The organism is Sphingomonas sanxanigenens DSM 19645 = NX02, from assembly GCF_000512205.2.
In the GTDB taxonomy this organism is placed as follows: domain Bacteria; phylum Pseudomonadota; class Alphaproteobacteria; order Sphingomonadales; family Sphingomonadaceae; genus Sphingomonas_D; species Sphingomonas_D sanxanigenens.
In genome coordinates, this window is sequence record NZ_CP011450.1 from 56,588 (window position 1) to 113,045 (window position 56,458).

54 protein-coding genes (2 of these 54 cut by a window edge) are annotated in these 56,458 nt (G+C 64.8%); 17 read left to right on the forward strand and 37 right to left on the reverse strand.

All coding sequences use genetic code 11. The features are described 5' to 3' along the window. Positions 1–464 carry the 3' portion of a BON domain-containing protein gene (locus NX02_RS28940; RefSeq protein WP_047100274.1) on the forward strand. It extends 199 nt beyond the left edge of the window, so the window shows 464 of its 663 coding nt (coding positions 200–663); its start codon lies off the left edge, out of view; the stop codon is at positions 462–464. Between the two features lie 116 nt (positions 465–580). Here NX02_RS28940 and NX02_RS28945 read toward each other — a convergent pair whose 3' ends face one another. Further along, a complete protein-coding gene (locus tag NX02_RS28945) occupies positions 581–904 on the reverse strand; it encodes a hypothetical protein (protein WP_231727515.1) in 324 nt (107 codons plus the stop codon). Between the two features lie 404 nt (positions 905–1,308). On the opposite strand from NX02_RS28945, the gene NX02_RS28950 reads away from it, so the two are divergent. Then, on the forward strand, positions 1,309–2,055 hold the full coding sequence (locus NX02_RS28950) for a redoxin domain-containing protein (RefSeq protein WP_047100275.1): 747 nt from the start codon (positions 1,309–1,311) through the stop codon (positions 2,053–2,055). Then, entirely contained in the window at positions 2,055–2,336 is a 282-nt protein-coding gene (locus tag NX02_RS28955) for a glutaredoxin family protein (RefSeq protein ID WP_047100276.1), read from the forward strand. Before NX02_RS28950 ends, NX02_RS28955 begins: the two co-directional genes overlap by 1 nt. 276 nt (positions 2,337–2,612) lie before the next feature. Here the strand turns inward: NX02_RS28955 and NX02_RS28960 are convergent, their stop codons facing one another. After that, positions 2,613–3,251 carry a hypothetical protein gene (locus NX02_RS28960; RefSeq protein ID WP_047100447.1) on the reverse strand — a complete coding sequence of 213 codons (639 nt, stop codon included), beginning with the start codon at positions 3,249–3,251 and terminating at the stop codon, positions 2,613–2,615. Positions 3,252–3,532: 281 nt separating this feature from the next. On the opposite strand from NX02_RS28960, the gene NX02_RS28965 reads away from it, so the two are divergent. Both NX02_RS28965 and NX02_RS28970 read left to right on the forward strand, forming a co-directional pair. Beyond that, entirely contained in the window at positions 3,533–4,003 is a 471-nt protein-coding gene (locus NX02_RS28965; RefSeq protein ID WP_047100277.1) for an Hsp20 family protein, read from the forward strand. A 53-nt stretch (positions 4,004–4,056) separates the two neighbouring features. Continuing rightward, positions 4,057–4,497 carry an NADH dehydrogenase ubiquinone Fe-S protein 4 gene (locus NX02_RS28970; protein ID WP_053000794.1) on the forward strand — a complete coding sequence of 147 codons (441 nt, stop codon included), beginning with the start codon at positions 4,057–4,059 and terminating at the stop codon, positions 4,495–4,497. 80 nt (positions 4,498–4,577) lie between these two features. Here the strand turns inward: NX02_RS28970 and trxC are convergent, their stop codons facing one another. From trxC to NX02_RS29000, 6 genes are all read right to left on the reverse strand, one after another. Next, complete coding sequence (gene trxC / locus NX02_RS28975; protein ID WP_047100278.1) at positions 4,578–5,015, reverse strand: thioredoxin TrxC; 438 nt, start codon at positions 5,013–5,015, stop codon at positions 4,578–4,580. A 61-nt stretch (positions 5,016–5,076) separates the two neighbouring features. Next, positions 5,077–7,686: an ATP-dependent chaperone ClpB gene (gene clpB, locus NX02_RS28980; protein ID WP_047100279.1), complete on the reverse strand. Its 2,610-nt coding sequence runs from the start codon at positions 7,684–7,686 to the stop codon at positions 5,077–5,079. Positions 7,687–7,879: 193 nt separating this feature from the next. Then, complete coding sequence (locus NX02_RS28985) at positions 7,880–9,379, reverse strand: Do family serine endopeptidase (protein WP_245648931.1); 1,500 nt, start codon at positions 9,377–9,379, stop codon at positions 7,880–7,882. A gap of 250 nt (positions 9,380–9,629) precedes the next feature. Beyond that, the gene (locus NX02_RS28990; protein ID WP_245648932.1) at positions 9,630–10,292 is read right to left on the reverse strand and encodes a 6-phosphogluconolactonase; all 663 of its coding nucleotides are present in this window, start codon (positions 10,290–10,292) and stop codon (positions 9,630–9,632) included. A 69-nt stretch (positions 10,293–10,361) separates the two neighbouring features. Then, entirely contained in the window at positions 10,362–10,958 is a 597-nt protein-coding gene (locus NX02_RS28995; RefSeq protein WP_162232735.1) for a glycine zipper 2TM domain-containing protein, read from the reverse strand. Between the two features lie 125 nt (positions 10,959–11,083). Continuing rightward, positions 11,084–11,881, reverse strand: a complete 798-nt coding sequence (locus NX02_RS29000) for a class I mannose-6-phosphate isomerase (protein WP_245648933.1) — start codon at positions 11,879–11,881, stop codon at positions 11,084–11,086. A gap of 125 nt (positions 11,882–12,006) precedes the next feature. On the opposite strand from NX02_RS29000, the gene NX02_RS33410 reads away from it, so the two are divergent. Continuing rightward, positions 12,007–12,462, forward strand: coding sequence for a hypothetical protein (locus NX02_RS33410; protein WP_158014293.1), 456 nt, complete (start codon positions 12,007–12,009; stop codon positions 12,460–12,462). Positions 12,463–12,629: 167 nt separating this feature from the next. Here the strand turns inward: NX02_RS33410 and NX02_RS29010 are convergent, their stop codons facing one another. The 3 genes from NX02_RS29010 to NX02_RS29020 all read right to left on the reverse strand — a co-directional run bounded on the left by NX02_RS29010 (position 12,630) and on the right by NX02_RS29020 (position 15,282). Next, entirely contained in the window at positions 12,630–13,919 is a 1,290-nt protein-coding gene (locus NX02_RS29010) for a glycoside hydrolase family 130 protein (RefSeq protein ID WP_084718407.1), read from the reverse strand. Positions 13,920–14,006: 87 nt separating this feature from the next. Further along, positions 14,007–14,735, reverse strand: coding sequence for a YfdX family protein (locus NX02_RS29015; protein WP_245648934.1), 729 nt, complete (start codon positions 14,733–14,735; stop codon positions 14,007–14,009). Positions 14,736–14,946: 211 nt separating this feature from the next. Further along, positions 14,947–15,282 carry a DUF5335 domain-containing protein gene (locus NX02_RS29020; protein WP_007406253.1) on the reverse strand — a complete coding sequence of 112 codons (336 nt, stop codon included), beginning with the start codon at positions 15,280–15,282 and terminating at the stop codon, positions 14,947–14,949. A gap of 475 nt (positions 15,283–15,757) precedes the next feature. Here NX02_RS29020 and NX02_RS29025 point away from each other — a divergent pair, with 475 nt between their 5' ends. Together NX02_RS29025 and NX02_RS29030 are read left to right on the forward strand one after the other, a co-directional pair. Further along, on the forward strand, positions 15,758–16,399 hold the full coding sequence (locus NX02_RS29025) for a helix-turn-helix domain-containing protein (RefSeq protein WP_047100283.1): 642 nt from the start codon (positions 15,758–15,760) through the stop codon (positions 16,397–16,399). A gap of 89 nt (positions 16,400–16,488) precedes the next feature. Beyond that, the gene (locus tag NX02_RS29030) at positions 16,489–17,223 is read left to right on the forward strand and encodes a Crp/Fnr family transcriptional regulator (protein WP_007406257.1); all 735 of its coding nucleotides are present in this window, start codon (positions 16,489–16,491) and stop codon (positions 17,221–17,223) included. A gap of 104 nt (positions 17,224–17,327) precedes the next feature. Here NX02_RS29030 and NX02_RS29035 read toward each other — a convergent pair whose 3' ends face one another. Further along, a complete protein-coding gene (locus tag NX02_RS29035) occupies positions 17,328–17,840 on the reverse strand; it encodes an Hsp20/alpha crystallin family protein (RefSeq protein WP_047100284.1) in 513 nt (170 codons plus the stop codon). A gap of 323 nt (positions 17,841–18,163) precedes the next feature. Between NX02_RS29035 and NX02_RS29040 the strand changes: the two genes are divergently transcribed. Beyond that, entirely contained in the window at positions 18,164–18,904 is a 741-nt protein-coding gene (locus tag NX02_RS29040) for a sensor histidine kinase (RefSeq protein WP_047100453.1), read from the forward strand. 89 nt (positions 18,905–18,993) lie between these two features. Here the strand turns inward: NX02_RS29040 and NX02_RS29045 are convergent, their stop codons facing one another. Continuing rightward, complete coding sequence (locus NX02_RS29045) at positions 18,994–21,453, reverse strand: NAD-dependent epimerase/dehydratase family protein (RefSeq protein ID WP_047100285.1); 2,460 nt, start codon at positions 21,451–21,453, stop codon at positions 18,994–18,996. A gap of 645 nt (positions 21,454–22,098) precedes the next feature. Between NX02_RS29045 and cls the strand changes: the two genes are divergently transcribed. Both cls and NX02_RS29055 read left to right on the forward strand, forming a co-directional pair. After that, complete coding sequence (gene cls, locus NX02_RS29050; protein ID WP_047100286.1) at positions 22,099–23,520, forward strand: cardiolipin synthase; 1,422 nt, start codon at positions 22,099–22,101, stop codon at positions 23,518–23,520. 58 nt (positions 23,521–23,578) lie between these two features. After that, complete coding sequence (locus NX02_RS29055) at positions 23,579–25,273, forward strand: cation:proton antiporter domain-containing protein (RefSeq protein WP_047100454.1); 1,695 nt, start codon at positions 23,579–23,581, stop codon at positions 25,271–25,273. A 59-nt stretch (positions 25,274–25,332) separates the two neighbouring features. Here the strand turns inward: NX02_RS29055 and NX02_RS29060 are convergent, their stop codons facing one another. The 7 genes from NX02_RS29060 to NX02_RS29090 all read right to left on the reverse strand — a co-directional run bounded on the left by NX02_RS29060 (position 25,333) and on the right by NX02_RS29090 (position 32,860). Continuing rightward, complete coding sequence (locus tag NX02_RS29060; protein ID WP_084718411.1) at positions 25,333–26,949, reverse strand: cation:proton antiporter domain-containing protein; 1,617 nt, start codon at positions 26,947–26,949, stop codon at positions 25,333–25,335. 190 nt (positions 26,950–27,139) lie between these two features. Further along, positions 27,140–27,868, reverse strand: a complete 729-nt coding sequence (gene istB / locus NX02_RS29065; RefSeq protein WP_025291103.1) for an IS21-like element helper ATPase IstB — start codon at positions 27,866–27,868, stop codon at positions 27,140–27,142. Continuing rightward, positions 27,855–29,366, reverse strand: coding sequence for an IS21 family transposase (istA, locus tag NX02_RS29070; RefSeq protein ID WP_025291104.1), 1,512 nt, complete (start codon positions 29,364–29,366; stop codon positions 27,855–27,857). The genes istB and istA overlap by 14 nt, the downstream gene beginning before the upstream one ends. Positions 29,367–30,160: 794 nt before the next feature. Beyond that, entirely contained in the window at positions 30,161–30,328 is a 168-nt protein-coding gene (locus NX02_RS33195; protein WP_164542692.1) for a hypothetical protein, read from the reverse strand. A gap of 204 nt (positions 30,329–30,532) precedes the next feature. Then, positions 30,533–31,183 (reverse strand): YoaK family protein, encoded by a 651-nt coding sequence (locus NX02_RS29080; RefSeq protein WP_047100288.1) that lies wholly within the window; start codon positions 31,181–31,183, stop codon positions 30,533–30,535. Positions 31,184–31,469: 286 nt separating this feature from the next. Continuing rightward, positions 31,470–32,084 carry an HdeD family acid-resistance protein gene (locus NX02_RS29085; protein WP_245648935.1) on the reverse strand — a complete coding sequence of 205 codons (615 nt, stop codon included), beginning with the start codon at positions 32,082–32,084 and terminating at the stop codon, positions 31,470–31,472. Positions 32,085–32,131: 47 nt separating this feature from the next. Then, complete coding sequence (locus NX02_RS29090) at positions 32,132–32,860, reverse strand: Bax inhibitor-1/YccA family protein (protein ID WP_169787228.1); 729 nt, start codon at positions 32,858–32,860, stop codon at positions 32,132–32,134. A 488-nt stretch (positions 32,861–33,348) separates the two neighbouring features. Between NX02_RS29090 and groES the strand changes: the two genes are divergently transcribed. Next, on the forward strand, positions 33,349–33,654 hold the full coding sequence (gene groES / locus NX02_RS29095) for a co-chaperone GroES (protein ID WP_007406608.1): 306 nt from the start codon (positions 33,349–33,351) through the stop codon (positions 33,652–33,654). Between the two features lie 48 nt (positions 33,655–33,702). Then, positions 33,703–35,322: a chaperonin GroEL gene (groL, locus tag NX02_RS29100; protein ID WP_047100290.1), complete on the forward strand. Its 1,620-nt coding sequence runs from the start codon at positions 33,703–33,705 to the stop codon at positions 35,320–35,322. A gap of 48 nt (positions 35,323–35,370) precedes the next feature. Here the strand turns inward: groL and NX02_RS29105 are convergent, their stop codons facing one another. Then, positions 35,371–37,356, reverse strand: coding sequence for a PAS domain-containing sensor histidine kinase (locus NX02_RS29105; protein ID WP_047100291.1), 1,986 nt, complete (start codon positions 37,354–37,356; stop codon positions 35,371–35,373). Further along, positions 37,356–38,837: an ATPase domain-containing protein gene (locus tag NX02_RS29110; RefSeq protein ID WP_047100292.1), complete on the reverse strand. Its 1,482-nt coding sequence runs from the start codon at positions 38,835–38,837 to the stop codon at positions 37,356–37,358. Before NX02_RS29110 ends, NX02_RS29105 begins: the two co-directional genes overlap by 1 nt. A 470-nt stretch (positions 38,838–39,307) precedes the next feature. Here NX02_RS29110 and NX02_RS29115 point away from each other — a divergent pair, with 470 nt between their 5' ends. From NX02_RS29115 to NX02_RS29130, 4 genes are all read left to right on the forward strand, one after another. After that, the gene (locus NX02_RS29115; protein WP_047100293.1) at positions 39,308–39,541 is read left to right on the forward strand and encodes a type II toxin-antitoxin system ParD family antitoxin; all 234 of its coding nucleotides are present in this window, start codon (positions 39,308–39,310) and stop codon (positions 39,539–39,541) included. Then, positions 39,538–39,882, forward strand: coding sequence for a type II toxin-antitoxin system RelE/ParE family toxin (locus NX02_RS29120; RefSeq protein WP_047100294.1), 345 nt, complete (start codon positions 39,538–39,540; stop codon positions 39,880–39,882). Before NX02_RS29115 ends, NX02_RS29120 begins: the two co-directional genes overlap by 4 nt. Positions 39,883–40,010: 128 nt before the next feature. Further along, positions 40,011–40,601: a hypothetical protein gene (locus tag NX02_RS29125; protein WP_047100295.1), complete on the forward strand. Its 591-nt coding sequence runs from the start codon at positions 40,011–40,013 to the stop codon at positions 40,599–40,601. Positions 40,602–40,847: 246 nt separating this feature from the next. Further along, complete coding sequence (locus NX02_RS29130) at positions 40,848–41,051, forward strand: hypothetical protein (RefSeq protein ID WP_030541397.1); 204 nt, start codon at positions 40,848–40,850, stop codon at positions 41,049–41,051. 8 nt (positions 41,052–41,059) lie between these two features. On the opposite strand, the gene NX02_RS29135 is transcribed toward NX02_RS29130, so the two are convergent. The 15 genes from NX02_RS29135 to NX02_RS29200 form a co-directional block, all read right to left on the reverse strand. Next, a complete protein-coding gene (locus NX02_RS29135) occupies positions 41,060–43,876 on the reverse strand; it encodes a conjugal transfer protein TraG N-terminal domain-containing protein (protein ID WP_047100297.1) in 2,817 nt (938 codons plus the stop codon). Positions 43,877–43,899: 23 nt separating this feature from the next. Next, positions 43,900–45,300 carry a conjugal transfer protein TraH gene (locus NX02_RS29140; protein WP_047100457.1) on the reverse strand — a complete coding sequence of 467 codons (1,401 nt, stop codon included), beginning with the start codon at positions 45,298–45,300 and terminating at the stop codon, positions 43,900–43,902. A 65-nt stretch (positions 45,301–45,365) separates the two neighbouring features. Then, positions 45,366–46,190: a conjugal transfer protein TraF gene (locus NX02_RS29145; RefSeq protein ID WP_047100298.1), complete on the reverse strand. Its 825-nt coding sequence runs from the start codon at positions 46,188–46,190 to the stop codon at positions 45,366–45,368. A gap of 2 nt (positions 46,191–46,192) precedes the next feature. Continuing rightward, positions 46,193–46,417 carry a hypothetical protein gene (locus NX02_RS31890; RefSeq protein ID WP_245648936.1) on the reverse strand — a complete coding sequence of 75 codons (225 nt, stop codon included), beginning with the start codon at positions 46,415–46,417 and terminating at the stop codon, positions 46,193–46,195. Then, on the reverse strand, positions 46,398–46,793 hold the full coding sequence (locus NX02_RS29150) for a hypothetical protein (RefSeq protein WP_245648937.1): 396 nt from the start codon (positions 46,791–46,793) through the stop codon (positions 46,398–46,400). Before NX02_RS29150 ends, NX02_RS31890 begins: the two co-directional genes overlap by 20 nt. A 24-nt stretch (positions 46,794–46,817) precedes the next feature. Continuing rightward, the gene (locus NX02_RS29155) at positions 46,818–48,659 is read right to left on the reverse strand and encodes a conjugal transfer protein TraN (RefSeq protein ID WP_047100300.1); all 1,842 of its coding nucleotides are present in this window, start codon (positions 48,657–48,659) and stop codon (positions 46,818–46,820) included. Beyond that, the gene (gene trbC, locus NX02_RS29160) at positions 48,656–49,402 is read right to left on the reverse strand and encodes a type-F conjugative transfer system pilin assembly protein TrbC (RefSeq protein ID WP_047100301.1); all 747 of its coding nucleotides are present in this window, start codon (positions 49,400–49,402) and stop codon (positions 48,656–48,658) included. The genes NX02_RS29155 and trbC overlap by 4 nt, the downstream gene beginning before the upstream one ends. 10 nt (positions 49,403–49,412) lie before the next feature. Continuing rightward, the gene (gene traU / locus NX02_RS29165; RefSeq protein ID WP_007406589.1) at positions 49,413–50,429 is read right to left on the reverse strand and encodes a conjugal transfer pilus assembly protein TraU; all 1,017 of its coding nucleotides are present in this window, start codon (positions 50,427–50,429) and stop codon (positions 49,413–49,415) included. Beyond that, positions 50,429–50,698: a hypothetical protein gene (locus tag NX02_RS29170; protein WP_047100302.1), complete on the reverse strand. Its 270-nt coding sequence runs from the start codon at positions 50,696–50,698 to the stop codon at positions 50,429–50,431. The genes traU and NX02_RS29170 overlap by 1 nt, the downstream gene beginning before the upstream one ends. After that, a complete protein-coding gene (gene traW / locus NX02_RS29175) occupies positions 50,698–51,357 on the reverse strand; it encodes a type-F conjugative transfer system protein TraW (RefSeq protein ID WP_084718414.1) in 660 nt (219 codons plus the stop codon). Before traW ends, NX02_RS29170 begins: the two co-directional genes overlap by 1 nt. Further along, positions 51,354–51,890: a S26 family signal peptidase gene (locus NX02_RS29180; RefSeq protein WP_047100303.1), complete on the reverse strand. Its 537-nt coding sequence runs from the start codon at positions 51,888–51,890 to the stop codon at positions 51,354–51,356. The genes traW and NX02_RS29180 overlap by 4 nt, the downstream gene beginning before the upstream one ends. Further along, positions 51,871–52,437, reverse strand: coding sequence for a type-F conjugative transfer system protein TrbI (locus NX02_RS29185; RefSeq protein ID WP_158014304.1), 567 nt, complete (start codon positions 52,435–52,437; stop codon positions 51,871–51,873). The genes NX02_RS29180 and NX02_RS29185 overlap by 20 nt, the downstream gene beginning before the upstream one ends. 103 nt (positions 52,438–52,540) lie before the next feature. Continuing rightward, positions 52,541–52,903, reverse strand: coding sequence for a hypothetical protein (locus tag NX02_RS29190; protein WP_047100459.1), 363 nt, complete (start codon positions 52,901–52,903; stop codon positions 52,541–52,543). A 4-nt stretch (positions 52,904–52,907) separates the two neighbouring features. Continuing rightward, complete coding sequence (gene traC / locus NX02_RS29195) at positions 52,908–55,499, reverse strand: type IV secretion system protein TraC (RefSeq protein WP_047100305.1); 2,592 nt, start codon at positions 55,497–55,499, stop codon at positions 52,908–52,910. Position 55,500: 1 nt separating this feature from the next. Next, positions 55,501–56,458, reverse strand: the 3' portion of a protein-coding gene (locus NX02_RS29200) for a TraV family lipoprotein (RefSeq protein WP_047100306.1). 74 nt of this gene lie beyond the right edge of the window; 958 of the gene's 1,032 nt are visible here — the last part of the coding sequence; the start codon falls outside the window, past its right edge — the gene reads right to left on this strand; it ends in the stop codon at positions 55,501–55,503.

A 56,458-nucleotide genomic window follows, 5' to 3' on the forward strand; every position in this document is an offset into this window, starting at 1 on the left:
CCGTCGCCAACGACATTCAGGTCAAGCTCTCGACCGAGCGCCTCGATCCCGAGATTGCCGAGGAGGCGGTCAAGTCGCTGAAGCGCGAGCTGCCCAGCAGCGCCGACAAGATCAAGATCGTCGTCAAGAGCGGCTGGCTCACGCTCGAGGGCCACGTGGAATGGAACTTCCAGAAGGAATGGGCAGAACGCGCCGTCCGATCGATCGCCGGCGTGAAGGGCGTTACCAACACGATCACGGTCCAGCCCAGGGTCAACCCTGGCGACGTCAAGAAGAAGATCGAGGATGCGCTCGTGCGCAGCGCGCAGGTTGACGCGCAGCGCGTCCAGGTCGAGGTCGACGGCAGCAAGATCACGCTCAAGGGCACCGTGAGGACCTGGGCGGAGCGCCAGGAAGCCGAGCGGTCGGCCTGGTCTGCGCCCGGCGTGTCGAGCGTCGACAATCAAATCAGGATCCTGCCCTGATGCAATCGGCGGGGATGGCTTTGGCTATCCCCGCCTTCGCCGGCTGCGCAGCATCGACCTGCACGAACCGATCGCCGACCGGCGCAACCTTGCCGACGGATTTGAGCGAGGGCCCGTCAGGTCGGCGGGAAGGTCGCGTCGATGATCGTCCCGCTTGGCAACTGGCAGCGGCCTTGGCCACCGCCAGCCATGCCTGCGCCGGGCCGCATCAGCCGGAAATGGCACCGCATCTGCCCGTCCGGCCCGCCGAGGTTGGCCAGGACTCTTCCGCTATAGTGGGTGAGCGTGCTCTGGGTGGGGCCCCAATAGGCCCAGCCGCGCCATCTCCACCGGTTGCCCCACCCGGTCCATAGCGGGCCAAGCTCTTCGATGGTTGTCTCGCTCGTGATCTGGAAGAACGGGCCTGCATAGGTGGCGCCCGTGCTCAGGTTTGCGGTCATCGTGCCCGATCGGGCACCGCTCGATTTCCACACGAACGTCGCTGTCGTCGACCCGGCCCTCGAAACGCCGACGCCTGACCCTGTCGTGGTGCACCCGGCTATGCCCAGAAGCAGCGCGGGCACGAGAGCAGCCCTGAATCCTTTCATCTTCACCTCAACCTCTTGCTCTATGCGTTTGCTCGTCGCCCCTTCGTCGACGGTCGCCGCGCTCGACGAGGCTACCGACCTCCTGCGGCCGAGCCACGTCGAGCGGCGATCACGGGTTAGTCGCAGGGGCGAGCCGGGCTCTGATCTATCTCAGCCCGCCGCCAGGCGACCGGGCTAGGTTGAGTCGGCGACATCAGAGCGGTTCGTCGCGCCATTCCTCGCGAAGACGGACCACGTTGCCAGCAAGGAGCCCCAAGTTGGATAGAAACGCAGGCACACTGGACCCCCAGCCAAGTCGACTGGAACAGCTCAGCACCGACTTCGCGGCGCTGGCGCCCAAGCTTCCGAACGGCCCGGAAAAGCAGGCCCTGTCACTGCTCCACGGCATGATTCAGGAATTGTGGCGCTCTACCGGCTCGGCCCCTCCCGCCTTTGAGGCACCGGCCGGCGCGACTCTGGACGATCTGAAGAGCCTCCACGAGCATGCGCCTGCGATGGAGGGAGATGCGATCAATGCTCCTCTCAGCGTGGGAGCGAAAGCGCCGGAGTTCGCCCTGCTGGACGCTAACGGCCGGGAAGTCACCCTCTCATCCTATGCGGGCCGGGCAATCGTCGTCGTCTTCTATCCGCTCGACTGGAGCCCGGGCTGCAGCAAGCAGTTGGACCTTTATCAGCAGGAATGGAGCGAGTTCGAGAAGCGCGACGTGGAGATCGTCGGGATTTCCGTAGATAGCCTTTACAGCCACGGCGCCTGGGCCGCCGCCCGCGGACTCTCGATGCCGCTCCTCGCGGATTTCAACCCCAAGGGAGAAGTCGCGCGCCGCTATAACGTATGGCGCGACGCTGATGGGTTTTCCGAGCGCGCGCTCTATATCATCGATGGAGAGGGCGTCATCCGCTACGCCCACGTCTCGCCGAAGCTCCAGCATGTTCCCGACATCTATGAGCTCTTTGCTAAGCTCGACGAGATTGTTGGAACGCCAGCAACTGGGGGGCGCGAATAATGGCGTCCGCGTATCGAGCACGCGGCTCGGCTGCCGCTCCGATCGTCATCTATGGCAGCCGTTGGTGCGGCATCACCATGATGGTTCGGCGGCATCTCGACCGAGCGGGGATCCCCTATCGCTTCGTCGATTGGGAAGCCCATCCGGAAGTGCGGTCGGAGCTCGAATGGCTAGCCGGAGGCAGGCTTGCCAGTCCGACGATCAAGCTCGGGGGACAGGTTCTCGTGCAGCCCTCCATGCGCGAACTCGAATGGGCGCTGGCCCGCGTCGGATACCGGTAGCTTTCGGAATACGGCTCGCACGGGCCAATCGCCCCCCGGCCGGCGAGCCGTCGCACCGGGCAGCGTGATGCTACCACTCCGCCCGTCACGCTGTCCGGTGCCCTTCCCCACCAACAAATCTACGGCGCACCCGTATCTCATGCGCGGCTGACAATAATGCCGCGGCCGACACACGAGTGCTTAAGGCCAAACGCCCGAGGGACAGAGCAACGGCCTCAGGATTGGATCGTGGCGTGTTCTAATTTCTCGGCGTAGCGGTCGCCAGGCCCGCGCGGATCAAGTGGCGAGCCAGGGATCGGGTTGGATAGTGGCAAGGGGCAACTCGTCCAGCGTCTTCTTCAGCTCGATTTCGTGCACGTGCACGTTCAAAGCTCCTGACTTCCGCATGATCTGCTGAGCCCGCTCCTCCGCAGCGGCATCGCGCGCGCGAACGAAGACGACCAATCCTCCCCCACGCAAGTCGCGTTCCAAATCTTCCGCGCCAACGCCCCCAAGAATTGCGCTGCGGACGACCTTCGCAATTCCCGCTCCGGCCGCGCCACCGGCGGCCGTGGCGGCAAGCACCGCTGCGAGTGCGCCGCCGGATGCGACGACCGGCAAAGCTGCCCCGAGCGCGGCAAGCGAGATCAACGTCCCGAACACCAGGCCCGTGACCGTCGTCCCTTCATCCCGCGTTACGAGCTCGCGCCGTGGCAGCTCAGGTATCTCGGCCAGGTAGATGGGATCAGCATAGATCGCCGGCAGCTTCTCCAGGACCGCCTCGCGGCTGGCCATCAGGTCGATATCGCTCTTGTCGAAGCCCGCGGCGCTGAGTGCGACGACCATGCTCTCGAGCAGTTCGAGATTATGCACGGTGCCGACGACTTCCCGAGCCCTGACGGTTTGGACAATGCTATGCTCCGACTCTTGCGGCACGCTGCGCTCCACCGATGACCGAAATACTCCAAGCCTCGCCGGTCTCCGCTCGGAACGCCCTGATATAAATCAGCCGTTGCGGCCGCACTGCTCCCGCATCCTTGGCGCTCGCGCCCGAAAGCGAAAATGTCGCTCAAACGGCCTGACGCCGTCTTGAACACGACTTCACCAGTACTAGCTAAATTGTGCCGGGTGCCTCTGCGGGCCCGGCAGGACAAGAGGGCGTCGGCTCTCTCTCCGACGCCTCAGATGTCCAAATTGCTCACGAGGAGGATTTGGCGATGAGAGCAGCGAATTACCTGGATCTGGCGCCCTATCGGCGCTCTACCGTCGGCTTCGACCGGCTTCTCGACCTGATGAACAATGCTGCGCCTGATGCGGCCGAGCACTACCCGCCGTTCGACATCGAAAGGCGCGCAGACGGCACCTATCGTATTTCGGTCGCAGTTCCCGGCTTCCGACCGGACGAACTGGAAGTGGTGGCGCAACAGAACATGCTCACCGTCAGCGGACGCAAACCCGGGGGAGAACCCCAGGCCACGTACCTGCATCAAGGCATCTCGACGCGCTCCTTCGAGCGTCGTTTCCCGCTCGCCGACTTCGTCATCGTGCAGTCGGCCGCACTGGAGAATGGGCTTCTGACCGTCACGCTGAAGCGTGAGGTGCCCGAGGCGATGAAGCCACGCAAACTCGACATCTCCACCACGGCCCAGCCGGCATCCACGACCGAGAAGGACCAGGCCCAGGCTTAAGGGATTGCGCGCCATCGAGAGGCCGGTGGCGCGCACTTGGAAGGAGACGGTTTATGATTGCGCGACTCGCGAAGGCCCGCGCGGCAGCGTCTGCCCGGTCCGGCGGCAATTCGCAGGATGACCGCTCGTGGCTCCGCTACCTGAGCGCGCTTCCGGAGGACGCGCGGGCCGTCCTCGAGCCGCTCCCAACGACCACGAACCAGGGCGGGCGCGCGCGGAAGGGGCAGTGGAGGCTCAGTTTCCCGCAAAGGAAGAAACCGTTTGTAGACTGGCTTATGGGGTGGACCGGTGGTGAGGATCCTCTGGTTCAGGTCGACCTTCGCTTTCCAACCCGCGAGGCGGCAGAGCAATATTGCGAGCGATTGAACTTGCCCTACGACGTGCATGAGCCTCCGCGCGCTCATACCGAGCCGGTCAACAAGCAGCGCTTCCAGCTCGACGACGCGCCGATCGCGGGATGGCCCGACGCCACCTTGGCGCAGGACCGCTCCTGACACTGTGTCGGAGCGGCATCCCAGGCGGCGGACGCTCGGCACCGCCGCGCCCGATGCAGACCGAGCGACCGCACTGGAATCTAGGTGCTGAACCGCTCGGCCCACCCTCTCAGCGTGCCTAGATCAGTGACGCCAGCCTGCCGCGCGACGACATTGCCATTCTTGAAGGCGAGCAACGCGGGAATCCCCTGGACGCCGTACTCGGATGCGATGTCGGGATTGGCGTCGACATCGACTTTGATGAAGCGCGCCTTCGGTTCGAGCGAGCGCGCCGCCTGTTCGAAGATCGGCGCCATCGCCCGGCAAGGGCCGCACCAGGCCGCCCAGAAGTCGACGATCACCGGCAGGTCCGAATTGCGAATATGCTTGCGCGCTCTCGCCGCGTCGAGCGCGGCAGGGGTGCCCTCGAACAGCTTCTGATGACAACGCCCGCATTTGGCGACGAGTGGCTCACGGTCGGCCGGCACCGCGTTGGTGGCATCGCAATGGGGGCAGACGACCCGACGCTTTTCGGCCATCGTTGAATCCTCGTTCGCTGCAGGTCATCGCGGCAGCGGGTCGCCGCCGCGATGGGTCCTTTCAAGCAGCCTGCGCCTCGGCAGGCCTTGATACGTTGGTCGTGAATGTCAGCTCGCTGTCCCCTTCATCGATGGTGACGGTCGAGCCGTCCGGCACCTCGCCCCGCAGGAGGAGGTCCGCGAGGGGGTCCTGAAGATATCGCTGAATCGCGCGCTTCAGCGGACGCGCGCCATAGACCGGGTCGTACCCCACGCGGCCGAGCCAGGCACGCGCGCGCTCGGTGAGGTCGAGCGTGATCTTGCGGTCCTTGAGGAGGTTCTGGACGCGCGCGACCTGAATGTCGACGATGGGACCCATGTCGGCCTGGCCGAGGCGGTGGAACAGGATGATCTCGTCCAGTCGATTGAGGAACTCCGGCCGGAAATGGCCACGGACCACTTCCATCACCTGCGGCTCGACGCTTTCGACCGTCTCCCCTTCCGCCAGGTTCGAAAGATACTGGCTGCCGAGATTGGACGTGAGGATGATCAGCGTATTCTTGAAATCGACCGTGCGGCCCTGCCCGTCGGTCAGTCGGCCGTCGTCGAGCACCTGGAGGAGCACGTTGAAGACGTCGTTGTGCGCCTTTTCGACTTCGTCGAACAGGATCACCTGATACGGCCGCCGCCGTACCGCCTCGGTCAGCACGCCGCCCTCCTCATAGCCGACATAGCCCGGCGGCGCGCCGATCAGCCGGGCGACCGAGTGCTTCTCCATGAACTCCGACATGTCGATGCGCACCATCGCGCTGTCGTCGTCGAACAGGAAGCCGGCGAGCGCCTTGGTGAGCTCGGTTTTACCGACGCCCGTCGGACCAAGGAATAGGAACGAGCCCATCGGCCGGTCGGGATCCTGCAGGCCAGCTCGGGCGCGGCGGATAGCCCTGCTTACCGCCGCAACCGCTTGCTGCTGACCGATGACGCGTTTGCCGAGCGCTTCCTCCATATGGATCAGCTTTTCGCGCTCGCCTTCGAGCATCTTGTCTACCGGGATGCCCGTCCAGCGTGACACGACCCCTGCGATGTCCTGGGCCGTCACTTCCTCGCGCAGCATCGCTCCCTGACTCGCCGTCTGGGCGTCGGCGAGCTGCTTCTCCAGACCCGGTATGACACCATAGCTCAGCTCGCCAGCGCGGCCGAGGTCACCGCGTCGCTGCGCCTGCTCGAGCTCGAGACGAGCCTGGTCGAGCTGCTCCTTGAGCTTCGCCTCCGCCTGGATCTTCTCCCGCTCGGCCTGCCAGCGCTGTGTGAGTTCCGCCGATTCCTGCTCGAGCTGCGCAAGATCATGCTCGAGGTGGGTCAGGCGGTCCCTTGATGCCGCATCGGACTCCTTCCTGAGCGCTTCCCGCTCGATCTTCAGCTGGATGATGCGCCGGTCGAGCGTCTCGATCTCTTCCGGCTTCGATTCCACCTCCATGCGGATTCGGCTCGCCGCCTCATCCATCAGGTCGATCGCCTTGTCCGGCAGGAAGCGATCGGTAATGTAGCGGTTGGAAAGCGTCGCCGCCGCGACGATCGCGCCGTCCGTGATCCGCACGCCGTGGTGCAGCTCGTACTTCTCCTTGAGACCGCGCAGGATCGAGATCGTGTCCTCGACGGTCGGCTCGCCGACGAACACCGGCTGGAAGCGCCGCTGGAGGGCCGGGTCCTTCTCGACATGCTTGCGATACTCGTCGAGCGTAGTGGCGCCGACGCAGTGCAGCTCGCCACGCGCGAGAGCGGGCTTGAGCAGGTTGGACGCATCCATCGCGCCCTCGGATTTACCCGCGCCAATCAGCGTGTGCATCTCGTCGATGAAGAGGACGATGTCGCCCTCCGCGCCCTTCACCTCGTCGAGCACGCCCTTCAGCCGCTCCTCGAACTCGCCGCGATACTTCGCGCCGGCGATCAGGCTCCCCATGTCGAGCGCCATCACCGTGCGGTCCTTGAGTGTGTCGGGCACGTCACCATTGGCGATGCGCAGCGCCAGCCCCTCGACGATCGCGGTCTTGCCGACGCCGGGCTCGCCGATCAGCACCGGATTGTTCTTGGTGCGCCGCGCGAGCACCTGGATGGTGCGGCGGATCTCCTCGTCGCGGCCGATGACTGGATCGAGCTTGCCGTCCTTGGCGGCCTGGGTGAGGTCGCGCGCGAACTTCTTGAGCGCATCGTACCGGTCCTCGGCGCTTGCCGTGTCAGCGTTGCGGCCGTTGCGGAGTTGATTGATCGCCGCGTTGAGCGCCTCGGCAGTGGCGCCCGCGCGCGCAAGCGCCTTACCGGCAGCCGCGCCAGACGCGAGGGTGAGCGCGAGCAACAGCCGCTCGACCGTCACATAGCTGTCCCCCGCCTTCTGAGCGATCTGCTCCGCTTGATCGAGGAGGCGTACGGCATCGTTGTCGAGCCCGGGGGACTGGGACGCTCCGCTTCCTGTGACGGAGGGAAGCTTGGCCAGTGCCGCATCGACTTCCTTCGACGCCAGATCCGGATTGCCGCCGGCGGCGCGGATCAGGCCGGCTGCCATGCCCTGCTCGTCCTCGAGCAGGGCTTTGAGGATATGCTCCGGCGTGATCCGCTGATGATTGAGCCGGATTGCGACCGTCTGCGCGGATTGGAGAAATCCCTTTGCGCGGTCCGTGTACTTCTCAAGATTCATCCCGTTTCCTCCTGTTCGACAGACGCAACCGGCGGAAGTGCGGAGCGAGCGGAGGCCGCGCGCGCGGACTATCCGTCGGCGCATCGATCGGCAGGTCGCTTCCGAACGGCATCGGAGCAACCATCAGCCGCCTCTTCCAACACGCAAGGTTTCGAGAAGTGCCGAGGGCATGTTCTCCTGTCCGGCCCATTGCTCAGGGCTGTCCCGCCAATTTGACGCCGACGAACTGAGGCGGCGCCGAGCCGCGCTTGACCAGCAGCAGTACCTGCTTCCTTCCCGCCTTCCGCGCCGCAGCGATCAGGCTCGCAGCATTTTGCGCGCTCCTCACAGGCTGCTGGTTGATCGACAGGATGATGTCGCCCTCGCTCAGCCCTTTCGCCGCGGCGTCGCTGGAAGGATCGACCTGCACGATGACGAGACCCTGGGTTCCAGGATCGACCCGCAGTTCGCTCGCAAGCGCGGGCGTGAGCGGCCGGACGGAAAGGCCCAGCCCGGCGGAGGCGCTCGCCTTACCCTCGCCATCGTCGTCAAGGTCGAATTCTTCGTCCTCGCCGTTGAGGCTCGCTTCTGGCGGCCGTTCGGCAACCACCGCCGTCAGCGTTTTCTGGGCACCTTCGCGAAGCACCTCGAGCGTTACCCGCGAGCCGACGGGAGCGGCTGCGACGAGCCTGGCTACCGAGTTCTCCGGCGTGATCTCGCTCCCATTCACGCGCAAGATGACATCGCCCTGCCGCAAGCCCGCACGCGCCGCCGGCAGGTTCGGCTGCACTTCCGCGACGATTTCGCCGCGGTCCTTCTGCAAGCCCAGCGCGGCAGCGACATCCTCGGTGACAGGCTGCAGCAGGAGGCCGAGATAGCCACGGCGGACGCGACCGCCGGCTCTCAACGTATCGACGACCGGCTTTGCGATCTCGGCCGGGATCGCGAAGCCCAGCCCGACATTGCCCCCGGTGGGGGAAATGATCGCGGTGTTGATCCCGATCACATTGCCCTGCATGTCGAAGAGCGGGCCGCCTGAATTGCCGGAGTTGATCGAGGCATCGGTCTGGATGAAGCTGTCATAAGGCCCCGACCGGAGGTCGCGATGAAGGGCGGACACGATTCCGGCCGTCACCGTGCCGCCAAGGCCATAGGGATTCCCGATTGCCAGGACCCAGTCGCCGGTGCGCGCGCCCGGCGAGTCACCAAAGCGCACGAAGGGCAAGTTATTGGCTTCGATTTTGAGGACAGCGAGGTCTGAGGCTTCGTCACGCCCGACCACGCGAGCCGGATATTCCTGCCCGCCGGTCAGCGTGACCTTGATCGCTTGGACCTGCACGCCCGCGCCGCGGCCCGCCACGACGTGGTTGTTCGTGACGACGTAGCCATCTGCCGAAATGAGGAATCCGGATCCGAGCGACGTCGCGTTACGGGGAGCGGGTGGCCGGCTCATCTCCGGAAAGGGAAACAGGCCGCCGAACGGAAGGCCGCCTGGAAACTCGGGCATTCTCCGCGCCGTGACACGCGACGTCGTCGAGATGTTCACGACAGCCGGCGAGAGACGGGCCGCAAGATCGGCGAAGCTCGGGGGCGCCCCACGCGCCGACTCCAGGCGACCGGAACCCTCCGCATTCAGCGGTGCCGTCTGGGCGTGACTACGCGTGTCGCAGGCGACCGCTAGCAACAACGCTGGAACGAAAACGAACCTCCGCATCCAGGATCTCCTGTCGATCAGCTCGATCAGCCTTCCGGCGAGCCGATCGAGCACCAAAGACCTGGGCAAGCTAAGCGTGCCGGCTCGGCGAAACGCTGATCTTTGTCAGTGCTCGGAAAAAGGGCGAGCCCCGGCATCTTCTCCACGACTCCCAGCCTTTCGCTGCCATGCGTCTTCGCAAAGAGCTTACTGAGCCGGGCCCGCATGAGAGACGTCGCGAAGCGAGCCTGATCCACCGGCAAGTCGGACGCTATCGGCTCCAGAACAGATCGGGCTGGCACTTCGCTTTAGCTAAGACGATGCCCAGCGGCATCTGTGACTCCGCACCCTCATCCAAGGCCCGTCTGACGACTTCCAGCTTGTCCCGGCCGCAGCCGGAAATCAGCAGTCGCTTTGCCGAGAGAATAGCGCTCAGGGTCAACGTCACCCTTGCCACAGGCGCCTCGGCCGGAAGCGGCACGGGCCTGACGCCCGCGACGCGCCTCCAGTCAGGATAACGCATCGCGACGGAAAGGTCGGGTCCCGGGAGGAGCGAGGCAACATGCCCGTCCAGGCCGAACCCTAGCCAGACCAGATCCAGCGGCCAAGCCAGGTCCGAAAGCCTCAGCTCGGCTGCGTCTGCCGCCGCGGCAGGATCATCGAACGGTGGTCTTGCGAGAGGGATGAGCTGTGCTTGCCCCGCCGCGAAATATCTCTCCAGCAGACCATAGTTGGACAGCCGGTCGCCTGGCGGCACGAGGCGGTCGTCGGTGGGGATGATCGTGACCCCACGCCACCCGCTCGCACGCGGTGCAAGGAATTCGAACGCGCGCACAGGCGACCGGCCACCTGGAAAGGCGACGAAGGCGGCGCCTTCCGTATCCAGACGATCGGTGATGATGCCCGATACCTCTCGGACCAGGCTCTCGGCCAAATGCTCCGGAGTGGCAAACCCATGCCATAGCGGCTCAGGCACACCAAGGACTTCCGACTCCTCCGGCATTTAGCGGCGTCGCCAGTGGCGCTTGTACCAGTATCGGTGATAGGGATAGGGCCTGTAGATCCAGTGGCCCCCGTACCATACCCAGGGATCATACCACGGCGGCGCCACATAGACGTGCGGATAGACGGGTGGCGGATAGAAAGGCTCGGGCGCTGCCTTGACCACGAACCCGGGCGGACAGTCGGGGCTGGCGTTCCTCGCGATGGCGCTGCCCGCGACCGCGCCTGCACCCGCGCCAAGGACGGTGGCCGGGGCTCTATCGTAGCGACCGGCGAGCCCTGAACCAGCAAGCGCTCCAATCAGCCCGCCGATCACCGCGCCTGCAGCGACGTTGATTCGGCGATCCGCAATACAGTTTTCTGCCGCCCACCGTTCGGCTTCGCGGCTGTAGCGATCGTCCTCCTCGCGCTCGCGGTCCGACTGCACGAACCGGCCAGGAGACGGCTTGTAGCCAGGCGGCGGCGGTACGTTGTACTGCTCGCTGCGGCCTTCGGTTGGGCTTGAAGACGAAGCGGTGGAAGTCTGCGCAATCGCGGGATTCCCGCATGCGAGAAGCAATGTCAGGATTGTGGCGCAGCGAGCCGGGCTAGCAGGCATTTCAAGGCCCATCCTTGGAGAAGCCCACCGAGGCGGGATCATCGGCTTCGCTATGCGCAGCACCTCCGTCCGGCACTGATCTAGCTCAGATCACGAAGGCGCTTTCGGTTCGATCGGGAGCGACTTCAGGACTGCCGCTCATTCCGAGATCTGCTGATGAGCGCCTCGTGCACCGCTCGGCCCGAATAGGCGACGAGAAGATCGCACGAGCCGGTGAAGTTGACGCCGGCATCGCCAGCGACGATCCACACGCCGCCGGGCTCAATCGGCTCCGATCCCACGACCGCTTCGCCCCGGAGGGGTATCAACCAGACCGGCTCGCCTCGCCGCGGCGCCAGAATGCCGGCAAAAGCGTCGGCCCAGCGTTCCACCACGAACGGCCCTCCGGCGGCAAGCACCCGCCTGCCCCGCGCCAACTCGAATGGGGCGAATGGAGCCTCGTAGGGCGCCGGGCGGGCAGCCTCCACCGCCTCGTCCAGATGGAGCTCGCGATTGCTACCATAGTCATAGAGCCGATAGGTGACGTCCACATTCTGCTGGATTTCGATCAGGCTGAGACCGGCGCCTATGGCGTGAATCGTGCCTGCCGGCGCGTACCAGAAGTCACCCGCTCTTACCGGCTTCCAATCGAGCAGCGCCACGATCGACCCGTCCTTGGCCGCGGCGCGCAGCCGGTCTTTTGTAATCGGCTCACGCAATCCCATGGCGATGCTCGCCCCTGGCTCTGCCTCGAGGATCTGCCAGGCTTCGCTCTTGCCGCGGGGGAGCCCGTGCGCCTTCGCGGCGGCGTCATCAGGATGAACCTGTACAGAGAGCCGTTCGCTTGTGAACAAGTGCTTGATCAGCAGCTCTGGTTCACCAAGGCCGCTCCCGCGCGGAACCTCGAACCAGATTTCGCCGATGGGCTGCTCGCCCGCACTCACGTCATCGCATCCAGGCCCAAGCGACCGCCGGCCCCAGGGCTTTCTGACCGTCTTTGTCACCAAGCGGAAGACCGGCAAGGCGTTCCCCTCCCCTTCTAGAAGTTCGAGCGGCAGTGGCGGGCGTAATGGAGCCCTCTGAGGAAGCCACGCCGCGCGTAGCCCGCGTCGATTGCGGCATTCAGGCGCCGCTGCGCGGGAGCGGCGCCTGTTATCTCCCGGACGATTCCGCGGAAGGGGATCAAGGCATTGACCACGGACCTGCCGCCGGCTTCGGCTATTCTCCCGGCCCGATTTTCTCGCCTTTGGCGCGCAGTGGTGAAATCAGGGCCCAGGACGTTGCTCAGTTCCTTGATCGCCTCTGTGAGCTCGCGGCAGGTTCCAAGCTTCTCCACGCTATATGGATCCTCTGCGGCCTTGACGAGCACCGGCGGAATCTCGGTCCTGGCGACACCCACATCGTGGGCGGGCTGCACGACAATCTTGCCCGCGCGGTCCAACATCTCCCCGACCGGCTGCTGAGGCTTCCCGTCCTGCGCAAGCGCGCCAGCACCGCTAAGCGGAAGCGCAATCAGAAGTGCTGACCGGAGCAGGCAAAGGGGCAAGGTGTGCGGCACGCAGGCAGCTCCACGAGATCGCGCGTCGGCGGCGCCGATAGACGAAGTGCTTTGTAGGCAGTGAAGCCGTGCGGCTGGCTGACCCATGTCAGTCGGATTGCTGCGACCCCGTTACGTTCCCCGTGCGTTACCGCCTAGTCCATCGCGGCCAACAGAGCATCAAGACTCAAGGTCGAAAAGGCAGTGAAGCTGTCTGCGACGCCATATGGGAGCAATATGTCGTTCCCGCTCAGCAGCGCGCCGCAGCTATAAACGACGTTCGGGACGTAGCCGTATCGCTCCTCCGGGGACGGGCGCAGCAGCGGCCGGCGTGTGCGGGCGATCACACGGCTGGGCTCCGATCGATCGAGAAGGCACGCACCGATGCAATATTCCCGCATCGCTCCGACGCCATGCGTGAAGACGAGCCAACCATCGGCAGTTTCGATCGGCGATCCACAGTTGCCGAGCTGTGTGAACTCCCATGTCCATCGCGGGTTTACGATCCTGATGCCGCCGTCCCAGTGATGCAGGTTTTCGGACAGCAGAAGCCAAATATTCTCATTGTCGTGCCGACCGAGCATCGCGTAACGGCCCTCGATCAGGCGGGGAAACAGCGCCATTCCCTTCGAGGCGGCGATCAGTCCCTCGAGCCGGTGCATCTTGAAGTCGATGAAGTTTCGGGTGGTGAGCAACTCCTGGGCGATTCCTCGTCCCCCGACCGCCGTGTAGGTCCCTGCAAACAGTGTCGACCCGTCCTCCATTTGGAGGCTGGTGAGCCGAAGATCCTCGATGCCGCCGCGCTGCCGCTCGAGGATCGGGAACAGGACGGTCTCTGAGAGGTCGCGGCTGTCCTCGCAATGAAGATGCACAGCAGCAGCATCGTTTTCGGGATATTTGATTCGGGGCGTGGCCGCCAGCGGGCTCGCCGCATCTAGGATGATGTCTCTCCCGGGCTGCCAGGTGCCCGTTCTGAAGGCGATGGACGAAAGATGCCCTTCGCCGATCGCCCGTAGCGAGAGGATGAACCGCAACGCGCCTGGCGGACAACCCGACTGATCCGGATGCCTGACGATGCTCGGGTTGAACAGGGCAGCCGACTGATAGGCATATTCCTCGCTGAAATAGGCGCCGATCAGCTTTGCGCGAGCGCCACTCGCCGAAAAGCTCCCGCGGAGCAGTACTCTGGCGTTCTCGTAGCGCTGGAGAAAGACCTTTTCCACGTCGCGGTGGCGGCCGCAAAGAACACTCAGCAGCCGTGCGTACTCGTCCGCCAATTCATCCTCAGGCAAGCCGAGGATCCGCTCGACAATGCGCTCGGCCCGGGTCTGACCCCGCTCCAAGGCATTCGGCGAGTCGCCGGGCATGAACGTTCGTATAACCGTTCTTCGATGGTCGGGTTTGATGAAGTGCGGACTTCGCGCGATCGGAACGTCCGCACTCATCGTCCTAAGTTTCCCCTCGTTCCCGACCAGCGGAACCGTCGAACCTGCGCGCGCCGGCGCTTGCCGCACTGTTTGGAGAGCGCAAACTCACTTTTTCTCCGCAGGCTGACTCGACTCCGTTGCCTTCTTGAAGCGCTCGCGGATCTTGTCGAAGATGCTGGTCGCCGCCCCCTTGTTCTTGGTGCCGTCCTCGATCTCGTCGACCGTCTTGAGCAGGTCCTTCATTTCGTCCTTGGTCGCATAGCCGAGCGCCTGACCGAGCCGGAGCTGCTCGCGCGCAGTGGTCAGCAGTCGCTGAATCCTCGCCTCGTCTCCGGCGCCCCGCTGTGCGTTCGCGGCCAGCTTGCGCGCCTCTTCGATCGCCGCGCTTGCCCGCGTCAGCGGGAGCGGGTGGATCACGTCGCGGATCACGATCGTGCTGAGCGCCGCTTCGAGCGCCGCCTTCGCTTCATCGAGCTTGTTCTGCGCGACCAGGACCGCGGCCGCCTTGATCGCGTCCGGGTAGGTCGCGAGCGGGAGATTGCTGACCCGCACGACGGTCTCGCTCGCCAGCCCGTCGATGAGATGGCGTGCTTCCTGCAACCGCCCATCCTCGAGCGCGTCCTCGGCCGATTTCCGCAGCGCGTTCACGGCGTCCACCGAACCCAGGACGTCGTAGCTGACGACGCTGACGTCGACCGGGGCGAGAGCAAGGCTGGGGTTGCGCGCGAGCACGATTTCCAGCTTGCCCGTCGCGCGCTCGAGAGCGGCGGTCGCGGCCTTGGCATCTTTCTTGTCGAGCGCGGCAAGAGCATTCTCCGTCTCCTGCAGCGCCAAAACGGCGTCTTGGAGCAGCTCTTCGCGATCGACCGGCGGGGTCGGCGTCGCCTGCGCGGTGGCGTTGTTCGCCGCCGTGGTCGTGTTCTCGGCGGCCTGGTTGTCGGCGTCCTGCTTGGAACAGCCCGCCGTCAAGATGAGGGCCGAGGCTGCGGTCGCGGCGAAAAGACTGCGTTTCATGATCTTCCCTTTGGTTGTTGAGGATACGGGCTCATTGGTCGGGGGCGGGCAGCGCCAGCGGCCGCCTCAGCTTGATGAGGTGATTCGTTCCGTCGCGATCGATCACCGCGATCGCCGCAACGCCATCGCCGGATTCTTCGACATAGATCGACTGCGGGTGGCGGATCATGTGATCCAGCCCCTCGAGCGTCACACCGACCAAGTCATCCTTGTGGTCATAGAAGATTCCGGTGATCGGCAGGTATTGCGCTTCGATCTGATCGCCGAGTTCGAGCGATGCGACTTCGATTTCGGCTCGAAGCCCGGTCAAGCCGCGGGACACGCGGTTCAGATATTGAGGCCATTCCGCCTTAGGAACGACGTTCACGGTTCGACTCCTTCACAAAGGGCGAGGGACCGCTCGCCGGGGTTTCTCCTCGAGAGAGGATATCGGCCGTCCCGCATCGAGCCCCCGGTCCGGGGGGCGCGGTTTGCCGCAGCGCTTCCTCCGGAAGAGCTGCGAATTGGGGAATGCCTTGGAAGGTCCGGGGCACAGTTTCCCGAGCCGCTTCCCAACATCTTGAACATCGGATCTTGATCCACCCGGCCGCCCGCTAGCGGGGCCAGCGAGGGCGGCGAGATCGCGATCTTGGCCGATATCCAGCTCAACGCGCTCATCGATATTCTCCAGGTAGCGCCTGGAATTGCAGGCCCGGCCCTCTGCCGCCCTGACATAGCTCAGCTTTCTGCCGGCCGAACTGTGACACGACTCGGCCATTGGGATTGCCCTAATCCGTGACATATGTTACGCGTCCTTACATGTGGAACGGCTTATTAGCTCATATGAGACGGAGACGCCCGCGATGAATCGCGGGCGAAAGGTCGTTCCTCCGCCTCTAGGAAATGGCTTCAACTCCAAACTCATCATGTTGAAGGACCGCCAGGAACTCCCTGCACGGCCCGAGTCGGATGGCCTCTACTGGATCCTCTCCGGCGCCATCCAAACCAGCATCATCTCCGAGGATGGTCGCCGCTGGATCGGCGGCTTCTACCTGCCGGGGGAATTCATCCTGCTCGAACGCGACGAGGTGCGCAGCCAGTTCGCCCAGGCCCTGTGCCTGACCTCGCTCATCATGACGGATCGCAGCGTGCTCGAGGGCCTGTCGCAGTTCGATCACTTCACATGCGCCACGATCACGACCTGGTTTCTGCGCACCTATCGGATCGCGCTCCGCACCGGTTTCCTACTCGGGCGGTCGAATGCCATGGAGCGGCTGGCGTTCTTTCTTCTCGATCTCATGCAGAGGCTGGAAGGGCGCCGCCACTTCCATCTGCTCATGTCCAGAGCCGACATCGGCGACCATCTCGGGCTAACCAGCGAGACTGTGACGCGGACCTTCACCCTGCTCCAGCGGCATAATTATGTGCAGGTGAATGGCCGCAACCTTGAAATCCTGGATCCGATCGGGCTTGCGCGTCTGGCGGCGGCGGTGGTCACGACCTGACGGGGCCGCGGCCAAGGCAGCCACCGGTGTGACATGTGGGCCCACCTCTGCTATAGCGCACTGGCTATGCGAACGGGGTCGGACTACGAATGAACTTCATACCGTGTGAAGACTGCGCGCTTCGCCGGTTGGCGCTGTTCAAGAAGTTTACAGCGCCCGAGCTCAGCTTTGTGCGCGCCCTCAAGAATAATCAGATCGATGTTCCTGCGCGCCGCGTGATCATCGAGCCTGGGCGGTTCGCCGGAAAGCTGTACACGCTGTATGCGGGATGGGCATATCGCTATAAGCTTACACCAACCGGGCAACGACAGATCATCGACATTCTGCTGCCGGGTAGCCTGATCGGTCTCCAACAGTTGATGCTGGGCGATTCGGAGAGCGGTGTCGAAAGCCTAACCCCCGTGACGCTGTGCGTGTTGACAGGGCGCAGTATCGACGAGCTGTTTCAGCGGCACAGCCACCTCTCCGAGGCGATGGTCTTCGCGCTCATGGAGGACCAGCGCCGCGCCGATCGCCGCATGGCGCTTGTCGCGAAGCAGAATGGCGCTGAACGCCTAGCCTACTTCCTCCTTGAGCTTGTAGATCGCCTCGTTGCGTTGGACCTCGGGCAAGATGCGATGTCGTATTTCCCGCTTCAGCGTCGCCATCTGGCTGACCTCCTCGGCTTATCTGAAACCCATGTCAGCCGCTCGATGCAGGAACTTCGCCGCGGCGATCTGGCAGCGATCGCAGCGAACTCGCTCGTGATCCGCAACCGGCAGCTCATGATCAACCTTTCGGGCTATACACTGTCGACTCGGGAGCACCCTCGCCTTCTGCTCTGATCATGTGTGATATGCCGTTGCCGGGAGTGGGACAGCTTCACCAGAACCGTCGCAATCGCTTGATTGGCTCCGCCCGTGGGCATGCAGCCCACGGGCGGGCACCGTCACGCCTGACTCGAATTAACGGCGATGCGGCGGACGCTCTCGGCGGCAGACGCCGACTTCGGCACCGTGACGGTGAGAACGCCGTTCTTGAACGTGGCGCTTGCCTTTTCCTGCTCGATACCCTTGGGAAGGCCGATGCGGCGCTCGAAGCGCCCGTAGCTCCGCTCGGAGTAACCCCGGTCCTTGTCCTCGACCTCCGACTTCTTCTCGCCACGGAGCGTGAGGACGCCTTCCTCGACGATGACTTCCACGTCCTTTTCGTCGAGTCCGGGGAGTTCGGCCGTGACGCGGATTTCCTTGTCGGTTTCAGCAAGCTCAACGCTCGGCGCGAGGAGCCCTCGCTCGACGCCGGCAAGCGCCGGCACGCCGAAGCCACGGAAGACATCTTCGAACAGGCGGTTCACTTCCCTGTGCAGCGAGAGCACCGGGTCGCTCGCAGCGCCCGCGGCGCTGACCTGAGCAGGAACCTTGTTCTCCTGACGGCTCCAGGGGATCAGATCACGAATGGACATGGCATCTAACTCCTTCTTCGAACAGCGTCATCGCGGAGCCGCCGACATGCCTGGCACGCTGACTAAAAGCTGGGTGGCCGCTCGCCTCAGGCTGAGCGCCCCGGCGCGTGATTGCGCCGTTTCGCCGGCTAAGGCACAAAACCCTCCACGCTACTTTGGGTCTTCCAGTCATTCCGCCGAGGCGGCCGGTGGCAAGCTTCATCGGTAAGCGCTCCGGGCAGGCTAACACTGATTTAGCTCAGCCCCCGATTGGCGCCGGTCGCGATATGCTCCGGCATGGCATGGCGACCGAAGCTTGGCATCCGGCGACCGAAGGAGTGGTCATGGACATCACGACTGTGTTGAGCAGCCCGGCCGATCGGGTAGTTCGCGAAACCGACATGCTGATGCGTGGAATGGCGCACGACTTGGACAACATGCTGGCGGTGATCGCCTCCGGTCTGGTCTCGATCGAGCGCGGAGCGGATCAGCAGCAGCTGGCGCGCCTCGTAGCCGGAATGAAGCACGCGATCCGGAATGCCGCCGCCCTGGCCGACGATATCGCGGAGCTCAGCACCGATCGCGGCGTGACGACCGAGCGGGTTTCGGTTGAAGCGCTGATCCGCGGGATGGAGGCGCAGGCCAGCACCATTCTGGGAGACGGCGTGGACTTTCGGACAGAGATCGCGCGTGACCTCTGGCCGGTCCGCGTCCTCCCCAATTATCTCCAGTTTGCGCTCTTCAATCTTCTGGCGAACGCCGCCGACGCGATGCCAAAAGGTGGCGTGCTGGTCCTGCGAGCCTTCAACACGTTCCGAAGCACGGCGAGCCCTACAGGCGCAGCGGGCGACTTCGTTCGGCTTGAAATGGTCGATTCCGGTGAAGGAATCGCGCCCGACGTTCTGACCCGCGTTTTCGATCCGTTCTTCACGACGAGGCAGTCGCTCAAGAGAACCGGACTCGGGTTGGGCCAGGTCCGACGGTTCGCGACCCAATTTGGCGGTGATATCGCGGTCGAAAGCGACCAAGGCGCTGGAACCCGAGTCATCCTGCACCTGCCGCGAGCAGCCCCGGGCAGGTCCTGACCCGATATCACCGCCAAAGAACGCGGCCGCCCTTCCCGTCGCAGCCGCGCTGCGGCCGCGTGTCACGAGTCCTGCCGCGCCTGCCCTGGTCAGGCAATCAGGCGGTTCCACGACCCGTACTGCGCTGACACCTCGCCTCTCCGGAGGGCGAGACCGATCAACGCAAGACCTAGCAGCACATAATATGCCGAATGCAGAGTCTCTGCGCCGAAAGCGAATGGCGTGACACAGAGCGCCGCGCCAATGGGGATGAGCAGGAAGCGGACGGAGCGCGCGACCTCGGCGGCGGCTATCGAGATCACGGTCAGCGCCAGTGATCCGAGCAGGTGATCCCAATCCGCAATCGGCGGCGCTGCGCCGAACGTGACCCGCGTGAACAAGAGCGATGCCGCCAGCGCGGCCGCAATGGCCAGGTTCCAGGGCAGGCTCACGCCACCGATCGCCACGTCCTTCACAATCGCGCGGGCCGGTCGGTCGAACTCGTCAGGCACATCACCAGCCCCGCCCTCGTCCGTGTCCCCGAACAGGAAGACCCGAAGCACATTCTTGCCTGCCCGTGCACGGCGGCGAAGGAACTGGCCGACCGCCACCAGTTCGTCCAGCGAGTAGGGTATCTGGATCAGCATCGCCGCGGCGCCGATCAGCGCCAGCGTGCTCCAGGTGCCGATCCAGATCGGCTGGATGATGATGAAGAAGATCGAGACAATCCCGAGCGGGGCGATCATCAGTCCGAACAGAAGCACGAGCCACGGCATGGTCCGCCAGCGCGCGCGCGACCCGACGATTCCCGTGAGGATCTCGAGGCCGTAGGTGTAGCCGCCGAGCGCGGCATCGGAAACAGGCCATGCTTCCGAGACTTCGCTGGTGATGATCTCCTCGGTGCCGTTGCGCGGGTCGTCGACGCTTCCCAGAAAGAAGGGCTCCCAGACGTCGGACACATAGCCGAGCTGATATGCTGCGAGGTAACGGGAGACATAGAGGCCGATCAGTGCAAGGGCGATGATCGGGATGCGCTGGGTCCAGCTCGACGGATTATACGTCCACCCCTGAGGCACCTGCGGACCGGTCACTCTCGCCAGAGGTGACGGCCCCACTTCGGGCTTTGTCCCGACGGCAAAGCCGAAGATCAACATACCCACCAGCGTGTCGGAAAGGTATGCTGTTGGATTGTCGGTCCAAAAGACAAACGGCGCTGCCATCACGACAGCGCCTATCGCGGCTGATATCCATCGCGCCCAGGGTGCGTGCCAGCTCAGCGACAGCGATGCGAAGACGATCAGCAGCGCGCCGGAGACGATCTCGGTCCATCGGAGCAGAGGCTCGGCTACTCCGATCAGCGGCGGCTGAGTGAGCAGCCAGGTTCCGAGCATGAAGTTTACGAAATGCGCCCAGCGCGTCTCGGAATGCTCCCTCCGGTAGCGCTCGTCGCTCGCCCTCCTGACCTCCTCAGGATGTTTGCCCAGCGCGGCGGCCTCGGCGAGATCGTGCGGCGGCCGGAGACCGTTTCTCTTGTACCAAGCCAGAGGATCGCGCTTCAGCGCCGCGATCATCTTCGGGAGCTCATCCTTGAGGCGATGATGGGGTCGCCAGCCCAGCAGTTTCTCGGCGCGGCCGATATCCAGCGCGTAATGGTCATCCGCAAGCCGGATCATGAAGGGCTTGATGAACGGCTTCTCACCCTCGTCGATTGCGTCGGGGACGACGGGCTCGAGCTTATCCTGAGCCCAGACACCGACTGCCGCCACCGGCTTTGGTACTCGCAACGTCGGCCAGTCCTCGATGCCGTGGATGAGATATCCGATCTCGTCTTGCAGCGCATCATACCCCAGCGCTTCGGGCTCGCCGACCAGGATCTCCGCATCGGGCGGCAGCGTATCCCGGCGTTGAACGGCGAGACGGACAGCTTCTACAAGATCCTCGCGATGGACCATGGACTGGCCCACTAGCGGCGAGCCCGAATAGAAGAAGCTCTCGAACTCGCGCTCGTAAATCCGGGCTATCTGATTGGACAGCGTGGGCACCGCCGACTCCTCGTCGTACACGCCGGCGAAGCGCAAGATCGCATAGGGGATGGAGCCGTGTTCTTCGCGGATTACCTCTTCGGCCAGCGCCTTTGACTTCGGATAGGCCCAACGGGGATCGATCGGCCAGCTCTCGTCGATTTGTTCGCCCGGCGCGCACGGCGCGTGCACGAGCATCGTGCTTGAATAGACGAACTGTTCTACTTCGAAGTCCTGCAACGCTCGCAGGAGCCGGCGCGTGCCCTCTACATTGACCGACCGGTAGAGCGGATGTTCCTTGCCCGTGAAGTCGAAGTAGGCCGCCAGGTGGATCACCGACGCCACGCGTCCACCCTGGCTTGCGCGAATCTGCGCCAGGGCATCGAGCACAGATTGGTCCGAAGCAAGATCGACCTTGATCACCGGGAAGGTCAGCGCCTCTGCTTTGAGATCGAGGCCGACGATCCGGTAATCCGCTGAAAGCACAGCCGCCACCGAACGTCCAAGATTGCCCGTCGCGCCGGTGATGATGACAAGTGGCTTATCCATGTGTGCTCACCCCGATCTGTCTCGTGTTGGCCTCACGGCCACGCCGACCTAATCCCAACCGCGACGCCGGCGCATGGCGCGAGCACATCTGCCGCACGAGCTGAACGTCGGGGCGACGCAAGGCGCCGAGCCCGAGCGCCCACCTGGCCCTTCGGCCGTCACGCACGGCGGCACGCGCTACGCCATTCTACCCTTCGTCTGGGCATCACCTGGTTCCGGAAGGCCCGGCGCGCAGCTCATACCTTAACTCTCGTCGAGCTCGTCCTGAGCTATGTCAGGGCCGCGCCACCTTGCCGGTGGGAAGCTCGCTCCTTCGAGGAGGTGATTATGTGCGAGTTGATCTTAACGGGCGCGGCTCGCGTCATCCGGAAGCGGCAGCAGCGGTTCGTGTACGAGGACGCCGGCCCGCCGGCATGAGGCGGCACCGTGCGCAACGCGCCAAGTGGTCTCCCAGCCCAGCATGCTGATCGACCAAACGCCCATGGACCGAACCGAGCCGATCGCCTCCCACACGACTTTAGCCTCTCTGGACCTCCACAAAGAATGCGTCGGGAGGCACGCTCCGCAAAAGGCGTTCACCCGCGGCCGCGATGTCAGGATCGGATCACTTCGCAACACGGCTTCCTCATCGCCAAAGGCGATGAGGTGAACCTGGGCGTCGCTCTCGAGTGGCTGGCCGTCACAGCGCCTTGGGCGATCCGTATCGGCGCGCTGATCGTTGTTCCCTTCCGCCGGTCGCCGGCTGCGACGCAAAGCTGGCTGCTCCTCTTCTTCGTGGCGCCGTGGCTCGGCCTCGTCCTCTATCTGGCGATCGGCCGGCCATCCCACCCTCGATGGCGTCGCCAGCGCGTCGCGCAACTCTGGCCGATCATTGACCGGGCGGTTTCCTGCATCGACCGGGTCGCCCGGCCGGCCGAGCTGCCGCTCGTCCAGGCGTCAGCGGCTTCCCTCGTTAGCGGGATCGGCCGCATGCCGCTCTTACAAGGCAATGAGGTCGACTTCCTGACGGACTACGACGCGACGATCGATCTCCTCGTTGAGGATATCGGGCACGCCGAGGACCATGTCCACCTTCTCTTCTACATCTTCGCCACGGACGCCACCGGCCAGAAAGTGATCGCCGCGCTGCGCCAGGCGGCGCTGCGCGGCGTCAGGTGCAGGGTCCTGGTCGATGCGATCGGATCGCGCACGTGGGCCGCCCGCATCGAGCGGGAGCTGCGGCCCGCAGGCGTCGAGGTTCACGAAATGCTGCCGATCCGCGTCCTCGGCCGCACCACGCGCTTCGACCTGCGCAATCACCGCAAGATCGCGGTAATCGACGGACGGATCGGTTACACCGGGTCCCAGAACATCATCGACTCCGATCAGGGATGGGGCTGGCCAAACCGAGAGGTGATGGTTCGGGTCCGAGGGCCGGTTGTCGGCGAATTGCAGGCGGTCTTCGTGGCGGACTGGTTCCTCGAGACGGAGAAGGAGCTCGCCGACGGACATCTCTACCCCCCGGCGGACGACGCGGGCAGCAGCCTCGGGCAAGTTCTGCCGAGCGGGCCCGATCTCGAGCATGGGGGCATCGACGAGCTTTTCGTTGCCCTCATCCACTCAGCTCGACAGCGTGTCCTGATCTCCACTCCCTACTTCGTCCCGAGCGAGCCCCTCCTGCAAGCGTTGCAGGTGGCGATCCTTAAGGGAGCCGAGGTCCACCTGCTGTTGTCCGGCCGCTCTGATCATCCGCTCGTACACCTCGCCCAGCAGTCGTACTATTCCGAGCTGCTGTCGGCCGGTGCGGTGATCCACCTGTTCCAGCCGGGCTTCCTGCACGCCAAGCATATGAGCATCGATGAGGCAGTCGCCGTCGTCGGATCGAGCAACGTCGACATGCGATCATTTGCCCTGAATTCGGAGATCAGCCTCGTCCTTTACGACCGCGAGGCGACACTTACCTTGCGCCAGATCGAGCGCTCAAGGCTGGAACAATCCGTCCCACTGAGAGCAAGCGACTGGGAGCGCCGCAATCTCGCGCGCAAGTGTGCCGAGAACGTAGCGCGGCTCTTCAGCCCGTTGTTGTGATCTGCTCGGACCAGCTGAGCCGGAGTGAGAACGAGACTTTGCTATTGATGGAATGACCATGCACCATGACGCACCATTAATCGCCACGATTGTCGCCGGCCTGGTCGCTGCTTTCATCGCAGGGACCGTGGCGCACCGGCTCAAGATATCCCCGATCGCGGGCTATCTGCTCGCTGGCGCCTTCGTCGGGCCGTCGATGCCCGGCTTCGCGGCGGACCCGGAAATCGCATCGCAGCTTGCCGAGATCGGTGTCATTCTCCTGATGTTCGGCGTCGGCCTGCACTTCTCGCTGCGGGATCTCCTGTCAGTGAAAAAGATCGCGGTCCCTGGAGCGTTGATCCAGATCGTTGTCGCAACGCTATTCGGCATGGCGCTGGCCTGGGCGCTCGGGTGGCGCGCTGGCCAGGGCCTAGTCTTCGGTCTCGCGCTATCCGTTGCGAGCACTGTCGTCCTAGTGCGGGCTCTTCAGGTGCACAACCTCGTCCAGACCGATCAAGGCCGCATCGCGGTGGGCTGGCTGGTCGTCGAGGACCTGGTGATGGTGCTGGCGCTGGTGCTTCTGCCGTCCGTAGCCGCCATCCTGTCGGGCACATCGGCGAACGCGGGCGCCGCTGCCGCGAGCGCCGTGACCACTACGCTGCTGAAGGTGGCGGGCTTCATTGCGCTGATGCTCCTCGTGGGCCGCCGCGCGATGCCGGCAGTCCTTCACTGGGTGGCCGATACCGGTTCCCGCGAGTTGTTCCGTCTGGCAGTACTCGCGATCGCCCTTGGCGTTGCCTTCGGCGCCGCGCTCGTCTTCGACGTCTCGTTCGCTCTCGGCGCCTTCTTCGCCGGCATGATCCTGGGTGAAACCCAGCTCAGCCGGCTCGCGACCGAGGAGATCCTCCCGTTCCGAGACGCCTTTTCCGTCCTGTTCTTCGTTTCGGCCGGCATGCTGTTCGACCCAGCGGTGATCCTCAATCAGCCGATTGCGCTTCTGGCGACGCTCGCCATCATCCTGGTCGGCAAGTCCGCGGCTGCCTATGCCATCGTCCGATCGTTCGGATATCGTGACCAAACCGCGATCACGATCTCGGCAAGCCTGGCACAGATCGGCGAGTTCTCGTTCATTCTTGCCGGCCTTGGCGTCAGCGCCGGCCTTCTGCCTCCCCAGGGCCGGGACCTGATCCTCGCGGCCGCTATCATCTCGATCTTCCTTAATCCCCTGCTCTTTTCATTCGTAACCAGGCAGGGGGTTCGTCCACTTCGGCACGCCGGCCCTGCGGAAGGATCTTCAGAAGAGCCGGCGCCCGAGCAGGGCCCGCCCCCTGGGCATGTGATTATCGTGGGCTATGGCCGAGTCGGCCGCTTCATCGCTGCAACGCTCGGGGCCTCGGGATACGCGCTGAGCATAGTCGAGGACAGCAGAGAGGCCGTGCAAGCAGCGCAAGCGGAAGGGCTGCGCGCCGTCCAGGGTAACGCCACCGAAGCTTCCATCCTCACGCGGGCCGGCATCACCGGGGCATCGACGCTGCTGATCGCGATCCCTGAGGGGTTCGAAGCCGCGATCATCGCGAAGCGTGCCCGCGCCATGAACCCGGACCTGCGCATCATCGCGCGTGCCCATTCGGAGGCGGAGGTGGACCACCTGCAGGCGATGGGTGCTGACGCAATCGTCCTGGCGGAGAAGGCAGCAGCAGCCAAGATGGCGGCGCTGGTCTCAGAAGCGGAGTCCGAGGATGTCGACGGACTCGCTCACCTGGTGGAGAGCTAATCGGCAATGATTCCGTCGCTGAGCGCCGCCTTCATGCAAGGGCAGTTTCCAGCGACGGGTCAGATCGTCCGCAACGCCCGAAGCTCAGGATTGAGGCGGAGGCGGACCGCCCGGACGCGAGCGAGCGCCTCTTCCGGAGAGACACCAAGCGCGACGAAGGTCTGCACTGCCAGCCCCAAGCCCGCAGCCAAGTTCTCCGGAAAGATGTAGGTCGCGCCGGCCTTGGCGATGGATGTCAGACCTCGATTGTCTCTCGTGCTGACAAGGACTGGCACCGCCGGATTGAGTTGCCGAACCTGGCGTACCAGCTGCTCCAGCCTTGGCTGGCTGTTCAGAAGGGCGACCACCACTGCGGCCGTATCGATGTTGGCTGCCTCAAGCACGCCGCGGCGTGTTGCGTCACCGAAAATGACCTGATGCCCCTCGCGATGGGCAATCCGAAGCCGGTCAACGTCGCGCTCGATCGCGATATAAGGTATCCCGCTCGCCTTCAGAACCGTACCCACCAGCCGTCCGACCGGGCCGCACCCCGCCAGGATGACGTGACCGCGTAGATCGCCCGCCGAGCCGCCGATCATGTCGTCTGGCTCAGCGACCAGCTGCGGCGTCGACAGGACCTCGGCCGAGATGCGCCGATTGAACTGGATGAGGAACGGAGCCAGGAAAATGCTCACGGCCGTCCCTGCGAGTGCCGTTTGCGCCACAACCTCCGGCAGCAAGCCGCCACCGATCGCCTGGGTCAGGATGAGCAGGGAGATCTCGCCGCCGTGCGCCAGGACCAGCGCGGTCTGCAATGCCGCATTGGTCGCAAGTCCGCTGAACCGCGCGAGAGCGAAGATGATCGCGAGCTTCACGAGGACGAGGATAGCCACCGCGCCGACCGTCGCCGCCGGCTCGGTGAGAACGATCGACCAATCAACGCTCATACCGATCGTCAGGAAGAAGAGACCGAGGAAGATGTCCCGCAGCGGCCGGAGCTCGTCTGCGAGGTGATGGCGGTAATTGCTCTCGGCGACGACCATGCCGACGATGAAGGCTGCTACCGCCAGGGAGAGACCGATCATCTCGGCGAGAAGCGCGACGCCTGCAACCAACGCCAGCCCGGCAAGCATCAGCGGCTCGTTGGATCCACTCCGAGCGATCCAATCGAAGATGCGGCCGATCGTCTTGCGCGCGAAGAGCGCGGCACCCGTGAAGACGAGCACGGCAGCGCCCAACCGCAACATCAGGCCGGCAAGGTCCTGCTCAGCGCCCGAGGCAACCGCGCCAACCAAGAGCAGGACAGGGAGGGCCGCGAGATCCTGGAAGAGGAGGATACCCGTCGTTGCTATGCCATGACTGGTCGTCACCTCGTCCTGATCCAGCAGCTGCTTGTGGACGATGGCGCTCGACGAGTGCGCGAGTGCAAAGCCCAGGATCAATGATGCGGTCAGGGACAGTCCCGCGAGGAGGGCGACCCCGGCTACGAGCAATGCGGTGACAACGACCTGAAGCGTGCCCAGCACGAAAACCAAGCGACGGGCCGCGACAATGCGTGGCCAGGAGAATTCAAAGCCAATGACAAACATCAGCGCGGCGATGCCGAGCTCACCGAGGAAACGGGTTCCCTCATTCGCGGAAACGAGGTGAAGCCCGTAGGGCCCTACGACCGATCCGGCGACGAGATATCCTGCAATCGAAGAGAGGCGGAACTGTCAATCGGCGTCCAAAAAGGACCCCCTATCGGCGTGCAAAAGGGACCCCCTTCGTCGAGCTGCGTGACAGGTATGGCGGGCGTGCCGTTCGCGCTGGTTGCGGCGTAGGGCGGGCGTAGCTCGACCGGAGGCGCAACCAGCGCGAAGCGTCTTCTGCCGGTAGTCCCTTGCGTCAGCTGCGGTGTTTGAAGCGCCAGCTGTCGTTGCCGGTCTCGACGATGTCGCAATGGTGGGTAATGCGATCGAGCAGCGCGGTGGTCATCTTCGGGTCACCAAAGACGGTTGGCCACTCGCCAAAGGCGAGGTTCGTCGTGACGATGACCGAGGTGCGCTCGTAGAGCTTGCTCACCAGATGGAAGAGCAGCTGACCGCCTGAGCGGGCGAAGGGCAGATAGCCGAGCTCGTCCAGCACCACGACATCGAGGCGGGAGAGCTGTTTTGCGAGCGCGCCGGCTTTGCCGAGGCGGTTCTCCTCCTCGAGCCGGTTCACGAGGTCGACCGTGTTGAAGTAGTGCCCGCGGGCACCGGCCCGCACGACGTTGGCGGTGATGGCGCTGGCCAGGTGTGTCTTGCCGGTGCCCGTACCGCCGACCAGCACGACGTTGCGCTGGCTCGCCAGGAACGAGCCGCTGTGCAGCGAGCGTACGAGCCCCTCGTTGATGGGGGTGCCGTCGAAGACGAAGCCGTCGAGATCCTTCACCGCCGGCAACCTGACGGCCGACATCCGGTATCGGACCGACGCTGCATGGCGGTGGGTTGCCTCGGCACGCAGCAGGTCGGTCAGGATCTCCATCGTCGTGCGCTTGCGCTGTAGTCCGGTGGTCACCGCCTCGTCGAAGGCACTGGCCATGCCCTTCAGGCCGAGACCCGCCATGGCCGTCATCATCTCATGCCGCTGCATGGAGGCCTCGCAGGCTGTCGTAGCGCGTGCAGTCGGCAAGAGGCGGATGACGCAGCGCCAGGTCCTCGGCCGTGACGATGGCCAACGGTCGAGGCGGTTCTCGCCTGCGGGCCAGTATGTTGAGGATGACATCGTCGCTGGTGACGCCGGCCAGCAACGCCTCGCGTACAGCCGCCTCGACGAGGTTCAGCTCGTCGTCGAGCACCGCCGCCAGCACCCGCACGAACCGCCGGTCAGCATCATCGCCAGCGCCTAGCTTGCGCCGGAGCCGCGACAGCGCAGGTGGCAACTCCCAGTTTTGGAATGGTGCACCGTTGCGCAAGGCGCCGGGCTTGGTGACCAGCACCGGCAGATAGTGCCACGGGTCGTAGATGGTCCGGTCGCGTCCGAAAAACCGGGGATGGTCGGCAACGACCTCGCCGTCGCAGCGCACGACGATGCGGTCGGCATAGGCACGGACCTGGACCGCGCGCCGCACCGCCTTGGCCATGACCGAGTAGCGGTTGCGGTCAAAGTTTATCAGGCACGTGCCGCTCACCGCGTGTTCGCTCTCGTAGAACCCGTCGAAGGGCGCGACGACGGGCTGAAGCACGCTGCGCTCCGCAGCCCAGGCCTGAGCGACCGTCAGTTCCTTCTGCTCGGGATGCTGGTGCGTGTCCGCCCAACGGCGACACTCCGCCTCCAGCCAACCGTTCAGCTCCTCAATGCTGGCAAAGCGCAGGCGTGGTTGGAAGAACCGGCCACGTGCCGTCTGCACCTGGTTCTCGACCTGACCCTTCTCCCAACCGGCTGCCGGCGAACATGCCGTCGGTTCGACCATGTAGTGGTTGGCCATGACCAGGAACCGCCGGTTGAAGACCCGCTCCTTGCCGGTGAACACGCTCGTCACCGCGGTCTTCATGTTGTCGTAGATGCCGCGCGTTGGCACGCCCCCGAAAAAGGCGAACGCCCGCGCATGCGCGTCGAACAGCATCTCCTGCGTCTCGCGGGGATAGGCTCGCACGTATATCACTCGCGACGCGCACAGCCGCACATGCGCGACCTTCACGCGCATCGGCTTGCCCGCGATCTCGACGTCCTCATGGCTCCAGTCGAACTGATAGGCCTCGCCCGGCCGGAACAGCAGCGGGATGAACGCCGGCGCATCCATCACGTCGCGACGCCGCGCCTGCCGCCAGCGGGCCGCATAGCGACGCACCGCATCATACGAGCCGTCAAACCCCTCGCGCAGCAGCAGGTCGTGGATACGCGTGATGCGCAGCTTCTCGCGCCGCGGCCGTGCCTCGTCTTCCTTCAACAGCGCATCCAGTCGCACCTGGAATGGTCCGATCTTCGGCAGCGGCTGAACCTCGCGTCGGTAGCCCATGTCCGCCTCCGGCGACCGGATCGCCTTGCGCACCACCCCACGTGACAGATGCAGGTCGCGCATTATCGCCTTGATGGCTTTCCCCGCCGCGTGCTCGCGCCGGATCCTCAACACCGTCTCCAATACCAACATCCCGATCTCGCCGCCTGACACCTGCCAAGCGAACAGCCTAGACCACCGGGATGAGGGGTCCTTTTTCGACGCCGATCACCCCGCTACCGGGGTCCTTTTTCCACGCCGATCCACAAGGCGGAACTTTGTGAAGAGCGCGACGAACGCCAGGGAGGCGAAAATCAGGATCACCGCATCGGCGAGAAAGTGGTGAAGCATGAACCGGACGCCTCTCGCGGGGATCAAGTGCTTTCCGCCAAGGGCGGCGGGTCGGGGCTGCTCAGCGCGCCGTCGGTTGCAGCGACGCTCGGGCCTAAAGAGATAACCGGTTGAAGCGGCCTTCCCACGTTCGCCGATGGCAGTGAGCAGCGGCACTCAGCGTCCAGGATCGATCAGGCCTGCGTGCGCTACCGCAAGAAGGGCGTGGTCGAGCCTCGTCCCATCGATCGGTGCCAACCGCCGCCCCCCCGACGGTCTTCGGCCTCTGAGCTGGCGGCACGCGTCACCTCCGTCTTGGGCAAGCCACCAAACAATCGCTCAGGTGGAGAGGACGCTCACTGACATACCTCAGCTGGGTTCTGTCCTGCCGCGTCAAGCGCCCCTCATCTTTTCGACGGCGGCTGCGACAGCTCTAGTGGGGTGGGTACGACGTTGGTCGCGATCTTGGAGCCGCCGGTTCGGCTGGGCGGACGTCAACAGCGCCCTATCCGTCGCTTCACTATGCTCCGGGTATCTCGAGGCACTCGACGACATCGACCGCTTCGCCCGGAAAGATCGTGAAATGAGGATGGTTCCCGAAAAGGCGGGCGGCACCTTCAAAGCGTCCAGCTCGGCGGATCGCTCGCGGGGAAAGACTCTTCGATCGCTTCGTCGACCGGGTCGAGATCCGTCCCCTCCTGACCTTCCTCGGCCACGCTCTCATCAGGTGCCAGTTCCGGCTTCCTGTCCTTGTCGGGATTCACCGACGCTTTGGGGTCCGTCATCCTTTCATTCTCCAGCAAAGTGAGCGCTGCACCTCTGCATCCGCGCGAACCGACTGCACATTCTGCTGTCAGGATGGACCGGGCCCTGATTCAGATCAGCTCCGCTTGGCTTGTCTCAGGCGGTCGCCGGCAAGGACGTGCGCGCGTCCTTCCGAAAAGGCGACGGCCACAGCCTCAAGGCCGCGGATAGAACGCCTGCAGCGATTACGCCGGTTCGCCCGTCCTTTCGATGAGGCCTGCCCATACGGCGAGGAGAAGCGCGGCCAGCGCTGCGAACCAAAGGCCGTCGACACCCAACCGGTGGAAGCTAAGCGCGCCTATGATCGCGCCTGTGACGAGGCTCGACCACAGTAACAAGTGTGGGAGCCAATCCCATCTGGGTCCGCCCAGCAGCGCCATGCCGATCCGCTGCCCCGCCTTCACGACCGCACCGGTCATATAGGTGAGGCCGATGCTCACTTCGCCATCGCGCTGGAAAACGAGATTCTCCGCTCCCATCGCAGCAGCCATGAGCAGCGGTGCGAATGCGCCCGCGCCGACGTGCGCGAGCGTCGCGCTCGAGGCGAGGAGCAATGACACGAGTCCCAAGACAGCGGACTTCCGGCGCTTCTGAACCAGGGTGGCCACGAGCGTGGCCGCGATCACCCCCGTGAGGAACGCACCAATCAATCCCAGCGCGATCAACGCCGTCACCGACCGTTCGGCCGCCCCGATGGCGAGCCGTGTGGAGTTGCCGCTCATGAACGACACAAACATCCCGCCTGCGGCCAGGAAGCCGAGCCCGTCGACGTAGCCCGCCAGCCCGGTAAGACAAAAGGCGAGCCACTTTCGTCGCCGTTCAAGCACGCCGATCATTGAACCCACATACTCCTGCTATCCGAAACTGATGCCCGGGCGGGCACGCCGCTTCCAGTCCGCGCCACCAGAAAGCGATAACGGTAGAAGGTTCGTCGGGGCGGATCGCCAGCGCACAGGCGCTGGACGCTCCCTAGCTAGGCCTGGCGACCGAGCCCATGCAATGTGAGTGTCTGGTAAGCGGCACGGCCCCTGCTGCTGGAGCCGGTCGGCAGGGAATTCCAAATGCTTCCCTGCCGCCCTAGCGAGACTGTTGCGGCCTGGGCGAGGCGCAACGGGCGAGCCATCAAGCTCGGCGAAGCTTAAACCCGAGCCCGAGAAGAACAACGCCAGCGATGATCGCGTACGTTCCGATTACCCAGGCGGCAGACGGCAAGGTCGTGAGCGGATCGATGACCAGCAGGACGACGATCATAATCCCGACAGCGACCGATAGAGCGCCAGACAGGCCCATCAGCCATTCGTCGCGGATTACCTTGCGCAACGTCACTGCCGCAGCAATTTCGAGGGCACCGGTGACGATCGCCCAGACGGCCAACATGATGAGCGTAGCCAGCGCATAGCCCGCGGTCATGGCTACGGGCATCAGCAGGAACAGGACCGCAGTCGCGATGCCGATGATCCCGCGGATCACATAGGCCCACCAGCGCTCCTCCTTACGGCGGGCGCCGCGCACCGCGGCGACCAGGGACAGAATGCCATCGGCGCCGGCGTAGCCGGCGAACACCATCGCAAAGGCGAACAGGGCGCTGAGCGGGAACAGGAAGGAAACGACGCCAAGCGCCAGCGCGAGGACACCGCGGAAGACGATCCAGCCCCAGTTGCGGCGCAGTGTCCCCAACATCGGCTGGCTGACCGCTTCGGGCTCGTCGGAAACGGCATTGATCTTAACTCGAACCACGAAAGCCTCCCTTTTCTACCGCCCGATAGGACGGCGACGCGACGTCGCTATGCTCGCTGACGCTCCCCCATGAGGTTCAGCAGCAGCTGGAACAGGTTGATGAGATCCAGATAAAGGGACAGCGCCCCCATCACGGCCAGCTTCTCGCCGGATTCGGTGTCCGCATAGGCGAAGTATTGACTCTTCAATCGCTGGCTGTCCCAGGCGGTCAGGCCGGTGAACACCAGCACGCCGATGATCGAAACGGCGAACTGCAGCGTGTCGGACGCGAGGAACAGGTTGATCAGGCTCGCGATGATGACGCCGACAAGCCCGACCATGAGGAAGGTCGACCAGCGCGAGAGGTCGACATTGGTCGTATAGCCCCACAGGCACATCGTCGCGAACAGGGCCGCGGCCGAGAAGAACGCCAGCGCGATGCTGGTGCCGGTGAACACCAGGAAGACGCTGGCCAGCGACAGTCCCATGACGCCTGCGAACGAATAGAAAGCGATCCGCGCAGTGTTGGCGCTCATCTGCTCGACGCGGAAGGAGAAGAACAGGACGAAGGCGAGCGGCGCCAGCATCACGACCCATTTGAGGGGCGTGTTGAAGATCGGTTGATAGAGAGCTGGCGTGCTGGCAACGAGGAAGGCGACAAGCCCGGTAAGGACCAGTCCCTGCGCCATCGTGCGGTAGATGCCAAGCATGTAGCGGCGAAGACCGGCGTCGTAAGCGACCGCGCGCCCCGAGGCGCCGTGCAAATCCGCGCCGGAGCTTTCAATTGGCGTGTTCATCTGCAAAATCTCCAACCGATGGTGCCGCGACCGAGGAAGCGCGTGCGGGTCCGGCCTTGTGCCTTCCGACCACGGCCCGGGAGCAGTTCGCGGCGTTCCGGACCTATGGAGGCTCGTCGAGCGCTGCACAGCGCCCACGTCCACGATCGGCAGGGGCCATCGCGCCACCCACCTTTGGAGCACTGAACCAAGCGAGATCACGGGCTGTCCGTCCTTGCCGAAGTCTTCCGGTCCTCTTGGGCAGTCCCGTAGCGAATCGGCCGCAATCGCCCGCTGATCTACATCACTTCGTCGCTGCGACTCTCGAGGCAATGTCCGCTCGTGCGCTGCGCGACCGCGCATGCGCATTGGCACTCGCATGGATGAAGCGCCAGGAAAGTGCGGCAGATCTCTTGATGGTCGAAAATCGTCTTCCTAGCTCTGCCGAAACCGACCATTCCCCGCGAACGGGAGGGTCATCACATCATGATCTGCTTTGGAGGTAATGCATGCATTTCCGTCCCCTGCACGACCGTGTCGCCGTCCGTCGCATCGAAGCCGAGGAAAAGACGGCCGGCGGCATCATCATCCCGGATACTGCCAAGGAGAAGCCTCAGGAGGGCGAGGTCGTCGCCGTCGGGCCCGGCGCCCGCGACGAGACCGGCAAGCTGGTCGAGCTGTCCGTGAAGGCCGGCGATCGCGTCCTTTTCGGCAAATGGTCCGGCAGCGAGGTCAAGATCGACGGTGAGGAACTGCTCATCATGAAAGAGAGCGACATCCTCGGGATCGTCGAAACCGAAGCGTCGTCGAAATAGGGCGGCGTACCCACAGAAATCCACGCGAACATAGGAGGAAACGATACAATGGCTGCAAAGGAAGTCCGTTTCTCGACCGACGCGCGTGACCGCATGCTGCGGGGCGTGGACACGCTCGCAGACGCGGTCAAGGTGACCCTGGGACCTAAGGGCCGCAACGTCGTGATCGACAAGAGCTTCGGCGCGCCGCGCATCACCAAGGACGGCGTCACCGTCGCCAAGGAAATCGAGCTCAAGGATAAGTTCGAGAACATGGGCGCGCAACTGATCCGAGAGGTCGCGTCCAAGACCAATGATCTCGCCGGCGACGGGACCACGACCGCGACCGTGCTCGCCCAGGCGATCGTCCGCGAGGGCGCCAAGGCGGTCGCCGCCGGCATGAACCCGATGGACCTGAAGCGCGGCATCGATCTCGCCGTCGGAGCCGTCGTCGACGATCTCAAGGCGCATGCGCGCAGGATCAGCGCGAACAGCGAAATCGCCCAGGTCGCCACGATCTCGGCAAACGGAGACACCGAGGTCGGCCAGATCCTTGCCGAGGCGATGGAAAAGGTCGGCAACGAAGGTGTCATCACCGTCGAGGAGGCAAAGAGCCTCGCGACCGAACTCGAAGTCGTGGAGGGCATGCAGTTCGACCGCGGATACCTCTCGCCCTATTTCATCACCAACCCCGAGAAGCTGCGGGTCGAACTGGAAGATCCGTACATCCTGATCCACGAGAAGAAGCTCTCGAACCTGCAGGCGCTGGTGCCCCTACTCGAAAAGGTGATCCAGTCGGGCCGCCCGCTGCTGATCATCGCCGAAGACGTCGAGGGCGATGCGCTGGCTACCCTGGTCGTCAACAAGCTGCGCGGCGGGCTTCAAGTCGCGGCCGTGAAGGCGCCGGGCTTCGGTGATCGGCGCAAGGCGATGCTCGAGGACATCGCCGTCCTCACCGGCGGCAATGTCGTCAGCGAGGACCTCGGCATCAAGCTCGAGAACGTCACCGTCAATATGCTCGGTCGCGCCAAGAAGGTGGTAATCGACAAGGACGACACGACGATCATCGACGGCGCCGGCCAGAAGTCGGACATCGACGGCCGCGCCGCGCAGATCCGCCAGCAGATCGAGACGACCACCTCCGACTATGATCGCGAGAAGCTGCAGGAGCGGCTCGCCAAGCTCGCCGGCGGCGTCGCGGTGATTCGCGTCGGCGGCGCCACTGAAGTTGAAGTGAAGGAGAAGAAGGACCGGGTGGACGATGCGCTTCACGCCACGCGCGCCGCGGTCGAGGAGGGCATCCTGCCCGGGGGCGGCATCCCGTTGCTGCGCGCGGTCAAAGCGCTGGAAAGCCTCTCCGCGGCCAACGACGACCAGAAGGCCGGGATCGAGATCGTCCGCCGCGCCTTGAAGGCGCCGGCGCGCCAGATCGTCGACAATGCCGGCGAGGACGGCGCCTACGTGGTCGGGAAGCTCGGCGAGGGATCGGACTACAACTGGGGCTTCAACGCTGCCACCGGCGAGTATGAAGATCTCGTTCGGGCCGGTGTGATCGACCCGGCCAAGGTCGTGCGCACCGCGCTTCAGGATGCGGCGTCGGTTGCAGGGTTGCTCATCACGACCGAGGCGCTGATCGCGGAGCTGCCGAAGGACGAAAAGCCGGCGCCGGTTCCCGCGATGGACTATTGAAGGATTGGGGGCCGCAAGGCCCCCATCCGAACGCCGCGTGCCTTTCGTCTAGGCGGAGTCACCGGTCGCGCTTGCCGCCGACCGGATCTCGGCTAGTTTCGCCGCCAGTTCATCCTGCCGAAAGGGCTTCATGAGGCGCGGAAAGTCCGGAGTGATCTCGCTGCTCTCGGCATAGCCCGAGACGATCAGGACGGGTGTGCGCGCCCGCAGCGCGCGGCCGAGGGCAACGCCCGACATCCCTGTCATCAGATGATCGGTGACCACGACGCTCGGGTTCATGCCGCTCTGAACCAGCTCCAGGGCGTCCTCCGCCGATTTCGCCTCGGTCACCTCATAGCCGATCGCGGAGAGCATCTGGCTGACGCTCGAACGGACGAGATCGTCATCGTCGACAAGAAGGGCGGTTCCATCCTGGGGCAGCGTTCCCTCGACCTTTGGCGCCGGGCGCTGCGGGGTCTCCGTCGACACGGGAAGCAGGATGTCCACCCGGGTCCCGGCATCGGGAGCGGTCGTGATCGTGAGGGTTCCGCCGAGTTGCCGCGCCAGGCCATGCGCCATCGAAAGGCCAAGCCCTGTTCCCTTGCCCAGCCCCTTGGTCGAGAAGAACGGCTCGACGGCTCGCCTGGCTGTCTCCTCATCCATACCGATTCCGGTATCCGAGACCGCGAGGCTGATATAGCTGCCGGGGCTCAGGCCCTCGTCATTTTCCGCCCTGAGATGCCGCTCGGATGCCGAGATGCGGAGCGTGCCCCCTTCGGGCATCGCGTCCCTCGCATTCACGCAAAGGTTGAGGAGCGCCATTTCGACCTGGTTGTGATCGGCGCGCGCGGCAGGCAGCCCTTCCGGCACCTCGATCAACAAGCTGATCTTCGGCCCGATCGTCGATCCGACCAGCTCGACCATGCCGCGCACCAGCGTGCCGATATCGATCGCGCGGAGCTGCAACGGCTGCTGCCGCGCGAAGGCCAGCAGCCGCTGCACGAGCGCCCTCGCCCGCTCGGCCGACTGTATGGCACCCTCGATGAGGCGGCGCTGGCGCTCCGTGCCAAGTCCGCTGCGGCTCAGGATGTCCAGCCCGCCCACGATCGGCGTCAGCAGGTTGTTGAAGTCGTGGGCGACGCCGCCGGTAAGCTGACCCATCGCCTCGAGCTTCTGCGCCTGACGGAGCGCCTCCTCGGCACGCTTGCGGTCGGTGATGTCGAGCGCTTCCACGATGAGTGCCAGCGTATCGCCTTGCGGACCACGCATCGGCCGCATGCCCACGTCGAACGAGCGCGGGCCGATCGGAAGATGGATGGTCAATTCTCTTTGCAGGGTCACGCCCGCTGCGACCCGCAGCACACCAGCCTTCACGGCGTTGTGGAGGTCGGGCGAATGCGCGAACCACGGGGTCTCCCAGAGGGGCTTGCCGACCACATCCTCGAGCCGCGCTTCGATCCCCGCCAGCGCCGTGGCGTTCGCGTCCAGGACGGTCCCATCGAGATCGATGAGCAGCTGATATTGATTGTTGGTCTGGAAGATCGCCCGCATCCGCGCTTCGCCCAACGTTAGCTCCGCGGTCCGCTCCTCGACCTTGCGCTCAAGGGAGCCGGCGAGGCTCCGCAGCTCCTCGAGGCGCGCGCGTGCCTCATATTGCCGGCGGCGGGCGCGCAGCGCCGCGCGCGCCAGGCTCATGAGGGTAGTCGGATGGAAGGGGCGTTCGAGGAAGCTGACGTTCCCGAGCCGCTCCAGCAAGCGGGAAGCCTCGGGGTTGCGTTCGAGCCCGCTGCCCTGGTGCACGAGCAGAACGAACGGAAAATCGGACCATTCTGGCTGGTCCGCGATCCATACCTGTAGCGACCCGGTGTCGGCACCGGTCAGCGCCTCCGAGGTGACGACCGCGAGGCCTGCGCCTGCCCGGATCTCCTCGACCAGCCGGGCGACCGAGGGACATTCGAGCGCGGTGATGCCGGCGTTCGCCAGAACGGATGCGGCGACGTCTGCATCCCGGCCGAAAGGCGCGAGTATCAGCGCGCGCTCGGAATGTTCGGGCATCAATGGCGTTCTTCGATCAGCTCAGGTGCATCCCCGAAGAGGCTGCGCACGCCGCGCGCCATTCCCTGGAACAAGACCAGCGCTTCGCCGATCCGGACCCCGTCGGCGCCAATGCTATATTCGCGGATGGTGTCTTCATGCGCACCGGTTCGCTTCTTCACGACCGAAATCGCCCGGCGGAGACGGCCGCGGGCCTCGAAGTAGCGCAGCAGGATCACCGTGTCGGCGAGATAGGTGACATCGACGGGGGTTCGCGTATCGCCGACCAGCCCGTGCTGCGCGATGGTCACGAACGTCGTCGCGCCCTGCCGGTTCAGATACTGCAGCAGCTCGTGCATGTGCAGCACCAGGGCGTTCTCGCCCGGCATCGCGGCCTGGTAACCATTGAGGCTATCCACCACCACCGTCCTCGCGCCATTCTCCTCGACGCATTTCCGGACCCGCGCTGAAAGCTCTCCGGGGGTGAGCTCGGCGGCGTCGATCTGCTCGACCTGCAAGGCACCGGCGTCCATCATCGCGATGATGTCGATTCCAAGACCTCGTGCCCGTTCGGCCAGGAGTCCGACCTCCTCGTCGAACACGAACAACGCCGCCTTCTCTCCTTTCTTCACGGCCGCAGCGACGAACGTCAGCACGAGCAGAGACTTCCCCGTTCCGGCGGGACCCAGGATCAGCACGCTCGATCCACGCTCCAGACCACCCCCCGTCAGCGCGTCCAGTTCGGCAATCTCGGTCGTGACCTTGTCGCGCTCGAAGCTCGACCGGTGCTCGGCCGAGATCAGGCGCGGAAATACGCGGGCACCGCCTCGTTCGATGACGAAATCGTGATAGCCGCCGCGAAAGCCCCGCCCGCGATATTTGGCGACCCTGATCCGCCGGCGCTCCGGACCGTATTCTCTTGCGAGCTCCTCCAGGCAGACCACACCATGCGCGACGCTGTGAACGGTCTTGTCTTCGGTCTCCGTCGTCATGTCGTCGAGCATCAGCACGATCGTGCCCTGGCCCGCGAAATAGTGCTTCAACGCGAGGACCTGTCGCCGGTAGCGGAGCGAGCTCTGCGACAGCAGTCTGATTTCCGAGAGGCTGTCGAGGACCAGCCGGTCGGGCTTCGATCGCGTGAAGGCTTCGAATATTCTCCGGGTCGTCTCCACCAGCTCGAGGTCCGACGAGTAGAGCAGGCTCTGCTGCTGCTTTTCGTCAACGAGGCTATCGGGGGAGATCAACTCGACGATCTCGACGCCGTCGAGCGCCCACCCGTGTGCTGCGGCGGCGGCGCGCAGCTCTTCCTCGCTTTCGGAGAGCGTCAGATACAGCACCTTCTCTCCGTTCCGGGCCCCTTCGAGCAGGAACTGCATCGCGACCGTGGTCTTGCCCGTTCCCGGCAGGCCCTCGAGGAGAAAGACCCTACCGCGGCTCAACCCTCCACCGAGGATGTCATCAAGGCCCGGCACTCCCGTTCCAGCAGGTTCTTCGCTATTCACCGTACAACTTGCCCCCTTCGAGCATGGGTTCCCCCGACCGTTCTGCGCGACCCGCGCCGCCTGACGACGTATCGCGGGGCAGGAGCGACCCTCGTCGAACATGCCGACAAAGCACCCAGCGAAGCCTGGATTGCTGCCCCACGGCGCCCCGCCAGAAAGGGTGCCGGATCAGAGATGTAATCGTCGCTGAGCTATATCAGCCTGTCATGCAGGTGCCGGTCAGCCGCTACCTGCTCGAGGAGCCTGGCGAGCTTGACCCGCCCGCCTGTTCCCCACTGAGCCGATCACCTCCCCCACAGTTTCTCGCCGCGCAGACAACCGCTCGTGGGGCTTTACCCTGCCGGTAAAGTGCCACAGCTGTTCATTCCTGGGCTTCTCGCATCGGGAAAGTGTCGGACCTAGTCGTCAAAAGACGCAGAACGGGCGGCTCACCTTGCCAAATTTTGCCAAACCGCTTATCTATTGCTGCCATGAGCACGATGAACATCTCGCTGCCCGATACGCTGAAGGCTTTCGTGGACGAGCAGGTTGCCGGCCGCGGCTACGGCACGAGCAGCGAGTATGTCCGCGAACTCATCCGCAAGGACCAGGACCGCCAGAGATTGCGCCGGCTGCTGCTCGACGGCGCTGAATCCCCCCCGGGCGCCCCAGCAGACGACGACTATTTCGAAGGACTGCGCGTGCGGGCTCGCCGCACGGCATGACCATGAAGCGGGTCGTCCCCCGCGACCAGGCCCATCGCGACGTCGAGAGCGCTATCGACCACTACGCTCACGAGGCTGGGCCGGATGTCGCGCTCAGCTTCGTGACCTCGCTAGAAGCAGTCTACCGAGCGATCGCGGAGCACCCGGGCATCGGCTCTCCCCGCTACGCGCACGAGCTGATGTTGCCGGGTCTGCGACATCGCCGTCTCGCCCGCTTTCCGTGGCTCGTCTTCTACGTCGAACGCGACGATCACATCGACATATGGCGCGTGCTCGACGCGCGACGCGACGTTCCGACGTGGCTCGACGACCCCGACGGCCATGAGCCCACATCGCGCTGATGTCCGGGCGTCCAAGCGTTCTGGCGGCTGTGCCGGCTTGCGAGCCAGACACGCGACACCTCGATAAAATGGACGCGCCGCATCAAGAGGGATTCACATGAGAATCGAGATGTGCTTGATTCGTTCTCATGTTCCAGCCAGATTTCTTCGCCGCCGCAGGCAATGCGGAACGAGCAGCGCCGCAGGATGCACCCGCGCTGGACCTTCCCGGCCTGCTCGATCGCCTGACGGCAGTTTGCGAGCGCCCACGCTACAGCTTCATGGTGCTCAACCTGATCGCGCAAGCGAGCGCCCAAAGTGGTTCGGCCGGCCCGTATGTCCGTGAAGGTGACCGCCAGGTGCCGGTGCGCGACTGGCTCTGCGATGCCCTGGTGCCCGTCGCCCGGCGCGACCCCCGCCGCCTTGCGATCGCCGACAAGGTACGAGCGGAGCTCAAGCAGCGCAATGAGCTTCCGTCCGACACGGCGGCCGCCGAACGGCTGATCGCTGCGGAAGTTCAGAAGCGGATCCGTCTCTCCGGCCGCACCAACGTGAGCCGCGCCGTCTCGGAACTCGTCAGGGCCGGCCTCATGCAGCGTCACTATCAGGGCTACCGCGTCGACCATCATAATCGCGGTGCCCAGCGCCAAGCCGTCTACACGATCACCGACGAGGTGCGGCGCGCCCTTCATCCGCGGTCGGCTGAGCGCAACCTCAGCGCGGATTTAGGAACTCGATGATCATGCTGGCCACTTGGTCGCTGTGGCGGCGCCGCTTGGCAATCGTGCCGGTGATCGTCTCGGCAACGGGCTCGCGATCATGCCTGCAATCCACAGGCTGCGCGGTTAGTGTGATGCGGAGCCTGACAGCTTAGGTATTGGCCGGTACCGTCGGCCGTCCGGCGCCGCCGCCCGGCCATCAGCCGCAATCTCCATTGCTTGTGATCGAACCTGAAGCCTTGTATGTTAGACAGGCTCGGAGGTTTTATGCTCAAGCTTGACACCGCGACATACTTGATCACCCAGGATAACTCTGCGGGTCCGATCATTCAGTACGTCGACGACGGTTTTGAGCCTCACGGTCCCGTCACCGATGCCAATGGCAATGTCAGCCGAGCGAGCGCGGCTGCCTATTTGGTCGCCTATGCACTTCTTGCTGGCGTAATCGGGTACTTCATTTTCGCGCTTTAACGCCGAGGTTACTCCCGCAGCTTCGGATCATTGAAGAAGCCGCGGTTGTGATCGCGATTCACCTCTAGCTGAATGTCGACCGAACCCTGCACGGCATTCGTCCGAGCAGCCCGCGCAGCGGCGCGATCGCCCTCAAGCCGATCCCCGCCAGCCTCGATAATAGACTGAGCGGCCCGAGGATCGCCGCCGGCCGGACCAGACGGAATACCGGGTACGCCATGTGGACGATACGAGGCTGCCACGTCCGCCGCACTATCGACACTCGGCCTGCTCACCTCGACTAGGTTTGGCTCTTGAAGCTTGCCGGCAATCTCCTCGCGAATGTCGTCCTGCTTCTCGCGCATCCAGCGAGCGACCATCTCCTGCCGAACGGCACGCTGGTGGTCGCTGAGATCGGTCGCCCACAGCTCCGGAGCATCCAGACCCGGGTTTGAGGCCTGTTGCGTCCGGTACCACTGCGCCAGATCCTGGCTCATGTTCTCGCTTAGCTGCATGCCGTGCGTTTCGGCGTAACTGGCGTCGCGGGAGAGCTGCTGCGACAATTCCTCAAGCTGCCGACCCGTCTCCGTATACGACCGGGCGCGCGCGAGCGCCTGCTCGTGGGTGAGGGAGGAACTGGACGTCGTCGAGGCGCGGCTGAACACGCCCGAGCGGTCATAGGTGCCATCGGATGACGTTGCACCCGTGCCACTGGCGTGTTCGTCCCGGACCCCGCGACTTGCGGTGCTGGAAGTATCAGACGAACGACTATCCGTCGTCCCATGCCGCAACGTGTCCTGCTGCTGACCTTGCGTCGTGACGGTGCCGCCCACTCCCGGCAAGCGGCCGAGAACTCTGCCGATACCGCTTCGCCCGCCGCCTGCGCCTTGCTGACCACCGCCCAATCCTGCCGATAGAGAGCCGGACACCTGATTGATGGTACCGGCTGATCGGTCGTGCCCGTCGGACGAAGTCAGGCTCTGACCCGTTGACGACCGATCTTCCAGCCCTTGCGAGCTGCTGGCGGTTGTTCGATCGAACTGCTCAACAGACGTGTTCGACGAGCGGCCGCTGCTCGAATCCCAGCCTGACGAGCGCTCGCTTGACGTCCCGTACGCGCTCCGGTCGGTCTTGGTCCAGGTGAGCATCTCCTGAGCTGCATTGTCGTAAGCTTGCGATTGACGGTGCGCTTCGCTCGCCATCTCCCGCCATTCCGCGACCGTGCCGGTCGTCACGGTAGGGGTGAATGAGAGTCGCGAGATCGCGCCACCGGTGTCGAACACTTCCTGGCCATTGCCGAAGCCGCTGATCACGGCGCCGTTGTCCTGGCGCCAGCCGACGCTCGCCGCGCCACCCATAAAGCTCGGCGCCGTCTGCCACTGGTCGGCCTGCCGCATGTTCGAGGTCGAGTTCGCCCAACTTACATTTCCGTAGGAGTAGTTGCCGGTGGTCTGCTCCAGCGCAGCAGCTTCCGCGGCATTCTGCGCCGGCGCCAGCATCGACGTCGCCTGCCCCGCGATTGACATCGCGCCCCGTGCAAGCCCGCCCGCCAGAAACGGTATGCTCATCAGCATGAAGCCGGCAATCGTCGCCGTCTCGCCGTTCACCGCGCCGATGCCGGCATAACTTCCGAGCGACATACCTCCTGCAGCGACGCCGTTCGAGGCTGCCTCGGCACGTGTCATGCAGATCATGTGGAGGATTACGTAGAGCGGTCCCCATGCCGCCAGATAGAAGAACCCCATCGCGTAGCCCTTCAACGAACTCAGCCCGGTCTGGGGGAGCAGGAAGAGCGGGAAGATCACAGGGAACATCGCGAAGAACACGACAGTCAGGACAATGTTCAGGATCGGCACCCACGCCATCGCCTGCTGCGCGATCGAATTGTAGGTGTTGCGGGCCTGAATATCCGCGCGGGTCTGCGCGAAGGTGTCGATCGACGCCGCCCCGCTCCCGCCGGCCATCGAGTTTCGCGCCTGCATGAAGGCGTTGATGGCGGTGTTCTGCCTCATTACGCCGGTGAAATCGTCACCCGAGCCTGTGAAGGCCGCATTCACGATCGGGACGTCGTGCTTGAGCTTCGCCGCGGCGACAGCATTGCTGAGCTTGGGATAGACCTCCTTTGCCCAAGGCTCCGCGTTCGCCTCGATCATGCTCGCCCATTGGCCGTTCAGCGTGTCATAGGCCTGTCGGCACGTGACAATGAAGTTCTGGACGGAGCCGTCGCCTTGCCGCTCCAGCCACTCCTGCGACCGCGCTTCCGAGCCCGGCCCGATCGCCGCCCACAGGTCCGGCGCTTTCGCCAAGTTGGTGAGCGACTTCTGGTAGAGCATCACATCGCCGAACAGGCAGTTCTTGAAGTGGTTCTCGAGATTGGTCGAGAATTCCGCGTCGCGGATGGTGAAGTCGCGGGTCGCGTCGAATAGCCGTGCGCCGTACACCATGCCGTTCGTCGTGTAGTTGAGCTCTCCTGGCATGACGAAGACGGTTTCGGCCGTCCGGGTGAGCCAGTCGCCGATCTGGGTGGTGAAGCTCGCGAGAACCCCCAGCCCGAGCGGAACATTCGCCACCGTCGCGGGCGACAGGCTCGGGTTGAGGCGGTCGGTTACCTTCACGTCGATCGTCGGGACCATAAGGCACAGGTAGATGCCCGTCGCCTGAAGGAACCAGTTCAACCACGCGCGGAAGTTGAGGGTGAAGGCGACGACCAGCAGCGAATAGATCAGCCCCATCACCATCACGACCCGCAGGAGAGAGCGATAGCCCCCTCCCCCCGCCCACGCGGCTACGGCGTTGAAGGTATTGACGAGATACTCGCCTCCGCCGACGGTGTAGACCTCGAGCACGCCGCTACCTCCCTGTTGCGCGCCTAGAGCAAGCCCTGCGCGTTCAATCCCCGCGAGAAGTTGAGCGCTGAGGACATGCCGGGCGTCATCGTGTTCTGCAGTGTCGATTCGAGCATGATGCTCCGGTTGATGATCTGCATCGTCACCTGGAGCTTGTTGCTGAGCTTCACGTCCCGCTGCGCGAACTTGGCGCGGGTCGCGGCGATCTGCTGGCGCCACTGCGACGCAGTCTCCTGGTCGGCGGTCTGGTAGAAGACCTTCGCCTGCTCCACCCTGTCGAGCATGTTGTCGAGCATGGCGTTCAGCAGATCGACCGCGACGATTTCGGAGAGCGTCTGAATCTCGCCGTCGGTAAGCGCGTAGTGGGCGTAGGCCTGAACCGCGAGGATCTTGTAGATCGGAACCGTCGCCATGTTCAGCAGCTGCTTCTCGGCTGCGTCGAGCGCGGTGTCGCTGCGAATCTTGGAGCTCATGCTCTTGATCATCGTCGCGATCCGGGGCCGAAGCGCGCTTGACGCAGGCATGTTCAGGGTCTGGTCGGAGACGTCGGTGCACGGGTCGTTGTTGCACTTCAGGATTTTCACTGCCGGCGCGTTCGCGGTGCCGTCGAGCAATGCCGTCACAACCGCCTCCTCGGCCGGTCCGTAGATCACCACCTTCGGGCCATGCTCGCTGCCTGTCGGCGGAGTCGTGACGATCGTCCCAACCAGCGTCATCACATATTCGGAGAAGGCCTGGTCGAACGCTCCGAACTTCGACGACTTCTTCAGTGCCTCCCACGTATAATTGTGCGGGTCGCCGATGATCTGATCCTTCATCGCCGGGTCGGTGTTGCCCGCGAGCGTCGCGTCCCTCTGGCCCCCGTTGTTGCAGCCTTGTCGGGACGCGGCCCAGTCCGAGAAGACGCCCTGACTGTTGCCGACAGCCTCGCAGATGGTCGATCGGGTGGTTTCCATCTGCGGCCAGATCCCGCCCACCAGCGCCTGCGCGGTCTCGCAGCTCGAAATGTTCATTTGGTTGAGGAGCTGAGCCTTCTGGCTGAACTCGTCCATGACCTTGCCGATCTCGGGCGAGACGCTGTCGATCGCCAACTTGAAGGCGAAGCCCAGCGCGTTGTTCGCCGTTGCCTTCAGCATTGCGACGATCTCGCTCGCGTTGATGAAGCTGAAGGAGCCAGAGAACAGGTCGATACCCCCGCATCCCGCCCGCGCGCTTGGGAGCTGCAGGTTGAACGGCGACACGCTCTTCTGCGGGAAGCGCGTCCACACGTTGCCGAGCGAGTAGTAGCCGGCCGACTGCCCCTGGAACGCCGTTGGCCCGGTGACGTTCGCCGCGCCGCCGGCGTCGTTGAAGAACCCGTTCATTTCCGAGGCGACGTCCGCCCGTGCGACACCGATCAGCGCGAAATGCCAGGCGGCGACCATGGTGAGGGCGGCGCCGGCGCGGTGAGCCAGCCTTTTCAGCTGGCCCTTCTGCCGTTGAATGGACATCAGTAGTCGCTCCCGACCTTGGTGTTGGTGAGCATGAAGATGCGATCCATGATCTCATCGGCGCTGAGGATGCCGTAGCCGACGGGGATGGTGCGCTTCGTCGCGGTGTCGAACAGGACGAGTGCCGGCGTCTCGTTGCCGGGTATCCCCATCCGCGCGCGCTGCCCGGAGTCGACCACATAGTTGGGGAAGTCGCGGCTCGGCCCGCCATCCATCGAGACGGCCATCACGGCCATGCGGTGACCGTCCGCGACCGACCGCAGGATCGGCGAAAAGACCTCGCACGCGCCGCAGCTCTGCGCGTAGAAGTAGAACAGACCGTAGCGCTGACCGAGGTTGGTCAGGACCTGGTCGCGGTCGGCTTTCCGGTTGTCGAGCCAGGCGCGCTTGGCCACCGTGTTGACCGGCCGCTGCAGCGTGTAGTCGATGTCCGGGTTCTGCCAGAGCGCACGCTGCCAGGTGTCCGAAAAGGTCGACGCGCGGTCCAGCTGCTCGCGCTGGAAACGGACATAGGCAATGACATTCTCTTCCGATGGATCGAGGATCGCCCGCGCCTTCAGCTCATCCAGCTGCCGCGTGATGGCGGCGAGACGCTCCGCCGCGCTCTGTTCGGGCGTCTGCGGCTGCGCCATCGCGGTCTCGGGCGGTTTCGGCTTGGTGCAGTAGAACCATTGCCCGAGCCTGCGCTCGCCGCAGTAGAAATCGTCGCTGCGGTCGGACGCCTCGACGCTGTCGTCCCGACGCTCGGCATCCTGCGCCCGGAGCGGCTCCGCCAGGGGCGCGACCGACAGCAGGAGCATCGCCAGCTTCGCGATCTTCGACATGCTTATCGTCCTTCCTTCTGATCGGCCGCACCGTCCGGGGATGACGCGGGGCGGTTGAGCGGTGCGGTGGGCGGCGCCTTCCACGGCGCGAGGTCGAGGCAGCAGTCGAAGGCGGAGGTGATGGTTGCGTGGCGGCTGCACGGTGAGGCAGGCGCTGCAGGTGCTGGCTGGCCGACGCCGGCGAGCAGCACCGCCAAGATCGCTGGCTCAAAGATCGCGAATGCCATGGTCCAGTTCTCCTTTCGACAAGCGCAGCACGGACATCATCAGAGCGACATCGATCAGCCGCGTTCCATGGTCGAGCATCCGCACCATGCCGCTCATCAGCGGTCGCGCCGCACGGCGGCCGTCCTCGGTTGCGCACAGGCCATGGCCTTTTTCCGCGACCCATCGATTGGCCAACATGTGCTCGATCGGCGCGGCTGCGGCAGGCGGGTCGACCACGCATTCGAACCAGCCGCCGATCACCTTGCAGATGTCCTCCACGCGCCGCGGCTGCCCGGCGCGATACAGGCACATGAAAATCGCCAACTCGAACACCGTCATCTTCCAGTCACACCCTGGAGCGCGGGCAGAGAGCAGGTCATTCGCCGTGGCCGTCATGTCGATCCCCTGGCTCGTGGCTGATCATGGCTTGCCTCCATGCAGGTCGTAGTAATTCTGGATCTTCGACTGGATCTCGGTCATTGTCTGGACCTCGTCCGGCAGCTTGGCCGCGTCGAGGAAGTCGGCGTACACTTCCGTGAAGTCCATTTTCGAGAGATCGAGCCGCTGGAACTCGGCAATGCTGAAGCCCTTGCACTGCTCGTTCTTGGGCTTGCCCCACGGTTTGTTGAGCTGAACGCGGCCCTGCTCCTGAAGGACACGGCTCAGCTTGCTTTCGAAGCAGCAGTAGGCCGTCTTCTTCGTCTTGCAGATGCCGAGGAAGCTGGACGAGCACCAGGTTCCGACCTTGTGGCAGAACCCCATGCGGTCCTTGATGTCGAGCTTCATTTCGTCCTGGGAGCAGGCGAACAGTGCGAGGAACGGGGTCGCGAGCGCGGCGATCGCGACGGGCCCGCCGGCGAGCGCCGCGCCACCGGCGGCGACCGTGAGCGCGCCGGATACCTTGCCCGCGCAGCAATTGATGAGACCGAACACCGGCTTGTGGCAGGTGTCCCGCGTTCCCGAGAAGACGGTCAGATTGTTCGGGTCGAAGCCTTTCGAAGCGTCGTCGATCGCATGCAACGCGACCAAGGCGTCCTTGAACTCGGTCGAGGCTTCGCGGGTGATCGGCTCACAGTCCCCGTTGATGCAGTAGACATCGTCACCACAGATGTACTGCGGCGCGTTTGAGGTCGGAGTGTCCGGTGTCGGGCAACGATAGACCTTCTCCTTGACCTTGCACGCACCCTGCTGCGGGTCGTCCAGGCAGTCCTCGCGCAGAAACGTGCACTGTCGGTTCGCGTCGAGATCGCCGCAGTCGTTCCCTGCGCTCATGACATTGCAGGTGAAGTCGCGCTTCCACGCCCAACAGGCCTGCGTTACCGGCACGCCGTCGATGATGCGGGTCTCAGGTCCTTCGGTGCAGACCTCGCCGGCCCCAGCAGCGGTGCACATCGCATCGGCTGCCATTTCGGCGCAGCCGTCGACCCGCTTCACCGTCACGCTGGTCTGGACGGTCTTCTCGTGCCAGCCCTCGCCAGTGATGGGGCTCGGCAAGAGGGCGATATCCCTCAGGTTCTGCGAGCAGACATATTCCGTCGCATAGTAGTCGTCGCAGAACTTGTTGGTGGACACACCGTAAATCCGGTGCGCGGCGCAGGCCTGCATGGCCACGCCCGTGGGCTTGCAGGTTCCGGCCGCGACGTGCGGCGCCATCGAGGAATAGCGTGCGAACGGCGTACCATAGGCGCTGTCGGGAACGACGAAATACTTGTACGCGTCGGTTTTCGTGATCTCAGGCGCCATCCTGATGGAACAGGACCTCGGCACTTCGTCGAGCTTCGTTCCCTGGTTGCACGTCGCCTCGTAATATCCTCCCGCGCCGGAACCTGGCGGCAGCGGTTGGCACTGGCCGGTGGTCGAGCCGATATTCTCATCGGCGAGGTAGGCCGACGGATCGTTCTCGATCGACGTTGCGCGCGACGTCGTCGCAAGGATCTCCGCGTTGCTGAAGGCGGGCCGCGTGCGGTCCGCATCGGTGACGGTCCGGTAGGACTCGTTGGTCGACCGCTGGGCCGTCCCCGCCGCGATGAGCGCATCCGGATCGTCGAAGTAGGTGCTCTGCGGCTGATTGGTCCCGGAATAGCCCGGGACGGCCTGGGCCTGCGCCTCCGAATTGGGAACAAGGCTCTCATCTCCCCGCTTTGCGTTGCCAAACGCCTTGCCCTCTTCGCGCGCCTGCTCGATCGTCATCTGCTGCGCGCCAGCAGAGCTGATCGTCAGGCAGACGCCGGCAAGCACGGCCACGATGGCGCGAAGCTTCATTGGCGCCGGCTCCGCGCCAGGTTGCCGAGCGCCACCGATGCGATGCGCGCGCCCGGTCCGTTAGCCTCCGCGAAGGTGTTGAGGGCATAGTCGACCGTGACGTTGCCCTCGATGCGGTCATGGGGCGGAACCTTGGTCTGGCAGTGAAATCCGGCGCACAGGTCGAAGGTCGACGAGACCGCCACATATGTCGGTACCGCCTGCACGTCGAACGCGCGGAAAAGCCGCGGGTCGATTCCGATGTTCGGCATGTCGCCCTTCTGGACGACCTGACCGAGACGGCTGACGAACTCCTTGGCCGAGTTGTTGGGGAACCCGCGGAAAACGACGACGCCGCCAGCCCGCGCGGTATCGGCGATCAGCTGCTTGAGCGACGCCGGCGGCATCGACAGGCTGGCGAAGACGATGAATTGCGGGGCATCGCCCCCTGGGACATTGGCATTTGTCGCCGCGCCCTGCACAAGCTCGTCGAAGTCGATCTTACCTCCCGGTCCCTTTGGCAGATCGGTCGCGGCAACCCGCTGCATGTTGTCGATGCCCGACTTACGGACGACGCTCGCCTGCTCGCGGAATTCGTCACCGCGGTCCTTCACCTGGTCGACGAAGGCCTGCGCTTCTGCCGCCATGTCGGCCGCGCGCTTCTTGACGGCCTGAACGTCGACCCCGTCGACGGATTGCGCGAGCAATGCCGAAAGGCCAGCCGTGCCGAGAAGCGCGACGATGCCGGATGTCAGAAGACGCATGTCTCTCTCCTCAGAACACGCAGCAGTTGCGCTTGCGCCAGACGAGGTAGCCCATGTCCTCGCCGCCGGCGGGAAAGGCGCGTCCAGCATCGGGCGGCATGGTCGAGGCGCCGATCGCCGAGCAGGCGAACCGGCCGCTCACCGTCGGGATCGGGTTGACCATCTGGAAGCGGTATTGCTGCTTCCGCATGATCGGCATCAGGTACTTCTTGCAGAGCCCCTGCGAGCCCATCGTGCCCCAGGCGAGGCCTTCGCGGTGCATTTTGTAGGCGAACCGGGAAAGCGCGAGCCGCGACGACTGGACATGCCCGATCGAGGCGGGAATGTTGCCGTTGAGCGGATACATGCTGCCCTGGCACCCCGCGCACCAGAACAGCGCGTCGAGCGGCAGCGCGGCCGTTCCCGCAATGCAGTCGCCCGCGCACGCCGCCTTCGCGATCGGGTTCGCGAAGACGATCGCCTCGGGGTTGATGATCGCGGTCAGCGAGTCGTCCTGCCACAGCGGATCGACCTCGGTCATATAGGCGATGTCGAACGATGCCTGCTCGAAGCAGATGAAGTCGGTCAGGATCTCCATCCAGTATAGGAGCGGGTAGACGTACCAGTGGACGTGCCACTTCGCCGTGCTCTGCGACCGGCCGCCTACCATCGACGGCCCGGCTAGGTAGCCTTGGCCGATGTCGAAGCCCGGCGCGATCCGCGTTCCCCCGAGGTTGGGAAAGCACCACGGCTTCATCGTTACGTCCGCCAGCCTCGCGGGCTCCCAGAAGCCGACCGAGATGCCGATCCGGGGCAAGGGGTCGGCGCACGCGCACACCGGCGACGCAGGATTGTTGGTGTCGGGGCGGCTGCCCGGCCAGATCTTCGCCCCGCCGATCGAAAGCGGAAAGAGGCAAGACCAGCAGACGTCCGTGATGGGATTCACGAACTTGCCCGTGCACGTCGGCGCCGCCTCGGCGCGCGGCGCCAGGGCCACCACCACGAGCAGCAGCCCCAAGACGCCGAGGATGGCCCTCAGCCAGCGCATCAGCCCGCCTCCCCCGTCTCCTGCAGGAAGGCGGTGTCGGCCGCATTCTTCCGGCGAAGATAGAGCCAGGTGTACAGCGCCGCCGCGGCGAGCAGTGCGGCCGCGAGGCACGGCGCAGCCCGGCCAAGGGCGGCATGGAACTGCGCGAAGAACCCCACGACCAACGCGACCGACAGGCACAGCCCCTGCCACACCAGCCGCATGCGGCGAAGGGCGCCGGTTTCCGGTGCGGCCATGGGGGTCCGCAGAAGGTCCAGCCAAAGGGGCATCAGCTCTTTGCTGCCGGCTTGAGGACGGTCTCCGAGACGCGCAGCAGACTGCCGGCCTGCGACACCACGGCCGGGGTGTGGCGGATGCCAAACTTGGCGGTCAGGCGACCGTCCTGGTCGAAGAAGAACCGGCGCTTGCGCGCCGTCATCGATTCGATCGGCGAGCCGTTGACGAAGATGATTTTCGCGTTGAGGTCGGTGAACCGTCCGGTCGCCCACGCGACCTGCGCCGTGTCGTCGCCATCGACAAAGACGAGGCTCTGCCGCATCGAGACGAAGTCGAGCGGATTGATCCTCTGCCCGGCTTGCGCGATAACCTGTCCTTTGTGGTCCCGGATCTCGCGCTCGAGCGTGATGCTCGGGTCATAGTCCCAGGCTCGCGGCTCCTCGGCAGGCGTGATGCCGGCCACCGGCACCGGGCGCCGCACCTTGGCCTCCACGCGCTTGGCGAAGGCCGCGTTGACGCGGTCCATCTCTCCCGTCGCCTGCGCGCGTTGCAACCGAGCCTCGATCGTGGAAAGCAGGTCGGCCTCGATGACGGGGAATGTCTGCCCGAGCTGGCCGAAGTCCCGCGCTTCGCCCCGCTCCGATCCGGCGACCAGGACCGCGGCGCCCAGACAGGCAGCACCGGCGAGCGAGGCAGCGGCCGCGCGGATCACAGGATCGCCTCGCCGGTGCCGACAATCTGGCGCCGACAGGCAAAGCCGATCGCCGCGTAGCGGGAGTCGAAACCATCCTTGTGGGGCGTGCCGACATAGTAGCAGCCCGCCGGTATCACGCCGCTCGGCCCGATCGCGAGCCGCTCGCCGCTTCTGGTCGTGGGCTTGGTGTAGCCCACGATCCGTCCGTTCACCGTTACGGCGCGGTGCCAGTGCGCCACAACGTCGCCCGGCAGGCCGTAGACGATCTTGCCGAACATCTGCGGCTTGGCGCCGAAATGGCGCCGCACCAGCTCGCTGGGGGGCGGATCGAAGAAGACGTACTCGTCCCTGACCGGCACCTTGTTCCGGTGGATGACGAACGCCCAGTTCGGAAGCGAGTCGGTGGTGTTGATCAGGAGCGCGTGATTGTCGCGCCAGTCGCTGATCGCGCCGAGCACCACGCTTCCCGCGACGAGCCCGCCATACAGGCCCCAAAGTCGTTTGCGCGGCCGCCAGGGGGCGGCCGTCGCATTACTGACCGCCTCTGCCATCGGGACCTCCAAAGGTGGTGATCGCTGCCCCGGGGATTGCCGCGGGAGGCGCAGCGCCGGCACCGGAGCCGGCCTGCGGCATGGCCGCTCCGGATGGGACGGCCGCCATCGGCTCGAGCGTTGCGCCGGCACCGGCAGCGGCCCCGCCGGGCATCGATGGCGTCGCCGGTCCCGGCGCCATCTGCTGCTGGAGCTGCTGCATCTCCTGAGCGCTCGCCGGCCGGGGTTGGCGAACGCCGCTCGCATAGACGGCCTTTCGCAGGCTGTCGGTGATGTCGGGCACGTTTTTCGTCAGCACCGCCTCGCCGACCAGCACCACCTGCCCCCCCGCCCCACGACGCTGGAGTTCGTGGTCGAGCGAGGACATGAAGGCACGCATCTCGGCCTCGACCTGCCCGGGCGGCGACGCGGAGCGCGCCTGCGCGCTCACATATTCGCCGACAATGTTAGAGAGGCTCGCCTTGACGATATGCTCCTCCCGGGGCTCGACGAGTGCCTTGGTCACCCACATCGCCCAGATCAGTGCGACGATCAGGATCGCGCCCATCACCAGCTGAGCCCGCGTGAACCCGCCGAAACCACGCCCCGAACGGGCCGGCGCAGCAGCCTTCGGCGCCGTCGGAGGAGCTTGAAGGTCGAGCTGAGGCTGATCAGACATCGGTGTTGCTCCCCTTGGGATCGCGCGAAGGCAGGATGCTGTGCCGGCGGAAGAAGATGACTCCGGCCGCCAGAAGCATGTGCGCGACGATCAGGACGTGCCGGAATGACGTGATGCGAGCGGCGTCGGCGGCGACGTACCGGCTCGCAAGATTGTCGAGCTGGTGCATCATCCCGTCGAACGAGAAGCCGCCGATGGCGAGGAAGAAGAGGACGAACAGGCCCCAGGTGATGAGCAGGGTCGACGCGAGGAACCCTGCCATGTGGAGGTAGAAGTAAAGCAGAAACCCGACATCGAGCCCGCGCGACGGGCGACGTGAGCTGGGGGTGGTCGGCTCTGTGAGCATGGTCGCCATGGTTTCACTCCGCAGCGATTGCCGCCGCATCAGCGGCGGGCATCGTCCATTTTTCGGGGTTCTCGGGGAATGCGATCCGCTCGATCGCCTCATCCATGCTGAGCCCGTCGGCGACCATCGCCTCGATGGCAGCGAAGGTGCGCGGGCTCGACGAGAACAGCGCGGCAGAGAAGGGATCGAGGACCAGCCGGCCGACCGCCAGCGTCTCCGGCCCCTTGATCATGATGTCGGAATATTCGAAGCTGTTGCGCTTGAGCGAGCGGAGCAGCGCGTCGGTATAGTCGTCCATCTCGAAGCGATCGTGCTTCTTGAAGTCGGCGATCGTTTCCGGCTTCTGCTGGAGGATCACGAACCAGTCGCTGTTCTCGAGGGCGGCTATGGACCCGGCCGACTTGTAGTAGTCGTTGAGCGACTGCGTGGCCGTCACCAACGAGGCGCCATACTTGCGGCACGTGCGGGCGTAGGTTTCGATGAAATCGGCCATCGCCCCACCGCGAAGCATCTGCCAGGCCTCGTCCAGGAGCAGCGCCTTGGGAAGCGAGCGGTCGACCTTCCGCATCATCTGCTGCGACATGAACATGATCGCGGTCAGGACGACGCTGCGCAGTTCCTCGCGCGAGGACAGGTCGGACAGCTCGAACACCGTGAGCTGTGCCTGCAGCTCGAACGAGACCTCACCCTGGAAGAACTTGCCGTAGGTGCCGGCGCTCGAGAACGGCATCATTGCGATGGCGAGATGCGAGGCAAGCTCGTTGCCAGTCTCGTTGAGCGCGGCGATCACGTCGTCGATCGAGCCGTTCCTGCCTTTGGCCTCCCAGACGCGGTTGACTGCGCCGTCGATCAGGCCGCGCTCGGTGTCGGTCAGCCGGTCGATGTGGCGGGACATCTGGTTCACGATGGCCTTGAGCATCGCCATGCAGTCGAGGAGATAGTCCTCATCCTCGGCCGCCTGGGCGGCGTCGATCATCGAGAACGGGTTCAGGCAGAAGCCGCTCGACATCGTGAACTCGACGAAGGCACCGCCCTGCAGCTTGGCCGAGTGCTCGAAGGAGCGGCCGTCATCGATCACGACAACCTTGGATCCCGCACCGCACAACGAGGCGCACAGCTCCTGCAGGGCGACCGACTTGCCCGACCCCGACTTGCCGAACACCGCCACGTTATGGTTGCCTGCGGCGTTCTCGAACGGGCTCCAGAAGAAGGGCTGGCCCCGTCGGCCGATCAGGAGCAGGTGCGGCGTGTGACCACCGAGATACTCGCCCTGTATGGGAGCCAGGTTCGCCGCGGTCGTGCTGAGCATGGTCCGCATGCGCTTCATGCGCTCGAGGTCGCGGGACAGCCCGTTCGCCATCGTCATGGGCATCGCGCACAAGAGGCCCATCACCTGGAGGTAGCGGTCGTCGAGCAGGTCCCAGCCTGCGGCCCTGTAGACCGACTTGAGGACGCGCTCGTTGGCGTCTCCCTTCCCTTTGGGAGAGAAGGACGTAACGCTGTAGAACAGGCGCACGAGCTTGCGCCCCTGGCGGATCTCGTCATTGACGAACTTCCACTCCTGGGACTGCTCGCGGAGTTGGGGAAGGAAGCGCGCGGACTTGGAGTCGGCGAGGCTCGTGGTGCGCATGAACTTGAAACCGGCCTTGTTGCTCGAGGACTGGGGATCGGGAAAGTCGAGGCACAGGTTCGTGGAGACCGGGCACGGCATTCGCAGCTTGTCGGCGAACATGTCGCCGATCAGCCGCGCGCAGTCCCAGGGCGCCCAGCGCTGAGGAAGATTGCGGACCGAGAACGAGCGCACGTCGAATACGTCGGGATAGATCTCGCCGATCTCGGGCGCGCCGTTGACCTCCTTGCCGGTCGGGCGAAACCGTTCCGTCCGCAGCAGGATGCGGTCGGGATCGACCTTCATCTCGATGTCGCGGCGCACCGCCTGGTCGGCGATGGGATCAAGCGGATTGTAGCTGATGACATCGTCGCCCGCGGCCGTGGTCGGCGAGGTGATGTCGTCGATCCACCCGATCAGCGCGACCGGATCCATTTTGCGCGCGGAGACCCCGATCGAGCCGAGCACGGAGATGAGGCCGTCCATCACGGCGACGATTTCCTCGACCGAGACACGCGAGCTTTCCGGCGTCGAATAGGAAATGGCGACGCGGTGGTTGCGAAGACAGAATGGCGCATCGGCCGAAAGCGAGTTCCACACGCCGTCCGTGAGGAAGTCGACCCGATGCTTGGCCATCCGCTCGTAGACGCCGCTCGCCGAGTAGCGGGGCAGATACCATTTGGAGAGCCGCTCGCTGATCCGCGGGCTCATCCAGTCGTGGAACTGCAGGCATCCGGGCACCGGGATGCCCTCGGACAAGAATTGGGTCAGGATCTCGCCGGTACGCTCATCCGCCCCGACGAGCGGTGAGACCTCGATCACGAATCCGCGCGAGGCGGAGTTGTAGAAGATGCCCGTTTTCGGGTCGTAGCTGCGATAGGGCAGCCAATGCGCGAGCATCGGCACGGCCAAGTCCGGACGCTCGGCCTCTGGCCGCTTGCTATCGCCGAACAGACCGGAGAGCAGGCTGTCGTAGAAACGGGGCTTCGCGCTCATGTCAATTGTCCTCCGGAACCGCCGCGGGGAAGCTCGCAGCGCGGACGGTGGGGCTCGTCAGGGTCGTGAGCCCCGCCCCGGGCGTCGCTCCGGCGGAGCCGCGCGCGCTGTCCTCGATCCGCTCGCGCGCTTCCTGATACTCTTGGCTCGCCTTCACGCGCGCAGCTGCCTCCTGGCCGGACGCAGTGCTCGTGGCGGGAGCACCCTCCGAGCGCTGTTTGACTTGAGGCGGCGCCTCGCTTCGGCGGCTGGCTGGCACGCCCGCCGCGGCGCTCTCGCCGCCGCCAGCTGCGCGCTTGGTGGCCGTGGCGGACGCAGTCGGTTGCTGCGACCCAGTCGCTGAGGATGCCGAGGCGGGCGCTCCAGCCGTCGGCGCGCCGCGCGCCGGCTTGACCTTGATAGCCAGACGGCTGGCGACATCCGCCTTGATCGCTGCAACCGGATCCGGCTTTCTGGACCGGGCAGCCGCCACCACATCCGGGTCCGGCATGTTCGGGTCGAACGCGGCGACGTCCACCACACCGGGAACCTCGCGCTCGACCGCATCGACAAGGCTCAGCTGAACAGGTGCATCAGCCGACCTGCTGTCGGGGATGGGAGTCGCATCCGCAAGCGCCTGGGCCTGCCACTCGGATTGGACGACCGCGTGGACAGCGCTCGATTCATGCAGCCGGCCCCGGTCATCGACATAGGGCTGAAACACAATGCGGAGCACCTTCTCGCGGGTTCGCGGCGCGACCTGCCCGTGCGCGTCCGAGAGCGGCGCTGCCACAGCGGTGCGCAGGGCACGGGGCTGTTGTGCCGGTGTCGGATAGGGCCCTGCCGGGATCATGACATCGCCGGCGTCACCGGAGATCATCGCCAGCGCGCGATCGTCGATCGTGGAGGATGGCGCGCAGATGCCGTCCGGCGCCTGGCAGGTGAAGCTGCCCTTCACGTTGCCGCCGAAGGTCGTGCAG

Excerpts from the sequence above, each read along its gene's own strand:
- NX02_RS28945 (WP_231727515.1), bottom strand. The coding sequence starts at position 904 with ATGACCGCAAACCTGAGCACGGGCGCCACCTATGCAGGCCCGTTCTTC.
- NX02_RS28955 (WP_047100276.1), top strand. The coding sequence starts at position 2,055 with ATGGCGTCCGCGTATCGAGCACGCGGCTCGGCTGCCGCTCCGATCGTC.
- NX02_RS28965 (WP_047100277.1), top strand. The coding sequence starts at position 3,533 with ATGAGAGCAGCGAATTACCTGGATCTGGCGCCCTATCGGCGCTCTACC.
- NX02_RS28970 (WP_053000794.1), top strand. The coding sequence starts at position 4,057 with ATGATTGCGCGACTCGCGAAGGCCCGCGCGGCAGCGTCTGCCCGGTCC.
- trxC (WP_047100278.1), bottom strand. The coding sequence starts at position 5,015 with ATGGCCGAAAAGCGTCGGGTCGTCTGCCCCCATTGCGATGCCACCAAC.
- clpB (WP_047100279.1), bottom strand. The coding sequence starts at position 7,686 with ATGAATCTTGAGAAGTACACGGACCGCGCAAAGGGATTTCTCCAATCC.
- NX02_RS28985 (WP_245648931.1), bottom strand. The coding sequence starts at position 9,379 with ATGCGGAGGTTCGTTTTCGTTCCAGCGTTGTTGCTAGCGGTCGCCTGC.
- NX02_RS28995 (WP_162232735.1), bottom strand. The coding sequence starts at position 10,958 with ATGCCTGCTAGCCCGGCTCGCTGCGCCACAATCCTGACATTGCTTCTC.
- NX02_RS33410 (WP_158014293.1), top strand. The coding sequence starts at position 12,007 with ATGGAGCCCTCTGAGGAAGCCACGCCGCGCGTAGCCCGCGTCGATTGC.
- NX02_RS29010 (WP_084718407.1), bottom strand. The coding sequence starts at position 13,919 with ATGAGTGCGGACGTTCCGATCGCGCGAAGTCCGCACTTCATCAAACCC.
- NX02_RS29025 (WP_047100283.1), top strand. The coding sequence starts at position 15,758 with ATGAATCGCGGGCGAAAGGTCGTTCCTCCGCCTCTAGGAAATGGCTTC.
- NX02_RS29030 (WP_007406257.1), top strand. The coding sequence starts at position 16,489 with ATGAACTTCATACCGTGTGAAGACTGCGCGCTTCGCCGGTTGGCGCTG.
- NX02_RS29035 (WP_047100284.1), bottom strand. The coding sequence starts at position 17,840 with ATGTCCATTCGTGATCTGATCCCCTGGAGCCGTCAGGAGAACAAGGTT.
- NX02_RS29040 (WP_047100453.1), top strand. The coding sequence starts at position 18,164 with ATGGACATCACGACTGTGTTGAGCAGCCCGGCCGATCGGGTAGTTCGC.
- NX02_RS29045 (WP_047100285.1), bottom strand. The coding sequence starts at position 21,453 with ATGGATAAGCCACTTGTCATCATCACCGGCGCGACGGGCAATCTTGGA.
- NX02_RS29055 (WP_047100454.1), top strand. The coding sequence starts at position 23,579 with ATGCACCATGACGCACCATTAATCGCCACGATTGTCGCCGGCCTGGTC.
- istB (WP_025291103.1), bottom strand. The coding sequence starts at position 27,868 with ATGCAGCGGCATGAGATGATGACGGCCATGGCGGGTCTCGGCCTGAAG.
- istA (WP_025291104.1), bottom strand. The coding sequence starts at position 29,366 with ATGTTGGTATTGGAGACGGTGTTGAGGATCCGGCGCGAGCACGCGGCG.
- NX02_RS33195 (WP_164542692.1), bottom strand. The coding sequence starts at position 30,328 with ATGACGGACCCCAAAGCGTCGGTGAATCCCGACAAGGACAGGAAGCCG.
- NX02_RS29080 (WP_047100288.1), bottom strand. The coding sequence starts at position 31,183 with ATGATCGGCGTGCTTGAACGGCGACGAAAGTGGCTCGCCTTTTGTCTT.
- NX02_RS29090 (WP_169787228.1), bottom strand. The coding sequence starts at position 32,860 with ATGAACACGCCAATTGAAAGCTCCGGCGCGGATTTGCACGGCGCCTCG.
- groES (WP_007406608.1), top strand. The coding sequence starts at position 33,349 with ATGCATTTCCGTCCCCTGCACGACCGTGTCGCCGTCCGTCGCATCGAA.
- groL (WP_047100290.1), top strand. The coding sequence starts at position 33,703 with ATGGCTGCAAAGGAAGTCCGTTTCTCGACCGACGCGCGTGACCGCATG.
- NX02_RS29105 (WP_047100291.1), bottom strand. The coding sequence starts at position 37,356 with ATGCCCGAACATTCCGAGCGCGCGCTGATACTCGCGCCTTTCGGCCGG.
- NX02_RS29115 (WP_047100293.1), top strand. The coding sequence starts at position 39,308 with ATGAGCACGATGAACATCTCGCTGCCCGATACGCTGAAGGCTTTCGTG.
- NX02_RS29120 (WP_047100294.1), top strand. The coding sequence starts at position 39,538 with ATGACCATGAAGCGGGTCGTCCCCCGCGACCAGGCCCATCGCGACGTC.
- NX02_RS29125 (WP_047100295.1), top strand. The coding sequence starts at position 40,011 with ATGTTCCAGCCAGATTTCTTCGCCGCCGCAGGCAATGCGGAACGAGCA.
- NX02_RS29130 (WP_030541397.1), top strand. The coding sequence starts at position 40,848 with ATGCTCAAGCTTGACACCGCGACATACTTGATCACCCAGGATAACTCT.
- NX02_RS29140 (WP_047100457.1), bottom strand. The coding sequence starts at position 45,300 with ATGGTCGCCGCCTGGCATTTCGCGCTGATCGGTGTCGCACGGGCGGAC.
- NX02_RS29145 (WP_047100298.1), bottom strand. The coding sequence starts at position 46,190 with ATGTCGAAGATCGCGAAGCTGGCGATGCTCCTGCTGTCGGTCGCGCCC.
- NX02_RS31890 (WP_245648936.1), bottom strand. The coding sequence starts at position 46,417 with ATGGCATTCGCGATCTTTGAGCCAGCGATCTTGGCGGTGCTGCTCGCC.
- NX02_RS29150 (WP_245648937.1), bottom strand. The coding sequence starts at position 46,793 with ATGACGGCCACGGCGAATGACCTGCTCTCTGCCCGCGCTCCAGGGTGT.
- NX02_RS29155 (WP_047100300.1), bottom strand. The coding sequence starts at position 48,659 with ATGAAGCTTCGCGCCATCGTGGCCGTGCTTGCCGGCGTCTGCCTGACG.
- trbC (WP_047100301.1), bottom strand. The coding sequence starts at position 49,402 with ATGCGTCTTCTGACATCCGGCATCGTCGCGCTTCTCGGCACGGCTGGC.
- traU (WP_007406589.1), bottom strand. The coding sequence starts at position 50,429 with ATGCGCTGGCTGAGGGCCATCCTCGGCGTCTTGGGGCTGCTGCTCGTG.
- NX02_RS29170 (WP_047100302.1), bottom strand. The coding sequence starts at position 50,698 with ATGCCCCTTTGGCTGGACCTTCTGCGGACCCCCATGGCCGCACCGGAA.
- NX02_RS29180 (WP_047100303.1), bottom strand. The coding sequence starts at position 51,890 with ATGGCAGAGGCGGTCAGTAATGCGACGGCCGCCCCCTGGCGGCCGCGC.
- NX02_RS29185 (WP_158014304.1), bottom strand. The coding sequence starts at position 52,437 with ATGGGCGCGATCCTGATCGTCGCACTGATCTGGGCGATGTGGGTGACC.
- NX02_RS29190 (WP_047100459.1), bottom strand. The coding sequence starts at position 52,903 with ATGGCGACCATGCTCACAGAGCCGACCACCCCCAGCTCACGTCGCCCG.
- traC (WP_047100305.1), bottom strand. The coding sequence starts at position 55,499 with ATGAGCGCGAAGCCCCGTTTCTACGACAGCCTGCTCTCCGGTCTGTTC.